Annotated in this window: 46 protein-coding genes, 1 pseudogene and 1 riboswitch (1 of these 48 only partly in view); of the genes and pseudogenes, 9 read left to right on the top strand and 38 right to left on the bottom strand. The window is 42.0% G+C overall.

Annotated features, from left to right (window positions below; all coding sequences use genetic code 11):
- Positions 1-114: 114 nt before the first annotated feature.
- The 9 genes from RG959_RS14490 to RG959_RS14530 form a co-directional block, all read right to left on the bottom strand.
- A complete protein-coding gene (locus tag RG959_RS14490; protein ID WP_342797705.1) occupies positions 115-783 on the bottom strand; it encodes a DUF4352 domain-containing protein in 669 nt (222 codons plus the stop codon).
- A gap of 84 nt (positions 784-867) precedes the next feature.
- Positions 868-2,253 carry an alkaline phosphatase family protein gene (locus tag RG959_RS14495; protein ID WP_342797706.1) on the bottom strand — a complete coding sequence of 462 codons (1,386 nt, stop codon included), beginning with the start codon at positions 2,251-2,253 and terminating at the stop codon, positions 868-870.
- A gap of 511 nt (positions 2,254-2,764) precedes the next feature.
- Positions 2,765-3,328 (bottom strand): DUF4334 domain-containing protein, encoded by a 564-nt coding sequence (locus RG959_RS14500; protein ID WP_342797707.1) that lies wholly within the window; start codon positions 3,326-3,328, stop codon positions 2,765-2,767.
- Positions 3,329-3,602: 274 nt separating this feature from the next.
- Positions 3,603-5,705: an S-layer homology domain-containing protein gene (locus tag RG959_RS14505; protein ID WP_342797708.1), complete on the bottom strand. Its 2,103-nt coding sequence runs from the start codon at positions 5,703-5,705 to the stop codon at positions 3,603-3,605.
- 212 nt (positions 5,706-5,917) lie between these two features.
- Complete coding sequence (locus RG959_RS14510; protein WP_342797709.1) at positions 5,918-7,735, bottom strand: CE1 family esterase; 1,818 nt, start codon at positions 7,733-7,735, stop codon at positions 5,918-5,920.
- A 334-nt stretch (positions 7,736-8,069) separates the two neighbouring features.
- A complete protein-coding gene (locus RG959_RS14515) occupies positions 8,070-8,921 on the bottom strand; it encodes a sugar phosphate isomerase/epimerase family protein (RefSeq protein ID WP_342797710.1) in 852 nt (283 codons plus the stop codon).
- Between the two features lie 36 nt (positions 8,922-8,957).
- Positions 8,958-10,718, bottom strand: coding sequence for a thiamine pyrophosphate-binding protein (locus RG959_RS14520; RefSeq protein WP_342797711.1), 1,761 nt, complete (start codon positions 10,716-10,718; stop codon positions 8,958-8,960).
- Complete coding sequence (locus RG959_RS14525) at positions 10,715-11,761, bottom strand: zinc-dependent alcohol dehydrogenase (RefSeq protein ID WP_342797712.1); 1,047 nt, start codon at positions 11,759-11,761, stop codon at positions 10,715-10,717. The genes RG959_RS14520 and RG959_RS14525 overlap by 4 nt, the downstream gene beginning before the upstream one ends.
- A 4-nt stretch (positions 11,762-11,765) precedes the next feature.
- Complete coding sequence (locus tag RG959_RS14530) at positions 11,766-13,202, bottom strand: aldehyde dehydrogenase family protein (protein ID WP_342797750.1); 1,437 nt, start codon at positions 13,200-13,202, stop codon at positions 11,766-11,768.
- Positions 13,203-13,481: 279 nt separating this feature from the next.
- On the opposite strand from RG959_RS14530, the gene RG959_RS14535 reads away from it, so the two are divergent.
- Entirely contained in the window at positions 13,482-14,828 is a 1,347-nt protein-coding gene (locus RG959_RS14535; RefSeq protein ID WP_342797713.1) for a hypothetical protein, read from the top strand.
- 138 nt (positions 14,829-14,966) lie between these two features.
- Here the strand turns inward: RG959_RS14535 and RG959_RS14540 are convergent, their stop codons facing one another.
- The 8 genes from RG959_RS14540 to RG959_RS14575 form a co-directional block, all read right to left on the bottom strand.
- Positions 14,967-15,917 carry a hydroxymethylglutaryl-CoA lyase gene (locus tag RG959_RS14540; RefSeq protein ID WP_342797714.1) on the bottom strand — a complete coding sequence of 317 codons (951 nt, stop codon included), beginning with the start codon at positions 15,915-15,917 and terminating at the stop codon, positions 14,967-14,969.
- A 3-nt stretch (positions 15,918-15,920) separates the two neighbouring features.
- A complete protein-coding gene (locus tag RG959_RS14545; RefSeq protein ID WP_251271855.1) occupies positions 15,921-17,129 on the bottom strand; it encodes a CaiB/BaiF CoA transferase family protein in 1,209 nt (402 codons plus the stop codon).
- Positions 17,130-17,221: 92 nt separating this feature from the next.
- Positions 17,222-18,541 (bottom strand): MFS transporter, encoded by a 1,320-nt coding sequence (locus RG959_RS14550; RefSeq protein WP_342797715.1) that lies wholly within the window; start codon positions 18,539-18,541, stop codon positions 17,222-17,224.
- Positions 18,542-19,165: 624 nt separating this feature from the next.
- Complete coding sequence (locus RG959_RS14555; RefSeq protein WP_342797716.1) at positions 19,166-20,188, bottom strand: LacI family DNA-binding transcriptional regulator; 1,023 nt, start codon at positions 20,186-20,188, stop codon at positions 19,166-19,168.
- Between the two features lie 103 nt (positions 20,189-20,291).
- On the bottom strand, positions 20,292-21,569 hold the full coding sequence (locus tag RG959_RS14560; protein ID WP_342797717.1) for a TRAP transporter large permease subunit: 1,278 nt from the start codon (positions 21,567-21,569) through the stop codon (positions 20,292-20,294).
- Entirely contained in the window at positions 21,566-22,129 is a 564-nt protein-coding gene (locus tag RG959_RS14565) for a TRAP transporter small permease (protein ID WP_342797718.1), read from the bottom strand. Before RG959_RS14565 ends, RG959_RS14560 begins: the two co-directional genes overlap by 4 nt.
- 115 nt (positions 22,130-22,244) lie before the next feature.
- On the bottom strand, positions 22,245-23,255 hold the full coding sequence (locus tag RG959_RS14570) for a TRAP transporter substrate-binding protein (protein WP_342797719.1): 1,011 nt from the start codon (positions 23,253-23,255) through the stop codon (positions 22,245-22,247).
- Positions 23,256-23,676: 421 nt separating this feature from the next.
- Positions 23,677-26,217, bottom strand: a complete 2,541-nt coding sequence (locus tag RG959_RS14575; RefSeq protein WP_342797720.1) for a DEAD/DEAH box helicase — start codon at positions 26,215-26,217, stop codon at positions 23,677-23,679.
- Between the two features lie 375 nt (positions 26,218-26,592).
- On the opposite strand from RG959_RS14575, the gene RG959_RS14580 reads away from it, so the two are divergent.
- Entirely contained in the window at positions 26,593-26,808 is a 216-nt protein-coding gene (locus RG959_RS14580; protein ID WP_342797721.1) for a YczF family membrane protein, read from the top strand.
- Positions 26,809-26,822: 14 nt separating this feature from the next.
- Here RG959_RS14580 and RG959_RS14585 read toward each other — a convergent pair whose 3' ends face one another.
- The 11 genes from RG959_RS14585 to RG959_RS14635 form a co-directional block, all read right to left on the bottom strand.
- Positions 26,823-27,923, bottom strand: coding sequence for a GerAB/ArcD/ProY family transporter (locus RG959_RS14585; RefSeq protein ID WP_342797722.1), 1,101 nt, complete (start codon positions 27,921-27,923; stop codon positions 26,823-26,825).
- A gap of 38 nt (positions 27,924-27,961) precedes the next feature.
- Complete coding sequence (locus RG959_RS14590) at positions 27,962-29,170, bottom strand: Ger(x)C family spore germination protein (RefSeq protein WP_342797723.1); 1,209 nt, start codon at positions 29,168-29,170, stop codon at positions 27,962-27,964.
- Complete coding sequence (locus tag RG959_RS14595; protein WP_342797724.1) at positions 29,160-30,791, bottom strand: spore germination protein; 1,632 nt, start codon at positions 30,789-30,791, stop codon at positions 29,160-29,162. Before RG959_RS14595 ends, RG959_RS14590 begins: the two co-directional genes overlap by 11 nt.
- A gap of 307 nt (positions 30,792-31,098) precedes the next feature.
- On the bottom strand, positions 31,099-32,421 hold the full coding sequence (locus RG959_RS14600; RefSeq protein WP_342797725.1) for a glycoside hydrolase family 30 protein: 1,323 nt from the start codon (positions 32,419-32,421) through the stop codon (positions 31,099-31,101).
- 15 nt (positions 32,422-32,436) lie between these two features.
- Positions 32,437-34,443, bottom strand: a complete 2,007-nt coding sequence (locus tag RG959_RS14605; protein WP_342797726.1) for a beta-galactosidase — start codon at positions 34,441-34,443, stop codon at positions 32,437-32,439.
- A gap of 20 nt (positions 34,444-34,463) precedes the next feature.
- Complete coding sequence (locus tag RG959_RS14610; RefSeq protein ID WP_342797727.1) at positions 34,464-35,288, bottom strand: carbohydrate ABC transporter permease; 825 nt, start codon at positions 35,286-35,288, stop codon at positions 34,464-34,466.
- The gene (locus RG959_RS14615; protein WP_342797728.1) at positions 35,288-36,232 is read right to left on the bottom strand and encodes a carbohydrate ABC transporter permease; all 945 of its coding nucleotides are present in this window, start codon (positions 36,230-36,232) and stop codon (positions 35,288-35,290) included. Before RG959_RS14615 ends, RG959_RS14610 begins: the two co-directional genes overlap by 1 nt.
- 66 nt (positions 36,233-36,298) lie before the next feature.
- Positions 36,299-37,579 carry an ABC transporter substrate-binding protein gene (locus RG959_RS14620; RefSeq protein WP_483298891.1) on the bottom strand — a complete coding sequence of 427 codons (1,281 nt, stop codon included), beginning with the start codon at positions 37,577-37,579 and terminating at the stop codon, positions 36,299-36,301.
- A gap of 87 nt (positions 37,580-37,666) precedes the next feature.
- Positions 37,667-38,743, bottom strand: a complete 1,077-nt coding sequence (locus RG959_RS14625; RefSeq protein ID WP_342797729.1) for a response regulator transcription factor — start codon at positions 38,741-38,743, stop codon at positions 37,667-37,669.
- Positions 38,740-40,497: a sensor histidine kinase gene (locus RG959_RS14630; RefSeq protein WP_251271872.1), complete on the bottom strand. Its 1,758-nt coding sequence runs from the start codon at positions 40,495-40,497 to the stop codon at positions 38,740-38,742. The genes RG959_RS14625 and RG959_RS14630 overlap by 4 nt, the downstream gene beginning before the upstream one ends.
- Positions 40,498-40,742: 245 nt before the next feature.
- Complete coding sequence (locus tag RG959_RS14635) at positions 40,743-41,948, bottom strand: Gfo/Idh/MocA family protein (protein ID WP_342797730.1); 1,206 nt, start codon at positions 41,946-41,948, stop codon at positions 40,743-40,745.
- A gap of 214 nt (positions 41,949-42,162) precedes the next feature.
- Between RG959_RS14635 and RG959_RS14640 the strand changes: the two genes are divergently transcribed.
- On the top strand, positions 42,163-42,999 hold the full coding sequence (locus RG959_RS14640) for a helix-turn-helix domain-containing protein (protein WP_342797731.1): 837 nt from the start codon (positions 42,163-42,165) through the stop codon (positions 42,997-42,999).
- Between the two features lie 93 nt (positions 43,000-43,092).
- Here the strand turns inward: RG959_RS14640 and RG959_RS14645 are convergent, their stop codons facing one another.
- Positions 43,093-43,842: an SDR family oxidoreductase gene (locus tag RG959_RS14645; protein ID WP_342797732.1), complete on the bottom strand. Its 750-nt coding sequence runs from the start codon at positions 43,840-43,842 to the stop codon at positions 43,093-43,095.
- Between the two features lie 352 nt (positions 43,843-44,194).
- A riboswitch (purine riboswitch) is annotated at positions 44,195-44,294 on the top strand.
- Positions 44,295-44,377: 83 nt separating this feature from the next.
- Here RG959_RS14645 and guaC point away from each other — a divergent pair.
- Positions 44,378-45,361, top strand: coding sequence for a GMP reductase (gene guaC, locus RG959_RS14650; protein WP_242237841.1), 984 nt, complete (start codon positions 44,378-44,380; stop codon positions 45,359-45,361).
- Between the two features lie 78 nt (positions 45,362-45,439).
- On the opposite strand, the gene RG959_RS14655 is transcribed toward guaC, so the two are convergent.
- The 5 genes and pseudogenes from RG959_RS14655 to RG959_RS14675 all read right to left on the bottom strand — a co-directional run bounded on the left by RG959_RS14655 (position 45,440) and on the right by RG959_RS14675 (position 50,526).
- On the bottom strand, positions 45,440-46,348 hold the full coding sequence (locus tag RG959_RS14655) for a cation diffusion facilitator family transporter (protein ID WP_342797733.1): 909 nt from the start codon (positions 46,346-46,348) through the stop codon (positions 45,440-45,442).
- A 239-nt stretch (positions 46,349-46,587) separates the two neighbouring features.
- Positions 46,588-47,640, bottom strand: a pseudogene (locus RG959_RS14660) (flavin-containing monooxygenase).
- Positions 47,641-48,470: 830 nt separating this feature from the next.
- Positions 48,471-48,833, bottom strand: a complete 363-nt coding sequence (locus RG959_RS14665) for a MerR family transcriptional regulator (protein ID WP_342797734.1) — start codon at positions 48,831-48,833, stop codon at positions 48,471-48,473.
- A 464-nt stretch (positions 48,834-49,297) separates the two neighbouring features.
- Positions 49,298-49,894: a hypothetical protein gene (locus RG959_RS14670; RefSeq protein WP_342797735.1), complete on the bottom strand. Its 597-nt coding sequence runs from the start codon at positions 49,892-49,894 to the stop codon at positions 49,298-49,300.
- Positions 49,895-49,923: 29 nt separating this feature from the next.
- A complete protein-coding gene (locus tag RG959_RS14675) occupies positions 49,924-50,526 on the bottom strand; it encodes a class I SAM-dependent methyltransferase (protein WP_342797736.1) in 603 nt (200 codons plus the stop codon).
- 344 nt (positions 50,527-50,870) lie between these two features.
- Between RG959_RS14675 and RG959_RS14680 the strand changes: the two genes are divergently transcribed.
- From RG959_RS14680 to RG959_RS14695, 4 genes are all read left to right on the top strand, one after another.
- Positions 50,871-51,185, top strand: a complete 315-nt coding sequence (locus RG959_RS14680; RefSeq protein WP_242237831.1) for an ArsR/SmtB family transcription factor — start codon at positions 50,871-50,873, stop codon at positions 51,183-51,185.
- Between the two features lie 86 nt (positions 51,186-51,271).
- Positions 51,272-51,700, top strand: coding sequence for a DMT family transporter (locus RG959_RS14685; RefSeq protein WP_342797737.1), 429 nt, complete (start codon positions 51,272-51,274; stop codon positions 51,698-51,700).
- A gap of 11 nt (positions 51,701-51,711) precedes the next feature.
- Entirely contained in the window at positions 51,712-52,176 is a 465-nt protein-coding gene (locus tag RG959_RS14690) for a DMT family transporter (protein ID WP_342797738.1), read from the top strand.
- A gap of 510 nt (positions 52,177-52,686) precedes the next feature.
- On the top strand, positions 52,687-54,699 hold the full coding sequence (locus tag RG959_RS14695) for a methyl-accepting chemotaxis protein (protein ID WP_342797739.1): 2,013 nt from the start codon (positions 52,687-52,689) through the stop codon (positions 54,697-54,699).
- A gap of 260 nt (positions 54,700-54,959) precedes the next feature.
- Here RG959_RS14695 and RG959_RS14700 read toward each other — a convergent pair whose 3' ends face one another.
- Positions 54,960-55,943, bottom strand: coding sequence for a tRNA dihydrouridine synthase (locus RG959_RS14700; protein WP_342797752.1), 984 nt, complete (start codon positions 55,941-55,943; stop codon positions 54,960-54,962).
- Positions 55,944-56,196: 253 nt separating this feature from the next.
- On the opposite strand from RG959_RS14700, the gene RG959_RS14705 reads away from it, so the two are divergent.
- Positions 56,197-56,769, top strand: a complete 573-nt coding sequence (locus tag RG959_RS14705; RefSeq protein ID WP_342797740.1) for an S-layer homology domain-containing protein — start codon at positions 56,197-56,199, stop codon at positions 56,767-56,769.
- A gap of 7 nt (positions 56,770-56,776) precedes the next feature.
- Here RG959_RS14705 and RG959_RS14710 read toward each other — a convergent pair whose 3' ends face one another.
- The 3 genes from RG959_RS14710 to RG959_RS14720 form a co-directional block, all read right to left on the bottom strand.
- A complete protein-coding gene (locus RG959_RS14710) occupies positions 56,777-57,205 on the bottom strand; it encodes a hypothetical protein (protein ID WP_342797741.1) in 429 nt (142 codons plus the stop codon).
- A gap of 77 nt (positions 57,206-57,282) precedes the next feature.
- Positions 57,283-57,609, bottom strand: coding sequence for a hypothetical protein (locus tag RG959_RS14715; protein WP_342797742.1), 327 nt, complete (start codon positions 57,607-57,609; stop codon positions 57,283-57,285).
- A 53-nt stretch (positions 57,610-57,662) separates the two neighbouring features.
- Positions 57,663-57,671 carry the end of a hypothetical protein gene (locus RG959_RS14720; protein WP_342797743.1) on the bottom strand. Its footprint extends 225 nt past the window's final position, so 9 of the gene's 234 nt are visible here — the last part of the coding sequence; its start codon lies beyond the right edge, outside the window; the stop codon is at positions 57,663-57,665.

The raw sequence follows: 57,671 nt of genomic DNA on the forward strand, positions 1-57,671 counted from the left end.
AAAAAAACACCTCCAAGTTGTTTTCCAGGTAATGACATACCCATTTTTCAACTTGAAGGTGTTTTGATTTGTCTCATTCTACGCTGTCATTCTTTAGATTACAGATGATATTCATTAAAAGTCGACAGTTATTTTTTTTGCTTTTTCAATGACATCTCCATTACCGTGAACAGCGTCACTTGTTAAAATGTCGACAGAAGTGATGTCATTTCCATCTTCAAGAATAAAGCCCATGTTACCTTTTTTAATATCTTTTCCTTGCAGGTCTCCTGTTAACTCTTCAAGGTAAATATCGTCTTCCCACGTTTTATGCTCACCTTTGCTTGTCTGGATAAAGGCAACTGGTGTAAACTGCACAGTCTCATTAGATGTGTTGCTTACTTCAACAGAGACTTTAACGAAATCAAATTCTTCATCGTGTGTATAACCATGGAAAAAGTCAATCATGCTGTAATCCGGAATGAAATGAACCACTTTCACATCTTTGATAAGCATCTCAACAGGGCCCACTTGTACGGTTTTATTTACTTTTTTATATGCTTTGAGTGTCAATTCTCCTTTTGCATCCGTTACCGTCTCGCCGACCTTTACTAAGTGAAGGTCATCTGTTATCTGTGCACTCGGAACATAAATATCTTCATTGGTGGCCAAATCTGCTGTTTCTGTCTGATCAGCTGTTTTTGTTTCTGCCTGTTCTTTAGAAGCTGAGTCTTCTGTTTCCGTACCTGCTGAACAGCCTGCAAGAAGCATCAAAACCAGCCCTAGATACGATAATTTTTTCAAAAGAATCCTCCCCTATATCTTCAGCTTCATAAAAGGGCCCGCTGTCTGTCATAAGAACAGCGTGGCTTTTACTAATGCGTACTTTTATTTATTTTCTGTTTCGCCTAAAAGATCAAAAATGATTTTTGCCTGGTCCGTATTTTCAATTTGTCCGGCAAAGCGCTCTTTGTAAGGTCCATAAGCATAAACTGGAACATCTTCCCCCGTGTGGCCGCCTGTTGTCCAGCCTGTATGGGAACGCTCATTAAAGATTTCTTCAATCGCATTATCAATTTCTGTTACGTTTTTGGAAGCTGCTGCTTTTTCAACCGATTGAATTTCTTCTGCCGTTAGAGCTAAAAGGTTTTGATCAATATTTGCTTTCAACGTTTCTTTCACATTTGCACCTTTTGCAATTTTATCTGCCATAAAGTCAGGTGTGCGTTTTGCTGCTTTAATCGGCTCGCCAAACCAGTTGTATACGCCGTCAGCACCGATTGAATATCCGCCTGTAGAGTGATCCGCTGTAACGACAACAAGGGTATGCTTGTCTTTTTTCGCAAAGTCGATTGCGGCTTTTGCTGCTTTTTCAAAGTCAGCCATCTCACTCATCGCGCCAACGATATCATTGTCATGTCCTGCCCAGTCTACCTGGCTGCCTTCTACCATTAAGAAAAAGCCGTCTTTATCTTTGTTTAAACGGTCAATAGCTGATGAAGTCATTTCTTGAAGAGAAGGAATGTCTTCTGTACGGTCGATCATTTTTGGAAGACCGCCTTGAGCAAATAAACCAAGAACCTGCTCGTCCTTATTGTTTAGCATTTCTTCTTTGTTCGTTACATAGCTGTAGCCGTCTTTTTGGAAAGCTTTTGTTAAATCAACGTCTTTACGTACAAAGTTTGACTGGCCCCCGCCTAAAAGAACATCGATTTTATGCTCGCCGTTAACAAGCTCTTTGTAATAATCATCCGCGATAGCATTCATGTTTTTACGGTTTTCATCATGGGCACCGAATGATGCTGGTGTGGCGTGAGTAATCTCAGAAGTCGCGACAAGTCCTGTTGCTTTTCCTTTTTCTTTCGCCGTTTCAAGAACCGTTTTTACTTCAGATTTATCGTTGTCTACCCCGATGGCTGCGTTGTATGTTTTTACACCTGCAGACATAGCCGTAGCGGCTGAAGCAGAGTCAGTTACGTTTTGCTCTGGGTCTTCCGGGTATGTCATTTGCTGCCCAACAAGATATGGATCAAATTCCGTTTGTTCAACAATGCCTTTTGTAGCCGGGTCATCTTTTAAATAACGGTAAGCGGACGTGTACGAAACACCCATGCCGTCTCCAATTAAGAAGATGACGTTTTTAATTTTGGCGTTGTTATTTTGTTCTGCAGCTTGTGTATCTTTATCTGGAAGCGTTCCAGCAAAGCTGCCCAATGCCAATGTGGACAACACACAAACTGGAATAAGCTTTTTGCTTAATTTCTTTTTAAACAATGGAATAACCTCCAAAATAGTATTTATCTTTGTTGCAAGCAATACTATAAAGGAAGATTGTTAAGTCTTTGTTGAGTAAGGGTAAAAATACATTAAGCTGATGTAAATATTGTTTATTTATTACCTTTTATTTCATTTTCATACACTTTATTCATCCAAAATAGTGTTTAATCTCCAGAAAAAACATGATCTTCATTTGTGTTTACACCTATTAAAGGGGTTAGGTGTATAAAAAATAAATTTACGAATTATTAATCTTCCTAATATACGCTGAGCTGATTCGCTCTACGCTCACGTTACCGGTTGAAAAGAAATCTATATAATAATGTAAATATCCCTCAACCGCAAAAAAGGACAACCAGCAATGATATGGTTGTCCCTTTCGTTTATAAAATCTTTAAATCTTTTTGCTTTGCTGCCCCGTTGTATGTGGGTTTAGCCATTAGCACCCTATACAAAATTAATAACGGTCTGACTGTTATTTTCCAGAAGCCGAGCGCCCAAATTCTTATTAACTTAGACCAGCTTTACCTTTCATTACTCTCTCAAGCACAAAAAAGTATCCGGATTCCTCTTTTCCGCCTTTCAGATCCATAACGCCTAGTACAGTATGATCATCCACTTTTCTAAACATGTCATACATGCCATGCTGATCATAAATCATTGTGGCACTTAAGACGCCTCTATACTCCATCATACGCATTCTCGCTTTGTCTTTTTCGGTTGCGATAAAAGGTGATACAGCTGAAAACAATGGCTTAACCAGAGATCTAGGAATTTTGTCAAATGGCAGGGGCAAAGGGATAAAACCCGGGTTGATCTTATACAATACACCATTATTTTTTTGAAAAACGAGCGGATGGACCGTTTCGGAGTCGATAAATTCCTTGCCAAACCAGTTCACAGATTCAAGCAGTCCATCCATCGGGTGGTTCGTCCTGAACTCCCTGCCCTTCCATAATCCGATCATAAAAGAAAGATCGATACTTTCCAATTGGTCAAAAAATTGAAAGGCTTCCGCCTGCGATATGGGCCTTTCTGCAAGAAACTTTTCCAGCTTTGTGCGGGGATTCATTCATCAGCCTCCTCACTTCTTTTCCCTTTTCTTTCCTCCGTTCGTTTCATTATACCCTTTTTGCGCATAGAAAAAGACCGAGCGGAAACTCAGTCTTTTAGGATACTTTTCTTGGTTCACCGGTAGTTTCTACGTTTTTGCCAGGACTATCCTTACCTACAGCACGCCTGGAAAATACTGTACGGGTAATCTTACTTTTCTGCAGCACTGCCGGCATTTAATCTGCATAAAAACATTTTTCAAATGCACAACAGTCATGCTATGACACCATTCACTATTGGGTTTCCACGGTAAAAGTATACGTACTCGTTGTGACTTTGTCCGGTGCCACAATTTTAATGGTAATTACCTTGCCGTCAGACACAGAAATACGGTTCTCTGAACGATATTCTGCTTTTTTCCCATTTATCGTGATCGACTTGACCTTTGTAGACATAGTTGTAGGAATAAGCGTGATGTTTTTATTCGTCTTAGGCACTTTGATTGTGTAGTTATAGGACCACGGATCAAACTTGTTTGGCAATGAGTTTTCCACAGAGATTGTACTTCCAGCCCAAGAAAAAGGCTTAGAGTCAGGCGCAAACTGGACTGTCTTTCCGACAAGTTCCCCCCCTTCAATTTCAATGTTTGAGAGAACGGAGTATTTCATAAATCCATCCTTGCCATTGTAATTGATTGGGGCTGATGTCAGATATTCTGTATTGTCGCCTTTTATTCCAGGAAGCTTTATGGCAACCCAATTGGTTCCGTCCTTCCACATGTCACCAATAATTGTTGTTCGGCTGTTCGGAGCATCATTATTTCCACGCAAGGTTAGAGAAGTTCCCGCTTCGCCTTTATCAATTACCTGCTGCACGGCTGATTCATAGAGTCCAAGATGACTAGCGTTAAGTGGTAATTCGTCGTGTCCGGTAAAAATCTGAGTAATCTTACCGCCGTCTTTCTTTAAATTAGAATAGGTTTGCTGGGTAAGCGATAGAAAAAGGTCTGTCCGAACTCCTGATACATTTACGTTATCTGCTGAACCCGCCCGGGTGCAGCCATAGATATCGGACGCAAATACAAGGCCATTTTTCTTATCCTGGAGGATAATATCGCTGTGGTCATGCCCTGGCAATGCATATGTGTGGAGTTTAACGCCGCCCAGATCTATGATATCTCCCTCATCAATATTTTTCACCTTGGCCTGATCTTCCGGATCATTTAAGACTTGGACTCCAATTGCAGCCCATCCTCGTTCGTTGACATAGAGGTCGTGGTCGTCAACAAAGTTTGGCGCCTGTGCCATATGATCCCCATGTGCGTGACCAACCACTACAGAATAAGGTTTCTTGGCGATATTTTTATCGATATACTCTTTCAGGTTTTTAACATCAGCCTTAGTTTGCAATGCATCAAACAAGATGCCCTTGTCCTGCCCTTCGACATACCAAGCCATTGGACGAACCGATTCTGAATCATTATAGAGTTGATATACTGCAGGGCTAGTGCTGGTTTTTTCCTTAATAAGAGTATGCTGAAAATCGGCAACCACTGGACGATAGAGATGCCAGGTGAAGGTCTGGACCGGGCTCGTTACCATTCCATCCTTAACCGCGATGGCCTTGTAGACTACTGTCCGTTGAGGTAATTGATTATCTCTCAACATCTCATTAATATGACCTTTCGATTCTACTGTATATACTTCACTGGAAGTAGTTGGTGTCGTGCCGTCCGTTGTATAGTAGATTGTAGCCCCTGGGGTAGGAGTGTACAGTTTGATATAGCGCCGAGGTGCCACAGAGTTTTGCTTCGGTAATGCCTGCACAGGTGTGACCATTGTGCTGGTTATTTTTTTGAAAATCTTATCTACTTCTGATTTCTTGATGGGCTCATCAGGATTAAATGAATTAGGGGTTTTTCCAGACATATAGCCGAGCTCTACTAATGCATTAATGCTTCCTTTAGCATCTGGTCTTATCTCTTCATAGTCAGAGAACGGTGCTGCCTTAGTCGATTCTGGTATTTTAAATGCTTTCACAAAGGTAACGGCAGCATCCTGCCGTGAAATCCCGCTTTGAGGATTAAAATTACCTGATTTGTCTGCGTTTATAATGCCTTCCTCGTAAGCGGCCTCTATTTCCTTGCCATACTTGTCTGTCGTTTTCACGTCATTGAATTGTTTAAGGGGAACTTTCCAAATATCGTTGTAATCACTTGGGTGAGGCCAGGCAAAATAGCTGGAAATCTTTCCGATAAATTCCGCCTTAGTGATGCCACTGCTGCTTTGAGTAATCTTGTCACCGTTCTCAGTAAATGCATAAGGAGAACTTGGCAGCAGCATACTGACCATTAATAATGCTAGGAAAACCTTAATACTTTTTATCCTTTTTAACATAACTTTTCCCCTCCTGTTTTCTTTTCAGAAACATTTTTTCTATGCGTCCATCCCAAGTTCTATCTTTCAGCTAAAAAGTTATCTTTGTTTTATAGCAATCTTTCTCCTAAGTAAATATTTACTTTTACCTTAAGGATCTGTAATCATAATCTGATTATCTGAGTATCTAAAAATAAATCATTAAATTGAAGGTTTGTTACCGGTTTCTTAAGTTAATTATTGTAATGACGTGTTCCTTCTGTATCCATTTTCCAGTGTGAGAACCATTCTTCCCATAATTCCCATACTTCAGATACGATGAAATTATGGGCTCTGCCTTCGGTCTGGGTGTATTTGTACATAGGAGTGTCGTTTTCATCGTACCAAGTGTAAGTGGTATATCTATCCTTTTGCGTTACCACGGCATCATCGATTGTGCCTAAACCGTTTCTGTTAAGCCAGTAGTCTACCGTATTTTTTGTTGGACCATCCTTAGTAGGATCCCAACTCCATATGTCGTGCTCACCAAATAGCAGGTAAGCTGGCATTTTATCTATTTTCCCTTCGGCCGGCCGCAGCAATGGTCCGGAAGTTGTCCCGATTGCAGCGAAGTATTCTGGCAGCACTGTAGTTGCATAGTTTGAAAACATAGAACCTAAAGATTGACCAGTGAGATAACGTCTTCCCGGGTCAATATTATAATCTTTATCAATTTGTTTAACGACTTCTTCAAGAAATACAAAGTCATTTTGTTTAGCAGGATCATAATTGACGTTCCAGGTTACCTCAGTGGACGAATTGTACTGTTCGCTTGGCATAACAAGCATAAAACCATATTTATCGGCTGCTTCCCACCAGTGGCTGGCATCAAAAAATACGCGGGCTGTTTGTGTGTTTCCTGCAAGAGCAAAGACAACAGGAATATCTTTTTTAGGCGCGGAGTCAGGTGTGTACACTAGATACTCTCGAGTGTAGCCGTCCAGAACCATTTTCTTCACTTCGACGTCCATTGCTTCGTAGTCAGGTCTTACACCAAGGACGTTGCCGTTGACAGTTGTATTATCATAACGTGTATAGTAGGAGAGAAAATCGTACATTTTCTTAGTGAACCCATTCGTGTAAATGCTCCTGCCTCCTTTTTCGAGAACGGCCACTTTAGAAAGGACATCACTATAGGAGGTCACGATACTTTCGGAATCTTTGTCCTGCATAAAGACTGTACTGCCCACTAGCCCGCTCGGTGATTTAGTGCCCACTGCGGTAACGTCATTAGCTTCCTTCCAATACTCAATCATGTTTTTCACAGAATTCAGATCATTGTTCACAAACCAAGTTGGTACAGGAACCTCACTATAAGAGATCTTATCATTTTCGGAAAATGTCTTAGAGCCCGTCCCTGTAATAAAATCTGCATCTAGATCTCCCGTTTCAACAAAGACCGAGCTAATCACGGACAGAGGGTTCTCCATGGCCCAAGCTTGGAGGGCAGTACCGCCTTCACCATAACCCGCCAAGTAAAATAGCCCAAATGTGTTGTAATATTTAGTATCCCTTAGCACTTTGAAGGCTTGCTCCATATAGGCACGTTCTTCCTCAACAGTACCCCAGCCATCGTCGCCGGGCTCCAAAATGAATAGCCCTTCCGATTTTTCATTAGCGATATCAAGCCAGCCGCTGGTCTTAAGAAACTCTTCCGTAGTCATACCTTCTGGAACAGTGAGAACCGTGAAGTAATCACGCACTGTCGTATCTGGAGCGATATAAACTTTGACCACACGGGTTTCGTTCCCAACAGTGACATTACGAGTAAAATAGCCTGTCAGTGGCAACTTGTTGCCTAGTGTAATATCTATGGGGGGCTTTTCCATGCCATCTAAGGAGGTAGCTTCTAGGCTTACTTTTGTTTTTACTTGTTGATTGTCATTCGCTTTTTGTAGTGTATCTATCCCTTTTAAGTGATTTGAATCATTTGCTCCTGCTGAAACTGGAATAATATTACTCAACGTCATCAGTGACACAGCAATAGATACGATATACGTTTGTTTTTTCATTCTGTTCCCCTTCCCTATATTGATTCCGTTACACAAAAACTTGTTGAATAGATATTCAGCCTTTAACCCCTTACATACAACTCACCTCCTTAAAAAGTTAACCAATATATATAAAAATTTTTTTCAAAGAAGCTTACCATTTATAAAAGTCTCCACTAATTAAATGTCATTTTGTAATCGCTTACATAATTATAATTGAATAATAATCAGCTGTTTTTGTGCTCATTCTCCTTCTTTAGAGGAGTAAGCCTAAAATGCTGGCTTGTAAAATAAGCCAGCATTTTAGGACCAGAACTTTCGCTATTTACATATAGTTTCCTGTCCTTTTAAAAAATCAATTAATTTTTTTGGCTTTTTCAACACGGTATCCATGCAATTGATGCTGTGAAAAATAGGATTTTGCCGCTTTCAAACACTGCTGGGCAAATTTCTCGTATCCCATTTCCTTCAATCGTTTGGTATGGGGCAATTCGATAGAATAGGGCATGGCCGGCAGCCGGTTTATAATAGCTGCCACCTCAATTCCCCCTTCTCCTACATACGAACGTTCTTCTCGAAGAATGCGGGTCATTTCTTCCCGGGATTTTGGGATAGCCGCCGGGGCATCACATAAGTGAAGAAACCGGAACCAATCCCGCGGCAGGTGATCCAAATCCTCCACTTTTTCTTTTGAGCGATGAAAATGATGAACATCAATCATCAGTCCGGCATTTTTTTGTTTGGCCGCTTTTAATATATCTACGGCTCCTGCCAGCGTCGATACGCTGGCAATCGGCACAAATTCTAGTTCGACAGTAAGCCCAAACGAGTCTGCAAGTTCACACAACTCTGCGAAGCGTTCGATTGCAAAAGATCTATCATCTGTCCAAATGCTGCTAAGTACATGGCGTCCGCCGAGCTCAGCTGCTACTTCCATTGCAGGAAGATAGCTTTTCGGCTCTGTTCCATCGCAAATTCTTGCAAGTTCGATATCAAGGAGCTTCATCCCCGTCTCAGCCATCGCTTTCTTCGTTTCTCTTAACAGCAATTTGCTTTCCGTTAAAGAAACTGCAGGCTCTCCAGGCACTCCCATGTGAATAGGTCTAAAGCTGACAAAATCGTAACCGGTTCTTGAAGCAATAAACGTCATCTCAGGCGGCAGACAGCCAAGTACAGTCAGGTAGGCAAGAGAAAATTGTGGAGCCATCTTTCTTCCTCCAATCGTACATTTTGTAAATATAGCTTAGTTTGTCGCCACGTGGTGAACGGTTTTGCCCGGTGAGTAAATATCCATGATGTTCCAATGCCCTGCGGTTGGCACTGGATTATTCAGCATAGCCACATCAATGACAACTGGTTTGTTGGCTGCAATCGCAGCCTCAAGAGCTGGCTTAAACTCCTCTGCTTTTTCAATTTTCACGCCTTCTATGCCATATGCGCGGGCAATTGCCGCAAAATCTGGTGAATACGGCTGGCCATCTTTTTCGAATAATGTGCCCAGTGTGGTACCGTAGTGGGCTTTTTGAAGACCGGCAATCGTACCAAAGGCAAAATTGTTCATAATCACCCAGATAACCGGTATATTTTCTTCTGCTGCTGTGGCAAGAAGCGCTGGGTTTTGTCCAAAACCGCCGTCACCCACAAGAGACACAACTACACGGTCAGGATGAGCGACTTTAACACCCAGTGCAGCTGGAGCGCCAAAGCCCATCGTCGCAAAACCGCCCGGAGTAAAAATGGTGCCTGGTTCTAAAATATCAAACTGCTGGCCGACGCCGTTTTTATTCCAGCCAACATCTGTTGTGATAAAGGCGTCACGTGGCAGCACTTCGCGCACTTCTGCTAAAATCCGCTGAGGCTGCATTGGAAAGCTGTTATCTTTAATAAACTCTTCATTGCTCTCTTTAAACGCTTGCTTATTCGCGGCGATCTCAGCCTTCAGCGCTTCATTTCGGCGGCCTTCTGGCGCTATTTTCTTTGCTACTCGGTTCAACACTGTTAATGCTTGTTTTAAATCTGCCACTGCACCCATCTCGACTGGATAGTTGCGGCCAATTTCGCTTGCTTCAATATCGATTTGAATTAGTTTGGTCGGCGGAAAATGAAAGGTATACTCGTCTTCCCATGAGCTGCTGTCCGCTTCGGCAAAACGAGTGCCAAGAGCTAACATATAATCGGCTTCTTTACATTTATTGTTGATAAACTCGGTGCCCCAGAAGCCAGTCATGCCAAGCACAAGTGGGTTATCGTCAGCTACCGCCCCTTTGCCCATTAGTGAATGCGCTACCGGAAAATCAAAGTGATTGACAAACTCAGCCAATTCTTCTGCTGCATCTGCAAGCAGCACGCCGCCGCCCGCGTAAACAACCGGGTTTTTCGCATCAAGAAGAGCATTAATAATCGTTTCTGCTGTGTCTTCATCGATAGACGGTTTTTGAAGTGCCTTCGTATGGTGTTTTTGTTTTTCAAACAGCTCTGGGTCAATTTCTTTTGAAAAAATATCCATTGGAACAGATACAAGTACCGGTCCTGGCGTGCCTGTCTCAGCCAGCTGGAATGCTTTCTCTAAAATTTCCGGCAGGAGATGCGCACTGTCTACACGCCATGCGCGTTTTACGAAAGGACGGTAAATTTCATACTGTGTCGCATCCGCGTGAAGGTTTATCTCCTGATGTGGATGCTTCCCGTAGTAATGGCTTGGCACATCGCCGGCAATGACAACCATTGGAATACAATCCATGGCTGCATTTGCCACCCCGGTTGCGGCATTTGTCATGCCCGGCCCCACATGGCTTAACACAACAGATGTCTGCTTTTTCGCACGCGCATATCCGTCTGCGGCATGGGAAGCCACTTGTTCATGACGTACGTTAACAAATTTAATTGAACTTTTTTCAAGCTCTGTTAAAACAGCAATATTGGTGTGCCCGCACAGTCCAAAAATATGTTCTACACCACGGTCTTCTAAATATTTAACGAGTTGACGAGAAATCAGTTCTTTCATTGATGAAAGCCCTCCTTAAAGTTCAAAATAATTTTGGCGTATTGCCCTGAGACGGCCGCTTCATATGCACGCTCATATTCTTTAAGCGGAATGATATCCGCAATAATAGGATCAATTGTGAATTCCGGCAGCTTCAAGTATTCTGCACTTTCCGAGAAATCAGCCGGGAAGTTGTAAATGATGCTTCCATGAATAGAAATTTCATTGCGGACGATTTTCAGGATCGGCAGTGTGGCTTCATCCGTTAAGCCAATTAAAACAACCTCACCGCCCGGTTTTACAAGATCTACAGCCTGCTCAACTGCCTGTCTGACACCGGCCGCCTCAATCACAACATCAAATTTCATCTTTTCTGGCACAGCAGCTGGAACAAACGTCTGAATATCACCGTACACAGAAACCTTTTGTAATTTTTCTTTATTGATGTCAATAGCTGTAATATTTGCACCGAGGTGAGCAGCAAGTGCAATGGCAAGCTGTCCTTCTGTTCCGCAGCCAATGATTGCAACGGAGGCGCCTTTTGTAATGTTCGCTCGTTTAAAAGCGTGAATGACAACTGCAAAAGGCTCAATTAACACAGCACGCTCATCCGATAATTCATCCGGGACAGGCAAAATATATTTAGCAGGCACCGTAAATTCTTCTGAGAAGCCACCGTCTGTGTTGACACCAAGAGATTTTTTAAAAGCACAAAGATTGGTTTTTCCTTTTTGACACTGTTCACACTCACCACAATAGGAGTTTGGCTGTACCACAACGCGTGTACCGATTGGAATATCCACTTTTTCTCCAGCTTCAATGACCATTCCAAGCAGCTCATGTCCCGGGATAAGCGGATAAGAGGCATGAGCAACTTTCCCTTTATACACACCAATATCGGATCCGCAGATGCCGCCGTAAATTAATTTGAGTTTTACTTCATCCTGTTTCGGCGCCGGGGCACTGCTTTCTTGTAAAGAAATCTCCCCAGGACCTGATATATGGAGACTGCGCATTTTATTCACCGCTGTACGTTTGTTAAGTTTTCTCTCTAAAATACTCATAGGCTCACACCGGAAGCTGAAGCACGATCATTTTTGATTCCGTCATGTCTTCAACCGCGAAACGTGGGCCCTCACGCCCAATACCGCTGTTTTTCACGCCTCCATACGGCCAGTGATCCAGGCGGAAATTGGAAGTTCCATTAATTACAACTCCCCCAACAGCCAGTTCATGTGCCGCCTTATAGGCAAGATCGAGCTGATTTGTGAAAATACCTGCCTGAAGACCGAAATCTGAATCATTCGCTTCTGAGATGGCTTCTTCGATTCTTTCATAAGGAAGAATGCTGACGATTGGGCCAAATACCTCCTGGCAGACAACATTCGTTGTTTTAGGCGGATTTAGCAAAATCGTTGGCTGAACACTAGCACCGTTCTGTTTGCCTCCTGAGACAACTTCGGCTCCATCTTTTACAGCTAGATCGATCCAATTAACGATACGGTCAGCTGCCTGCTCATTGACTAACGTGCCCACATCAGTTGATGGGTCAAGAGGATCGCCTACTTTCAGCTTTTCTACTTCGTTTTTCAAAAGCTCCTTAAACTGGGGAACGACTGATTGATGCACATAAATACGCTGAACAGAGATACAGCTCTGTCCCGAGTTGCTGAAGCCGGTACGCGCACACATGGCTGCTGCCCGCTTCAAATCAGCGTCATCATGAATGATTGTCGCCGCATTACCACCGAGTTCTAACAGTACTTTTTTCATTCCGGCAATTGAACAAATATTGCGGCTGGCTACCGTACCTCCCGTAAATGAAATAATGTTCACACGATCATCTTTTACAATGGCCTGCCCGCTTTCCACTCCGCCGAGAATCATGTTTACTGCATTTAATGGAAGACCGGCTTCATGCAAAAGTTTCAATAAAGCGCTTGCAATTAAAGAAGTTTGAGGCGCCGGCTTTAAAATTGTACTGTTTCCTGCAGCAAACGCCGGGCCTACTTTATGACAAACAAGGTTTAATGGAGCATTAAAAGGAGTAATAGCGGCAATTACGCCTACTGGAACACGAAACGTCACAGCGATTGCTTGTTCTCCACGTTCGGAAGCATCTCCAGGCATGCTCTGCCCATGCAGCCGTTTGGCTTCTTCTCCTGACAGCTCCAGTGTTTCAATGGAGCGGGATACTTCATCCAGCGTGTTTTTCAGTGGTTTGCCAAGTTCTAATGAAATTAATGTTGCAAACTCTTCTTTTCGCTCCTCTAGAAGAAAAGCGGCTTTCTTTAAAATACGAGCCCGTTTATGTGCCGGGATGGCCGCAATTTCTTTTTTGGCTTCAAATGCAGCTTGTAGTGCTTGTTCTGTATCTTCCATTGTTGCGAGTACTTGATGCCCAATAACCTCTCCAGAATATGGACTTTTCACTTCTATGACTTCCCGATTTCCTTCTAGCCACTCACCATTTACAAACGGCTGAGCTTTTTTAAGTTCTGTCATAAGGGCCGTTTGTTGGTTTTTCAATTCTGCCATATGGATCACCTGCTTTTATAAATTTTTCATGTTATTAGATCGATCTAATAGAAAGCCTTTTTTTAGATCGATCCAATAATCGACCTAATAACATCGCTTTCATGTAAGCGTTAACAACATCTTATAACAGCTTAACGTTTTATGCAATACTTTTTATACAATTTTTATTAAATTTTTAATGCATGGACGAAAACGAATAATTTTGTTAGGTTTATAAAGTAGATCGATCTAGAAAGAAGGTATACTATGGTTTTACTCCTTTATACATCCTTGATTGTACTTTACATTCTGTCTGTTTTTTTTGATGCTTCTTTTCTCCACTACATTGTAGGAATAGCAGCCTTTATGACATTACTAACTGCTGCATTCCGGGCAAAAGGGCTGTACTTCTACTCCGGGCTTCTGTTTTTTCTCATTGGATCTGTACTTTTTATTATGCAGGATCTTCCCTGGTATCACTTTTTTTTATATTTTGATTCAATGCTCGGTGTAATGTCCCTTTTTCTTGTACTGCCTTTTTTAAATTCTATTATCCGAACCGGACATTATGATACGAATCTAAACATTCTGCTTCGCCGGAATGTTCAAGGGTTTGAGAAGTTATATCGGCGCAGTTTTCTTGTATCCCATGTGCTTGGCTTGTTTTTAAACGTTGCCACGATTCCGCTGCTAAAAAACACACTTCATCCTACCTTAAAACAGTTTCCAAGAGAAAAAGCACAAGCTTTTCTTTCTCAAAGCCTTCTTCGCGGCTATGCTCTTTGTTTATCATGGAGCCCGATGGAAGTCATGGTCATTACATCACTCGATATCACTGGAAAAACCTACATTGAAATTGTTCTGGCCATGTTAATCCTTGTTTTTCTTTTTACTGCCGCTGATTATACGATTTCGTTTTTTAAGTATCGCACATTTGGCTTACACATCGCGGATTCTTTACAGAAAAAATCAAATGTCACGCGGAAATTGCTTCAAATGGGCGGCATGCTTTTGCTTTTTGTCTGCTTAGCCTCTATATTTCAGCATTACTTTCAAACAGGCTACCTGCTTTCTGTTGTGATCGTAATTATTCCTATTTCATTATTATGGGCTTGTTTAATTAAAAAGCAAAAACGGTATCTTAAAATCACGATACCGCACTGGAAAGAACGTACAAGAGGCCTTTCCAATTACTTTTTTATGTTTTTAAGCGCTGGTTTATTTGTGAATATGCTTTCTGAATCTCACACGTTGTCTTTTTTACAAGATATGTTTTACAGCGTTTCTCATCAAACACTATTTTTTTATGTTTTGATTGGCCTATACTTTTTCGTGACGTCGCTTGTCGGCTTTCACCCGCTTGTTTCCATTACCCTTTTAGGAGAGCTGCTGAAGCCTTCCTTGCCCGATGCATCATCTATTTCACTTACCATTGTGCTGATTACCTGCAGCCTGGCAACTGTGATGTACAGTCCTTTTAATTTATCGGTTTCTATCCTGTCGGACCTTTTGCGTATCAATCCATTTAAAATTGTACGGTGGAACCTCCCGTTTGCGTTACTTTATATGAGTGTAAGTATTTTCGTTGCTTATACGATAGGACTGCTTCTTTAACGCAAGGAAAAGGCTGAGTGTTGAGGCCTGAAGGAAGAGAACACCGTACTTTTCCAATTCTTTATATTCATTAAAAAAGCGATTCCGGGTGGAATCGCTTTTTTGTCTTGTATGGAAGAGGCAGAAGCGACAAAAGACTTATCCCAGCTTTACCTGTCCTTCCGGTTTTGGACTAAGCATGGAACAAGGGCCTGCTTGAAGCATATAACTGCTGCTGTCTGTTTTTCCAAGTAGCTGCTGGACTTCTTTTGCTGCATCAATCATTTTTGCTAAGTCAATCCCTGTTTCAATGCCCATTTCCTCAAATCCGTGTACAAGATCCTCAGAGGCAATGTTTCCTGATGCTCCAGGAGCATACGGGCAGCCGCCTAACCCCGCAATTGAACTATCAAAATGAATCACACCCTGCTGCAAAGCGGCAACCGCATTGGCAAAAGCCATGCCGCGCGTATTATGAAGATGCATTGAAAACGTCATCGCAGGAAACTGTTCTGTTAATCGGCCAAGATAACTGTAGACTTGACGTGGATTAGCCATACCTGTTGTATCGGCCAGCGATACCTCTTGAATTCCCATTTTAGTATATCGATCTAATATAACCGCCAGGCGATCGACAGGAACAATTCCTTCATACGGGCAGCCAAAGGCCACTGAAATGGAGCCTCCCACTGTTACTCCATGTTTCTCCGCTAATGCAATAATAGGTTCTAACGCATTCTGGGCTTCTTCTACTGTCGCATTTGCATTTGAAAGACTATGAGAATCTGTTGCAGACAGCATGAGTTTTAATTTTTTAATTCCCACGTCAATGGCACGCTGCGCTCCTCTTGCATTTGGGACGAGTGCCCGGAATTTAATATTGGTTAAATCCTGTGTGCGTGTGACAACTTCTTCTGCATCTTTCAATTGAGGAATGGCTTTTGGATGAACAAATGAAGTAATTTCCATTGACTGTATACCTGTGCGGGCCAGTTTTCGAATAATCTCTATTTTAGTCTCTGTCGGTATCCAGTCGTGTTCTGCCTGAAATCCATCACGCGGCGCTACTTCACAAATTACGGCTTTAGAAGGGATCTGTAAATCAGTCATCAATTAAATAACTCCTTTCGCTTTTAAGTCAGCCATTTCGGCTTCAGACAATCCTAATTTCCCGACTAATATTTCTTCATTATGCTCACCAAGTTCCGGTGCCCGGTAGCGGATGGCACCTGGTGTATCAGAAAAGTTTGGTACAACATTTGGAACTTTTACTTTGCCAAGACGCGGATGCTCTACTTCTACAATGTTTTGGCGGGCTGCGTAGTGCGGGTCATTAAAAATATCTTCAATACTTAAAATAGGACTCACCGGTACCCCAAAGTTGTCGAGCTTTTCCTGAAGTTCTTTTTGTGTAAACCCTTTAATAAATTCACGCACAATTTCTTGTACTTCTTCATCATTCTGCAGACGAACCGCATTTGTATAGTACCGCTCATCCTCCAGCATATCTGTACGTTCCATTGCCGCTGCCAGGCGGTCAAAAGTAGAATCGGTACTGCAGACGAGCACGACGTATTTGCCATCTTTCGTTTCGTATGTTCCGGCTGGGCTTGAATGACCGGCAAGGCCTGGGCTTCTGCCGCGCACTTTGTCGTTTTGATCATACTCGGCGATTAAAAACTCAAGCATACGGAAAATCGATTCGTACAATCCCATTTCTACAACCTGGCCTTGTGCTTCTTCATGTGTATCCCGGTGGTAAAGAGCACTCACAGCTGCAAACGCCACATAAATGCCGGTAATGTAGTCAAGCAGAGAATAGGATGGACTGACCGGCGGGCGGTCTGGATAGCCCTGTAAATACGTATGTCCGCTGAACGCCGTACCTGGTGTTCCAAATCCAGCTTTTTCACGATACGGGCCGGTCTGGCCATAACCCGAAACACGCACCATGACCAGGTTTGGGTTAACCGCTTTCAAAACGTCATATCCAAGACCCCATTTTTCAAGCGTTCCTGGCCGGAAGTTTTCAATGAGTATGTCGATATCTTTAATTAATTTCAGGAAAATGGCCGTTCCTTCTTCTGAATGAATATTAAGGGTAATGGACTTTTTATTGCGGGCAAGACCCGGCCAGCGCAGCGGTTCACCATCTTTCCATGGTCCGACGGTACGAAGAGTATCTCCTTTATTCGGCAGTTCGACTTTTGTTACTTCTGCTCCCAAATCTGCCAGCAGTGTAGCACCAAACGGCGCAGCGATCATCGTAGAAATATCTAAAATCTGTACACCCGTTAATGGGCCGAAATTTTTCCGTGACATATTAACCTCTCTCCTTTAATGACATTTTCTCGTCTGTGCAGCAGGTCAACTTTGATCAAATGCCGGATCTGCAGCACAACCTTTTCATAGCCTCACTTTTCAATTTCAATTCGCTTTACTTCTCCAACCACAAAGATATAGGTGAGAGCTCCAATTAATGCAACTACACCAACAAAAACAATAGCGCCGTTAAAAGAACCTGTTTGACTGACAATCATTCCAATGACAATCGGTGTAACTATCGCTGATAAGTTACCAGCGAGGTTAAAGACCCCACCTGCTAATCCAACGAGCTCTTTAGGGGCAATATCGGAAACAAGTGTCCATGTAATGGCGGACATTCCCTGGGCAAAAAAAGCAAACGACATAACCGCGATAACCAAACCAATAGAAGTTGTATAATTTGCTGCTATAATTGTGCAAGCGCCAAGCAGGCCGAGAATAACCGGTGTTTTACGTGCTTTGCTAACAGATACACCTTTCTTTACCATCCAGTCCGACCAGTAGCCGCCAACGAGAACCCCAATTCCGGCCGCAATATATGGAACCGACCCTACAAATCCTGCTTTTAATAGCGTGATCCCTTTTTCCTGTACCAGATAGCTTGGAAACCAGGTCAGAAAAAAGTAAAGAGTCGATGTAACGGCAAACTGTCCTATGTAAATGCCCCAAAATTGTCGGTATTTAAATAGGTGCCGTGCTTTTGACCAGGTAATTTTCTGCCTCTCTGGCACCTGATCCGCCAGGCCGCCGCCGTCCCGAATATACGCTAGTTCTTCCTCATTCACATACTTGCTGTCTTTTGGTTCCCGGTAAAATGCAAACCAAACCGCCGCAAATAGAATACCGATCACCCCAGTTACTAAAAAAATAGACTGCCAGCCAAATGAAGACAGCAGCCAGAATAGAAATGGCGTGGCTACTGCAAGCCCAACATATTCCCCTGCTGTATAAACACCTGTGGCAAGCGCTCGTTCACGCTGAGGGAACCAGGCAGCTACCACCCGGCTGTTGGCCGGAAAAGCCGGTGATTCAGAAAGCCCAAGACCGAGCCTCAGCCCAAACAACGTCCCAAAATTTTTAGCGAACCCTTGAAAAAGTGTAAAAAGCGAAAATAGAATCAGGGATACCCCATACACCAGCCGTGGTCCAAATCGGTCAATCAGCCAGCCGCCCGGTATTTGCATAAATGCATACGTCCAGCCGAAGGCAGATAAAATGAGCCCGAGCATGGCCGCATCGAGTCCAAGATCATCCTGAATAGCAGAAGCAGCTACTGCCATGTTGGTGCGGTCCAAATAATTAATAGCGGTACCAAAAAACAGCAGTGTCAACATGATGAAACGGGCACGGGTCGGTTTCTTCTTACGAAGAGGTTCCGGCAATGTACTATGTTTCAATGGATAACTCATTGTTACACCTCCAAAAAATTAAACGCTTACAACTTTGGATTACTTGTACAACCATTATTTTTTCAATAACCTGCTCGTACAGCCAAGGATTCTCTTCTTTTGACAATCCTTCAGCTACAGAAAATGAAATTCTAACCCCAAAATGTGTAAAGAGCAGCCTCCGGCTCGGAAAAACTGTAAATAATCGGTCGTATGTAAATTTAAACAGAACTTAAAAGAAAAACTGTCCTCCTCCCTTTCTTACAGTAGGAATACCTACCGAGATCCTTTTTAGAAACATGATATGTCACTTAAACCTTTACTCATTTCTTTCTAGAAGCCTCCTTATCATGAGAAATACAAAGTAATCATTTGTTAGTTTTGTTAGATCGATCTAATTAAGTTACTAGATCGATCTAATAATGGAGCGACACTACCCTGTTTTTAAAAAAGACAGAGCAAGTTAAGTAAGCGCTTTAATTGTATTCTATCTTAATTGTTTGAAGATTACAACGATCTTTTTAAGTTTTAATACACCAAGTTATTCTTAACCTATAATTTGAATCATCAAAACACCCCTGTTGTTAGAATATGTTAAACAACTGGGGTGCCTTTCATTGCCAAATTTCTCTTTTAGTGTTGAACTTATTTTTTTCCAGAAGATGCGCGCACAAATAACTCAGGTTCTAGTATGATTCGCTCTTGATCACGCATATGGTCTTTAATCCGTTTATGAAGTAAATCTGCCGCGTTCATACCAATATGCTTCGGAAATGCTTCAACAGTTGTAAGGGATGGATAAAAAGTTTCCGCTTCTAATACATTATCAAAGCCAACAACCGATAAATCCCTGCCAGGCTGAAGATTTAATTCTCTCATCCGCTGCATTACACCAAAGGCAACAAGATCATTAAAGCAGAAAACAGCTGTTGGCGGGGCTTCGTGCTTTAAGCTTGTATCCAGTGTTCGTGCGCCGCCTTCCCGCGTGACGGGGCTTTGAAAAATAAGTGATTCATCAACAGCCAGTCCCGCTTTTTTATGGGCCGCTGCGTAGCCTTCAAATCTTTTTTTCCAAGCAGATGAATCAGAAATTCCTCCTAAAAAGGCAATTCGGGTGTGACCGTTTTCAATTAAATGATCAATGGCCATCTCTACTCCTTTTTTATAATTAATTCCAACATAATCGCAATGCAGATCAGGAATTTCACGAACAGCTGTTACGATCGGAACATCTAACTGAAGAATTTTGCCAATGGATGCCGGCGAGTTATCAGACACAGGACATAAGATAACACCGCCTACCCTATGCTCTAACATCGTTGACAGCAAGTTGTCCTGCTTTGTATCTGAATCGAACGTCGTTGCCAGAAAGACGGTATACCCTTCTTTTTCAAGCTGATGATGCACACCTGTTAAAAATTCTGAATAATACGGGTTGGCGAAGTCTGTCACAACGACGCCAATCGTTGAAGAGCTTTGCGACCGCAGATTAGCGGCAATTCGATCATAAACATAGCCGAGCTCCTCCATGGAAGCCAGCACCTTTTTCCTGGTTGCTTCTGAAATGCTCGGACTGTTCCGCACAATTAACGAGGCAGTTGCTCGTGAAACTCCTGCATGGTCCGCCACCTGCTGCAGCGTTACCCGCCCGCTTTTTTTCATTCTCATCACCTGTCCGTTTCTCTACTATATCTACTATTATATCGGACACTTTTAATCCAACCAATAAAAATCACCCGCCAAGTTTAAAAGCGGGTGAAAGTCATTTCCATTATGAAAACCATTCAAGCGGTACAAGAACCAGTGAAGGGAATAGAATGAGCAAAATTAAGATGATCACTTCTACCAGGAGGAAAGGCCATATGCCCTTCATCAAGTCTTCGAGGCTGATTTTGCTGACACCGCACATGACATTTAATACCGTTCCAACCGGCGGTGTCAGCAGTCCAATGGCGTTATTCAAAATAAACAAAACCCCAAAGTAAACAGGATCAATGCCAGCTGCTTCAACAAGCGGCATTAAAACTGGCGTGAGGATCAAGATTGTCGGAGTCATATCCATAGCTGTCCCGACAAGAATAACAAGCAAATTAATCATGACTAACAATAGTAACGGCTTGTCCAAAAAAGGCCCCAGCATATCAATAACCATAGCAGGCAGATTTGCCACAGTAATCAGCCAGGATGAAACAAGTGCGGCAGCAACAAGAAACATAACCACGCTCGTCATTTTTGCCGATTGCACCAATACATGGTATAAATCCTTTAATTTCAATTCACGGTATACGACTATGCCTACAAATAATGCGTAAACCGCCGCTACAACAGCTGCTTCTGTCGGCGTAAAGATCCCGAATTTTAATCCTATAATAATAATAATTGGAAGGAAAAGAGCCCAGATACCATGACGAAGAGAAGTAAGCATTTCTTTTGCAGAAGCACGCGGCTGGACGGCCACATTATCCTTGCGGGCAACAATCGACCATGTAATGACCAGGCCGAGAGCCATCAACAAGCCTGGCACAATCCCTGCCATAAAGAGCTGTGTAATAGATACGCCGCTCGCGACGCCAAAGATAATAAAGCCGATACTCGGCGGAAGGACCGGTGCAATAATTCCGCCCGTTGCAATCAATCCGCTGGAACGGTTCACATTATAACCGGCTTTGTTCATCATCGGGATTAAAACTGCACCCAAAGCGGCTGTATCCGCTACAGCAGAGCCGGAAATACTCGCAAACAATAGTGCCGCGATAATCGCTACATATCCGAGGCCGCCTTTGATGTGGCCGACCATCGTCATGGCCATTTCAACAATACGGCGCGATAAGCCGCCCTGGTTCATTAATTCTCCTGCCAGCATAAAAAACGGAATCGCCAAAAGAGGGAAACTGTCTGCTCCGCTGATTAAGTTTTGCGCAATAATCTGGCTATCAAAAATGCCGAGGAAATACATTAGGATCACACTGCTAACGAGAAGAGCAAATGCGATAGGCATGCCCAGGGCCATAGCTCCAAGCAGAGAGCCAACAAATACACCGATCGTCATCCTTGCTTCTCCTCCTTTCTAAACAAATGATCTTCTTCATCGTACAATACGATCAGCTCTTCCGATTCGCTGGTTTTCGTCATTTCTTCTTCCGTCATTTTGTTAAAGAAAATTCGGTATAAATTAAAAATGCATATTACAGCCATAGAAAAACTTACAATGATCCCTGTACCGTATACTATCGCCATCGGCATGCCAGTAGCTGGCGCTGTACTGCCCAAATTAAGCATTGTCATCTTCCAGCTTCCATCAAAGATAAGGATAAGAACAAATACCATAAGCAATTCACTGATGATAAGAACTACTTTCTTAATCTTCGCAGGAAGCCTTTTAATCAGCATATCTACACCTAAATGATCTTTGTTTTTAAAAGCGCCAATTGCTCCGAGAAACGTCAGCCAGATAAAGAGATAGCGCGACATCTCTTCTGACCAGGTAATTCCTGAATTAAAAAGATAACGAAGAACCACATTGCCAAAGACAAGAACAACCATTACCGCTAGGGCGGATGCCATAACCACGTTTAACGAGTTCTCTAAAAACCTCTCTATTTTTTTCATGCATTCTCCTCCTTCCTGTGTAAAACAAACTCAAACAAAGAAAATCATTTCTTTATTTTCTGCTTTTTGGAGAAAGAAAGCCAAGGGACCGTTCCTTAGCTTTCTTTAACATACTTTATTTAACTTCGTTCATAATTTCGTCAACGAGCTCTTTGCCGACTTTTTCTGTGTATTTGCTGTAGATCTCTTTTGCTTTATCTTCAAAACCTTTCCGTGCTTCTTCAGAGAGCTCCGTTACTTTCATTCCTTCTTTTTCAAGAGCTGCAAAGGCTTCTTCGCTTTCTTTTTGATTCAGTTCACGCTGATAGTCTCTTGCTTCCTCAGATGCCTTTGTAACAATTTCTTTTTCTTCATCGGACAGTGTCTGCATAAATTTATCACTGATCATAAAAACGCTGGCATTGTAAATATGATCTGTTTTTGTTACATATTTTTGTACTTCATAAAAATTCCCTGTTGTGATATTGCCCGCAGGATTTTCCTGTCCGTCTACGACTCCCTGTTCAAGTGCCGTAAACAATTCTGTATAAGGCATTGGAGATGAGTTTGCGCCAAGTGATTTCCATAAATCAACATGAAGTTCATTTTCCAGTGTTCTAATTTTAAGGCCTTTCACATCTTCAAGGGATTTAACTTCATGCTTATTATTCGTTAACTGCCTGAATCCATTTTCCCAGTAATTCAATCCAACAATTCCTTGGCTATCAAGCTTTTTTAACAACTCAGTTCCGATTTCACCATCAAGCACTCTGTAGGCTGTTTCTTCATCTTTAAACAAATATGGGAAATCAAGCACTTCAAATTCTTTTACAAAAGAAGCGATAGGTCCTGATGACATGGTCGTACCTTGAATAGAATTCATTTTTAAACCTTCAAATACCGCCCGGTCGCCCCCAAGCTGCCCGTCTGGGAACACTTGAACTTTAATAGATCCATTCGATTCTTTTTCCACAATTTCTTTAAACTTATCAAGGCCTTTTGTTAAAGAGCGGTCTTTTGATGTAGCCACTGCCATTTTCATTGTTTTAACTTCTGCTGATTCACCACTACCACTGCTGCTTGCGCCAGAACATCCTGCTAAAATCATCATTACTGCTGCAACTAACCAGATCACGCATTTCTTCATTTCCAAACCCCCTTATTTTAATCAGTCAAGACAGCGCTTTCAAAAGAAGTTTTTTTAGATCGATCTAAAAGTAAACAAAAAATTTTAGATCGATCTAATTAAACGCTAGACAAAGTCTTTGCTTCTTTTTAAGGTAGCTCCTTTATGAAAGCGCTATTTTTTCTGATTTTAACTTAGTATTCTGAAAATTGCAAGATTATTTTCCATTATTTCTTTTACTAGTGGGTTGTCTTTTTCTATACACAATATATTTGTATTTCAGCTAATTAAATTTAGGCTGTACTATATCTTTATCGTTTACTTTCTGTGCTTATTTCTGCTTTCCTTTCGCTGCTTATCTGATCGTTTCCTATTATTCACAATTGTACGCAAAGAAAAAGGCCGAGCGGAAACTCGGTCTTTCTCAAATACTTTTCTAAAATCAGCGGCGATTTCTGTATTTTTGAAAAGGCTGACCCCGCTCATAACACGCCTGGCAGATGCTGTACGGGTAATCCCAATCCAATTTTCTGCCGCATTGCCGGCATTTTTTCACGACCGCTTTGATGTTGTGGCTCAGCCAGTAATGAATATCATCGGCAATTTCTTTTTTGACCCGTTCCCAGTAATACGCCTCAGTCGGCTTATTTAACCGGTATAAAAACATTAAATGCAGCTCTACTGATTTATAGGAAAGCTCCAGTTCTTCTAATGTTTCTTTTTGAACAAACGGGTCCGGCATGTCAGTCCGGTTTACTAAGGACATGAGCACCCGCTTCCATTGATCCGCTAAAATGTCTTCATAAGCGGAAAAAGGAATTTGCAGATAACTATATAAATCCTCCATGCTGAACCGCTGCTCGATCGCTGTTCCTCTCACCAGGCTGTACAAATATTCTTCCTGGGCAAGTGAGGCTTTTTTTGTACCTTTTGGATTTTGGAATTCTTTCCATAATTCGAAGAAAAGTCCTAAATCTTTATAATAACGCTTGAACCGTTCCAATACACTGCGGGTTGGCGCCACCGTGAACACCTGGATCGGCACATCTTTTCCTTCAAGCAGCCGTTTCATTCGCTTTGGATTTTCCATAAACACAACTTCACCTTGTTCAAATAATCCTTTGCGCCCGGCCCGGCCGGCAATTTGCTTTACTTCCTGCGTAGTCAGTTCCCGGCGTCTTTTCCCATCAAATTTTTGGCTGCTCATTAAAATAATTCGTTTGATCGGAAGGTTCAATCCCATGCCAATCGCATCTGTAGCGACTAAAATGTGCGTAGCGCCAGCATTAAAATTCTCCATTTGACGCTGCCGGGATTCAGGCGGCATGTTTCCGTAAATGACACTGACCTTGTGTCCATCTCCTTCCAGATTCCCCGCGATCTCAAGCACCCGTTTTCTCGAAAACGCAACCAGGGCATCTCCTTTTTGAACGTCCTTCAGGCGGAATGATTTTTTCCGTACCAACAATGGCAGTTCACGCTTGTATTCCCGCACTTCTACATCCGCTTCTTCTCCCAGCAGGCCAAGAATCAGCTCTTTTACATTGGGACTGCCGATAATATGAACTTCCCGGGCATTTGCTTTAGTAATACTGCGGAACCAGGAAAAGCCCCTCTCTTTATCAGCAATCATTTGCGCTTCATCAATGACGACAATGTCATAATGACGGTTTTCTTGAAACATTTCAACTGTGCTGGAGGCATGTGCAGCTCCTTCTGTCCGTTTTTCTTCTTCCCCCGTTTTTAAATCACACGGGATCCCGTCTTTATTTAGTTTTTCATATACCTCGAGCGCCAACAGGCGGAGCGGTGCCAGGTAAAGACCCGATGGGCACGCTTTAAGCCGCTCCAGCGCTGTGTAAGTTTTTCCGGTATTGGTGTCGCCAAAATGAAGAATATAGCGGGTATTTACCTTTTGGGCCGGTTCATACTCTTCGCCAAAAATGTAGGCAATCCGATTTTTTCGTTCTGCTTTTTCCCGCTCGGCCCGCTCTTTTTCTTCCCTTCTTTTCTGTTCAAACTGCTTCCATGCTTCATTGATTTCTTCCGGTGTCTGCGGTGTAGCGAGAACGGAATCAACTACATCTTCTTCCCACTCCCGGAAAAACGATTCTGCACAATCTTCTAAAAGAAAGTTAATGTCTTTGCTTTTTTGAAATACACGGTATGACCAATCTTCTCCCGTTTGCTGCTCATAGAGGGTTCCAAGTTCTTTCGGAAGCTCCGCAAAAATAACCTGTTTAAAATCTTTCGTTACATAAGATAAAATCAGTTCATAATAAGCATCCCAATAGGTTTCGTGTGTCCAGTCATCAAAATCAGGGTATCCGGGTGCTGTCCTTCCGGTAAATTCCGTTAAAAAAGAAGCGACCATGGAATAGTATTCCGGATGAAAAGCTCCCGCTTTATGCAGTGTGCCGCTTTCATCTTCTGTGAAGCGGACACCGCTGTTTAAATGCTGCTCGAGTCTTTTTCCTGCATACTTTCGGACATATAAGTAAAAGTACAAATACTTTTCTTCCAAGAGGCGGCTTACAGCAGGAAGAAGAAACTGTTTATTCCAGCTTCGTTTCATCTGCTTCTGCTTTTGCTTTTTCTTGCTGCTTTGCATGTTCTGGGTAATCAATACCCACGTTTCCTCGTACTCGTCCCGTACCCACTCCGCCGCATCAAACGGTTCAAAATGAGCCAGCACCTGGTAAAAAGATTTCTTCAACTGGTTCAGTGATAACTCGTCCACCTCAATGCCCATCGAACGGAGATACTCCATTTTCTCAGAACGGCTGTATGAACTAACGAGCCGCTGCTTCCATATATCTGACCACACTTTATCCAAAAACAAAGCCCGTTTTTGAAGGTATTCATCGAGTGCAGCGGTTTCATTGTGTTCTATGAATTCTAAAATATTGGTGTGTATTTGTTTTTTTGTGCTTTCGATTGCTTTTTGATGATGTTTCTCGATGCCCTGCAGTTCCGCAGCCACGACAATCAGCTTCCTTTCCTTTCTCTCTCTTGTTCATCATACCATACCAGCCCTTTCCTTCTTTAGCTTTTCCTGTTTCCTCTGGTTCATTCTTCTTTAGAAAATAGAAAGAGATGAGAATGTGATAAAATGCTTCGTCAAGATGGAAAGGGTGCGTAAAGAAAATTCCCTGCTTTACAGGCATAATAAACCTTCTGTATGGACGGCAGAGTCTTTATGATTTTTAAGAACCGAATAAAAAATGCTTACGGACAAATAGTATATGTATACGACTTAAAAAATCCACTGACTGTGGTGATCGAAAGCGGGCAGTCAGATCGCTGCAGCTGATTGATTCCTTCATTCAGAAAAAACGAACAGTTTAGGGAGAAAACAATGAAAGTTACAGGCGTTTTTTTATTTATCACTACTGCGGCTTCTGCATTCTGTATCATTTTAGATATGCTATTAGGCTTTACTCTTTCCGAAGCATGGATGCATTTACTCGATCCGTTTTTTGTGATGGATATCAGCGAATACCTAGTGGTTCTTCTGTTTTTATCTATAACGATTGGACATCAAATCATAACCAAAAAGAACCAGCAAAAATAGCAACATTAGTTCCGTTATTTAGTAAAACGATGACGGATAAAAGCAACCATCAGCATCACTAAAGGCAAAATAATAAGGAGAGGGGCGGAAAAATACGATATCAAAATCGTAAAGCCTTCTTCTGAATGTTCAGCAAAATCCTCTGCAATGGCTACAGAAAGAAAAACCAGAATAAGACCCGCCGGCAAAATCATTTGCTGATGGTTTTTTAAGCGAAACAGATCAACCATTCCTATGACAGAAGCATATAAATAAATACCCGCTTTAAAAAAAACGGTAATGAGTAACGTCATCACGACAAGGGCATCCAAGCGCTGGATAAATTCTAAAAAGTTGATCTTTCCTACTGTAGCCAGTAAAGGAAAAGGAGATCTTTCCACTTCGCTGACCCCTAAAACCGCAATGTTTAAAGCAGCCGTATAACTTAAAATAAGGCCGCTGACGATTAATGAAGCGAGTCCGGCTTTTTTCACTGCCTCTGTGCGGTTTAAATAAGGAAACAGCATAGCAAAAACGATCGCTTCTGCAAACGGAAAGATGACAAGCAGTGGAGGAGAAAAAGTCGTCTCCAGTACAGGCTTCCAGCCATATTCTAATACAGGCTTTAAATTATTTGGATCTACGGTGCCCGTTACATAAACAAAAAGATTTCCGATGATTCCCACGAAAATCAGAAAAATCCCCAGTATTTCTGCTGTTCTTGCAAAAACTTCAATTCCCAGCAAAAGCACGTAACATATAGTCAGCACAAAAAGAATGATCACTACAAGCAAAGGAATCTCCGGCATTGTTGCCGTAATCAATACTTCACTGAATTCGCGCACATTTCTGGCGGAAATATACAAAAAAAGAATCGTATACATGAATCCGACGACCCATCCGATATAGGTGCCAAATATTTTCCGGGCATATGCAGTAAGCGGCAAGGAGGGGTAATAGCGAAACAGCCTATGATAAACAAGAAATAAAATTAACCCCGCGCTTAATCCTAATAAAATAGAGAGCCAGGAATCTTTTCTTGCTTCTATTCCCCGTGCCACGACAACCGCTGTGCCCAGCTCGAACATAAAGAGTAAGAGAAAAAACTGAATGCTGCTTATTTTCGCTTTTTCCATTGAAAAAAGTTCCCCCTCCTTTTGTTCAAACCTTTTCCTCATTCTAAGTAGGAATTTGTTCGCAGTCCTGAACGACGGATAGACGTTTTAACTTCTACTCTAACCTCTGTTTCAGGAAACCCTTCATCCTGCCATTTTTTTTTTATCTTTCTCCATGTTTTTGGATCTTTATGGTTGATGGCTTCACCGAATTTGAAAATGTCATTCTTTTTATTCTTTGCGTACGCTACGGTCTTGTTGAGTTCCCGCTCGATCTCCTGATCCAGCTGCTTTTCAAAATCAGTAAATGTTTTGTGCTTTGTGAGATCAATGGGGCATTGTACTTCATCAAATGACCCTTCTGACCTGACTGAAAGTTCAATGACTCGTTTATAATTTTGAATTTCAGCGTTTACTTTCGTGTTAGAGCGATCTATTTTAACAGTGACACCGTCTTTTCTCCCTTCACAGTCGAGCTGGACGATTGTTTGTTTCAAATCATTATTGATCCATGACACGCCCCGGGAAAGCTCATCATTCATCCACCCCTGCAGTTTGCCATCTTTAAGAACGCCTAATCCCCCCATTTCCAGCTTTGTTTCCGGAGAAATACCCTCAACATTTGACATTTTGTTTCCCTCTTCCGGGCTGCCAACAACCTTAAGACTGACTAATAGGCCTCCGCCCCATTCAATTTGTTTGATGACTTGATCTATGTTCAATGTATCGTAATCCCCCTGCTGATGTTCAAGGGCTTCCACCCCGCTGACAATGCGGGCTGCCGGCAGCTCTTCTAAAGGAGTAGTAACATGGAGAGCTTCTTCTGCCGTGTTGTCTTTAACCAGTAAAACGGGAAACTCTCCACGGAAATAGGGCGTACGGTCAAGACTGTCAAACAGTCCCTCAATCCCATCGGTTTTTGCTAACTCTTCCCCTATCACCATCGATTGAATATGTGCCAGAAAAAGCTCGTGCGGTGACTTTTTCTCTATTTTGCGAAGGGCATCTAAAATCGTGCTTCCTTCAGCTGAATAAGCAACAACAGGCATTTTTCCTGATGCCCCGTTTTTCGCCGCTGTGCCGGCTACTTGTCCTTCATTTATTACCTGGACCGTAACACGATAAGCGTTTTTCTCGTCATCGCTTCCTCTATCCACGCCGATTGCACTGACAATATCTAATTGTTGCACTTCCATACGCCCCCAGCAGCCTGACAGCAGCACAGCAGAAACAAGGATAAAAACAAAGGTAAGCGGCTTAATATTCATTAGGATCCCTCTGCGAATGATTTTCCTGGGTCTGACGATCTCTTGATGCCGGCCCAAGAGTATCCGTATTTCCCACTTTGGATACTTTTTTCTGGGCGATCAGCCTTGGGCGTGTAGACATAAACGGTTTTGGCACACGAATAAATGTATCTTTTAAATCCGTAAAAATAAGCGGAGCGAATGGTGTTAAATAAGGAACGCCAAATGAGCGCAGGCTGCTCATATGCGCAATGAGAATAATGAGACCAAGACCAATTCCATAAAGCCCTAAAGAAGAGGCTAAGATAATCATGCCGAAGCGAAGGATCCGTACAGCATCTATCATGGAGTGGTTTGACATTGTAAAACTGGCGATGGCTGTCGCTGCTACAATAATCACCGTGGCACTTGAAACAATTCCTGCTGATACAGCCGCCTCACCCAGCACAAGAGCCCCTACAATCGATACAGCCTGTCCGACCTGTTTCGGCATTCGCAGTCCTGCTTCCCGCAGAAATTCAAAGGTTAATTCCAGCAGCAGCACTTCAATAAAAAGCGGAAACGGAACCTCCTGCCGCTGAGCTGCCAGGCTGATCAATAAAGGTGTGGGAATAAGGTCTGGATGAAAAGACAAGAAAGCAATATAAAAAGAAGGAAAAAACAGTGTACTTGAAATACCTACTAACCGCAGCATCCTTAAAAAACTGGCTATGCTCCAATGCATATAATAATCTTCCGCCGACTGAAAAAACTCAATAAATGTTGCCGGCAAAATTAACGTGTGGGGCGTGCCGTCAACCAAAACCGCAATACGCCCTTCCATCAGCTCCCCCATCACTACATCCGGCCGCTGCGTGTTGTAAATAGTCGGCCATACAGACCTTGGACCATCCCGGATCCATTCTTCAATCGTATTAGAGCCGATCAATTCATCCACTTCAACTTTTTGAAGGCGCTCTTGAAGCTCGGTTAAAACTTTTTCATTTGCAATACCTTTAAGGTACATAATTGTGACTTCTGTTTCGGTAATTTCACCAATCTTTACCGATTCAACCCGCAGGTGAGCACTTTTAATTCTTCGGCGAACCATTGCAACGTTTGTATGAAGGGATTCAATAAAACTTTCCTGTGGTCCGCGAATCGACTGCTCGGAAGAAGGTTCCGAAATGGCTCTAGTTGCACCGCCTTTTAAAGGACAAATCATGGCCTGGCCCCATCCATCGAGTAAGAGAATGGTCTTTCCGGACACGAGACACTGGATCGTTTTGTTCCACTCTTGTGTTTCCTCGACTTCCGCGGCCGTGATCATCTGTTCTTTTATTCCTGTAAATAATGTGCCGGCGGACAAACTGTTTAATTTACTGTGATCATTCATGACTTTATCGATAATGAAGTTACCCACATGTTCTTTATCCACTAATCCATTGATAAAAATAACAGCGGCATCCCGCCCGGAGCTGTTTCCTATTTTAAATATGCGGACAATGATATCAGCGCTATAGCCAAGAGCGTCCTGAATGTTTTTAAGATTTTGAGCGAGACTGGTTTCAAGTTTCTGATGATTTGCATTCGATTCAGCCTCTTCGATGTATTCAAGGGGTTTTTTCTCTTTTTTTCTAATTTTATTCCACACTTTTTTCATTTCTAGCTTCACTCCCGCTTTACCCTTATATGACAGAGCTTTCACATACACCAACAGTATGCCAATTTTGCCAGCTTTTAATCCAAGAAACCCACCTCATCCCGAGTATAGACATACAAACAAAAAAGGAAAACACCTGATGAGCGGTGTTTCCCTTTTATGGATGAATCAGTGACGTTTTATTGTTTTCAAATCCGGCTGATTGTTTACAAGCTGCGAGGTTTTTATTTCCCAGTTCATCATGACTTCCTGCTTCTATGATGCTTCCAGTAAATTACTTGCTTCCCTTTCACAGGATTAACATGTTTCACCAGACTATAGTGTGAAAAGATTCTGCTTCCAGCAAAAATGTGTATGCAGCTCCATCAATACCGATCTGAGCTTCTCGTTCTTCTTTAAATGGGTTTTGAAGAATCACCACTTTTGTTCCATCAGGATTCTGAAAAGCAACCGTTGTTCCTGTCCACGGCCCCGCCGTTTCAAGGCGGCGGGCACCTGGTTCGATAAAATGCGAAAAATGCTTCATTACATAATATTCGGGATTAAAAAGGGCTTTTTGCTCCGTCACCTGAGCCGTGATCATCGCGTTTTGTTTCCACCCCCACGTACTTTTCCCTTCCGGCTCCAATACCATATTCCAATAAACATAAGCATTCACGCCGTTTACAAAATAATGCCGATACAAGTTAAATACGTACTGGGCATACTCCCATGTGTTTTGACCATCGCCGCACTCATTCTCCGTCTGCATATACCGCTTTTCTGGATAGCTTTGGACCGTTTGCTGAAGGGCGTATTTACCCGCCCACTGGTAGCCGACTCCAGCAACATACTGGGCCGCTTCCGGGTCACTTAAGGTCGGGGCGGCAATGGCATCGTAATCAGAGGCGGATTTCGCAAATAAATCTTCTACGATTCCATTAATCGTTCCCAGCCAGATCTCTGTTTGAAGCCCATGTTCCTTAAAAGCAGGACCTAAATAGTCTCGAATAAATTCACGCAACTGTTCCCCGGTCCAGACGCAGGATGGAAACTTTTGATCGGCTACGACTTCATTTTGAACGTGAACTTGATGAATCTTAATGCCTTCTTCGGCATAGGCCTGCACAAATTTCACAAAATAAAGCGCATATGCCTTTAAAATCTCAGGCTCCCAGCGGATGGTGCCGTAATTATAAGCTTTGGGAAACTTCATCCACGTCGGCGGGCTCCATGGGGAAGCAAACAGCTGCAAATCTGGGTTTCGCTTTAATGCTTCTTTAATATATGGAATTAAAAAGCGGCGGTCACGTTCAATGCTGAAGTGTTCCATTACGAGGTCGTCTTCTGTTTCATTGTGGCTGTACCATTGAAGCGCATAGTCACTCGCACCAATTGGAAGCCGGCAAATCGTGAAGCGGCAGTCGCCTTCCGGTGAGAAAAGCGCATCGTATACTTTGTGCTGCTCGCTTTCTGTCAGCCGCTGAAGGGCGTGGTAGCCGAGTTCATTAAAGCAGCCGCCGAACCCTTCGATAACGCGCTTGGCTTCATCGGTCACTGTTAAATTAACTGAAGTTTCCACACCTTGCTCCGGCTGCTTTTCCTGCCAGTATTGTTCACGTGTCGTAGCTATCCACTTTATGTTCTGCATGCCGTCTTAGCTCCTTTATTCAATTTCCAACACTAAAAATGACCACGGCTCTATTAACATCTCCTGTCCTGTGTGAACAGAACGGCCTGATTGGAGTTCCACTGCCATCCCATACGGAGACGACAGCGTTTGAGGCTCCCAGGAATAGTTAAATACATATTTAATCTGCCTGCTGTCCTGGTTGGTTCCGCTCTTGATAATGAGCGGGAATGAATAATTCTGCTCAATTCCCCAAAGCCCTGCCTGTTTTATTGACTGCTTTAAAACGCCGGACATGATCTCGCTTGAAACAATGCAGCCGATATAGGTTGCATAGCCTTTTCCATATTTGTTTCCAGTAATCGCTGCATAATCGCCCCAGGCCGGGTGATCGTAACGGGCTAGTGTTTCCGCTGTCGCAGGAACCAAAAGCTCCATCCATGTATGCACGTTATTTTGCTCCGGTTCAGCTTCATAGTCATGATCAGCCAGCTTTACGTTTTTCGGTTTCACAAACATTTGATAATGAACACCGCAGGCTTTTTCAATCAAGCCAGGCTGCATGGTGGTACGGACTTGCAAATGTTCATTTGTAAACCCGGATTTAAACGTGAAGACAGCATGCCCCCCGTTCTCTATATACGTATTTAACCGTTCCAGCAGTCCGTCCGGTGCCGCGTACAGGCATGGAACAAGAATCAATGAATACTCCTCAAAACGATCAGTTCCCGGATGGATAATATCGCATTCCATATTTAACTTATATAACGCATCGTACATTAGCCGGACAATGTCGTTGTAGTTTAACTCTGTTTGGTGATGAAACGGAAACCACTGCATGCCTGTCAGTGATTCATTGTTGACGAGAATCGCAACTTTATTATTCTTTTTTAAATTCACCAGTTTTGGAGACAAGCGCTCGAAATCGGCTCCGATGGTTTTCGCTTCGTTGTACACCGGGTTCGGCCGCAGATCATGGCTGAGCAGCCCTTTCCAGTATGTTTCAAACGAGTTATGGATAGAGTGCCAGTGCCAGTAAGCAACCATATTCGCACCAGATGCAAGGTGGCTGAACGCCTGCAGGCGCAGCTGATTCGGGTACGGCGTCCAATGGGAAAAAGCCTGTGCTTCTGTTTCTAAAACCAAATAGTTTTTCTGCTTGGTAGAGCGGGCTATGTCTCCGCCGAATGAGATTTCAATGCCGGTTAAATCATCCTGTGTAGGATGGTAAATATCAACGCCTGTTATATCGAATGGCTCTGAGGCGGTGAAGTGGTTTACATTTGGCTGCACGCCAAACGAATAGCCCCGCCATTCAAAATCAAAATTCTGGGTAATAAACTGGTCCGGCTTTCGGTATTCTTTTACAATGTCGACCTGCCACGCTAAAAACTGGTCAACGAGCCCCCGCTGAAATTTTGAGAATTCCCCGCCAAGGCTTCCATTGATAGTACCGACAACAGACGGCATATCCTCCCATGCATTCACTTTGTTGCTCCAATAGGCTAACCCGAATTCTTTGTTCAGCACTTCTGTCGTTTTGAATTTTTCTTTTAAATATTTGATAAACTGCAGCTGTACATTTGGTCCGCTCGTGTCATAATGTTTCGTCTCGTTATCAATCTGGTAGCCAATCACAGCCGGGTGGCCGCTTACCTGTTCCATTAGCTTGCGGATGATCCGTTCCGCATAAAACAAGTAAACGGGGCTGGTGATGTCCATAATTTGGCGGGCTCCGTATTTTCCTGGCCCCTGTTTTGTTTCTGCCAGTACTTCTGGATGCTCTTTGACCATCCATGTTGGTACCGCATAAGTTGGTGTCCCGACAATCACACTGATCTCCGCTTGATGCATCGCATCCAGAACACGACTGACTGAAGTAAAGTCGAAAACACCATTTTGCGGTTCATGCGTGCTCCAGGTAGATTCCGCAATACGCACCACGTTAATCCCGGCTTCTTTCATCATTTGAATGTCTGTCTGGAGCCGTTCATAGGGCATATATTCATCGTAATAAGCAACACCGTAAAGCAGCTTTTCCATCTACGCTTCCTCACTTTTCATTATTTAATGGCTCCATCTGCAATGCCTTCCAGGATGTATTTCTGGAAGATGGCATAAAAGATAATCACCGGAAGTGCTGTCAGCACAAGCGACGCTAGAATTTTCGGCCAGTCTGCTGCGTATTGGCCGAATAGCATATTGATTGACAGCATTAATGTGTAGTTGTTTACATCTGTCAGCATAATCAGTGGCAGCAGGAAGTCATTCCAGAGCCAGAGAACATTTAATACGAGAATTGTTGCTGTAATCGGTTTTAAAAGCGGGAAAATAATTTTTGTGAAAATTTGAAAATCATTGCAGCCATCAATTTTAGCCGCCTCTTCCAGCTCTTTTGGAATGGCTTTAACAAATCCGTGGTAAAGAAACACAGCCATATTTACGCCAAGACCGATGTAGATCAGGCCAAGACCGATTAACGAGCCCTGCGCACCCACTCCTTTTGCGATTTGGCTGAGCGTGATCATAATCGAATGAAACGGAACGAGCATAGAAGCAATAAACAGCATAAAGATAAAATTGCTGAACTTTCCTGATGTGCGGGCCAGCTTATAGCCGGCAAGAGAGCCGCAGATCACAATTCCGGCAAGGCCGATTACCGTTACGATGAGGGTATTCACTGCACTGTCGAGCAGGTTGAGCTCTTGAAAAACACCAATATAATTATCAAAAGTGAATTCTTTAGGAAGAGCCAGAACTGATGTGAAAATTTCCGCCTGCGATTTAAAAGAATTAATCACAGACATATAAATGGGAAAAAACGAGACGACTGCGAAAAGAATCAATATGGTATTCACTGACCATGAAGCCGCTTTGTTTTCTCTCATTACGCTTCAACCTCCTTGCGTTTCGAAATACTGACTTGAATAATGGTGATGACAAGAACAACGAGGAACAAAATCATTGCTTTTGAATTGGCATAGCCAAAACGGAAGTTGTTTGAAAAAGCTTCCTGGTAAATGTTCAGTGCCATCACCTGCGTGGATGTTCCCGGTCCTCCTTGTGTTAACGCATAAACGACGTCAAACACTTTAAAGGCACCATTCAGCGTCAAGAACGAGCAAATCGTAATCGCATGCATAATCATCGGAAGAACAACGTGGCGCAGCCGCTGAAACACATTGGCTCCATCAATCATCGCTGCTTCCTTCAGCTGTTTCGGTACTCCCTGCAGTGCTGCCATATAAATGATCATCATGTAGCCAATTCCCTGCCAGAGCGATACGATTACAATGGAATAAAAGGAAACGTTCGGATCTCCAATCCAGGCCTGATCAAGAAAGGAAAAAACAGCTTTTTGAGAAAGCTCTGGAAATACATTTGAAAAAATAAAAGAAAACATAAACGAACTGATAATTAAGCTGAGCATATTTGGCATAAAGAAAATGGTCCGGAAAAACCCTTTTGATCTTACTCTTGATTCAATTAGCAATGCCAGTAACAGTGCGATGATATTTTGAATAAAGAAAACGACAATGGTGTATTTTAGAGTAAAGAAAAAAGAATGACGAAACGCTTCATCGTCTTTAAATGCTTCAATATAGTTATCAAACCAGACAAAATTATAAGAAGGATTTAAGCCATTCCAGTCTGTGAAACTGTAAACACCTGCTCCAACCATTGGAATAAACAAGAAAACGAAGTAAAAAACAAAGGCAGGAAGAACAAATAAAATCAGGCTTAAATGACTGCTTTTCGTTCTTAATCTTTTTGCTTTTCTGTGTGCGCTGACTGAGGTTTCTTTTTTGTCATTGATGGCTTTAACCGTCATGCCCGTTCAGTCCTTTCCCTCTTCTATATAGGGAAAGACAGCTGTGAGCTGTCTTTCCACTACCCATTATTTGTTTAGTTTGTTGTATTCCTGCCATGCCTGGTCAAGACCTTCCATCACTTCTTTCTTCGATGCATCGCCTGCATAATAGCTTTGCATTAATTTTTCAGAAGCTGATTTCACGGCAGCCGGAATTAATGGATCCTGATAGACTTTTCCTTCTTCTACATATTTCGTTGAATCTACAAGCCACGGGTAAGGCTCAAATGTATGAACATCTGAAACCGGATTAAAGCCAAGGCTTTCATAAAACTCACTCGAGTCCTGCTCATCAAGCACATAGTTCACAAAGTCCTTCGCTACCTCTTTTACTTCACTTTGTTTTGAAACGGCCAGGGATGTAGATGTACCCAGATTAATCAAAGTGGCATTTGGGTCATCATTAATAGGTAGCGGCGCTACCCCAAAGTTAAAATCAGGGTTAGTAGACATTAACGATTCTGCCATCCATGGACCCTGTACCCACATAGCTGCTTCACCTGCGGCAAAAGCAGCTGCTCCCTGATCCTGCCCGACTTCAAATGGACGATCGGTGCCATGTTCATGAACCAGATCGATAATTGGGAACATGTCATCTTTTAACTCTGCAAATGACGCTTTGTCTTGATTCATTTTCTCGACAAATCCTTTATCGGTCGTGCTTTCCAGCGCTCCAACCGTCAATGGCAGGAATAATTGTGGAATGTAAGAATCCTTGTAAGCATTAATAAATGGTGTCACACCTGCATCTTCAAACTTTTTTACAACCGCTTTCATTTCTTCGAGCGTCGTTGGAAGCTCTACGCCGTGCTTTTTAAATAAGTCTTTATTGTAAATGTAACCCCATTGAAGCGTTTCGAGCGGTACAGCCAGCACACGATCATCCTTTGTTACCGCAGGCGATACCGTATCATACAGCTTTTCAACGAATGGCTCATTTGATAGATCTTCTAAGTATCCCGCTTTATCGTAAACAGGAATATCGTTGACCGCATGAAGCGCGAACACATCCGGACTGTCGCCGGAAGCGAGGCGGGTTTTCAATAGCTCGTCTGCCTCGTTTACACTTGGAAGCTCCAGTTTTACGGTTACGTCACGGCCTTCTTCTTCTTTTTGCTTAGCCACAAACTGGTCAATGTAAGTTTCATATTGTTCTTTGAATCGCGGCTGTCCAATAAATACTTTCAGCTCTACCTGGTCAGAATCACCAGATGACGAACCACCCGCGGAACTGCTGTCCCCGCTGCAACCTGCCAGCATTCCAGCAAATAAAACAGATACAATCGGTAGTGTAAGCGCTTTTTTCATTTTCAGCTCCCCTTTGCTTTTTTTTAATCATAATCGGTTTTTAACGCTTGGTGAATTGACAATATTAGCGCTTACATTTGTATTATGTTAATCTTTTCGCACCGATCCTGGTGAACTTCCATGGACTTTTTTAAACAGCCGGTAAAAATAAGAAACATCTTCATAGCCGATCATGCTGCTGATCGTTTTATATTGAAGAGTGGTTGTTTGGACCAGCTCTTTTGCTTTATTCATACGGTATTCGATTATGAATTCGGTAATATTGCATCCGAACTTCTTTTTAAAAGCGGTCGTTAAATACTCCTTACTGATATAAAACTTTTTGGAGATCATGCCGAGCGACAATTCGGGGGAAGAATAATTTTCTTCGATATAGTGCTTAATACCGTCCAAATTAATCCGTGTTTTTTGTCTGGCTCCTTCCCTTATTTTCTGAATAACGGTTTTCCCGACCGCTTGCACATTGATCAGTTCTGTTTCGATCGGGACCGCGGGATCGTACATAAAATCTTTTCGTTCAAACCCCAGCTCTTCTAGCGTGGCATTATGCTGTTTCATCACTTCTTCCATTAACACGAGAAACTGCTGGTGAAAACGGAAATGAAAGGCTTCATTCTGCTTTAAATTTTCGGGAAGCTCTGCGAGAAACTGCTCAACGGTTGATTCGAACTGTTTTTCATTCAACTCTTTTAAGGAAAACGCAAGTGTAGCATAAAAAGGATCCAATAAGGATGAAATGGCGGGCTGTTTGGAGGCAAACAATGGATAGCTGATCTGCTGCTGTTCCAGTTTTCGCTTTTCCATAATAGCTTTTCCAAGCGCTTGGTTGAGCTCTTCTCCATCAACAGGTTTTGGCAGGTATTCAACGGCTTTTGCTTTGATTGCCTGGCGTGTATACATAAAATCCTGATAGCCGCTTAACACAATCACCGGTATTTCCGGATAGTCGTTTTTTAACACGTCCAGCAGGCCAATTCCGTCTATTCCCGGCATTTTCATATCCGTTATGATAATATCCGGGCACTTCTTCTGTATTTTCTCAATAGCCTGTTCCCCATTTTCAGCTTCATCCAGCTGGCTGATCCCCCACAGCTCTTGATCCACAAGTGTTTTGACTGTATCCCGTGTCCAATGCTCATCATCGACAATGAGTAGTGTTGTCATGCTGCCACTTCCTTTTGTTTTGATGGAATTCGAATGGTAACCTTCGTGTAATAGGAGTTTTCGCTGTCCACATCAATGCCGTACTCTCTGCCAAAATATAGTTTGATACGCGCATCCACATTTTTCAGTCCAATGCTCCGCTGTTCAGAGAATCCCTCCTGTTGCAGTTTTTTTCTGACTTCCCGAAGCCGTTCTTCACTCATACCTGCTCCATTGTCCTCGATGGTAATTTCAATTTCATCGAAAATTTCCTGGATATCTATTTTGATGACCCCTTGCTCCACCTGGGTTTCAAAGCCATGCTTAAAAGAGTTTTCAATAATCGGCTGAAGAGACAAAAGTGGAATCAAGGCTTCGTTAATGGATTCATCTACAAACAGCTGAACCGAAATTTTTTCTCCAAAACGGACCTGCTGAATATATAAATAGTTTTTCAAATGGGAGATTTCTTCCCGAAGCGGTACAAGATCGCCCTGCTTATTGGTAATGTAGCGGAACATGAGCGCCAGCTTCTGTGTCATTTTATAAATATCGCCTGCCCCGTTTTTGACGGCCATCCCCCCAATTACTTGAAGGGTATTATAAAGAAAGTGCGGATTGATTTGCGCCTGCAAAGCCAGAAATTGAGCGTCTCTTGTTTCCAGTTCGCGCTTATAATTTTTTTCGATCAAATCCCGTATCCGGTCGATCATCTCTTTATATTTACGATGAAGAATACCAATCTCATCCGTGCGCTCCACTTTCATCTCTACACGAAAATCGGTTTCTTCCACACGCTCCATCGCTTTCGTTAACGAAACAATTGGTCTTGCCACCTGGTTTGATACTACTACGGACAATATAGCTGTTAAGATCATCGAGACAATCAAAATGAATAGACCAGACCGGCCAATATGCACAGCTCCTGTAAGCATCACTTCTTTCGGCACCATTTTTAAAATGGTTAATTTTCCATCCATGATCGGCTGCAGAAAATAATAGTTTTCTTTTTCAATCGCGTACGCCCGATGTTCGGCCCGCTCTGCCAATTGACGGCTGAATGCTTTTGTAAGATTGATATGGTCCGGATTGTAAAGCGCGTTCCCTTTTGAATCTAAAAGCAAAATGTGTTCGCCTTCGTTGCTTTTCAGGTTTTCTGCAATATGATCCATAAAAGAAAATGAAACGTTGATTTGAATTTTTCCGACAGCTCTTTGATCTTCAAAGCGGTAAATATACCTCTCAAAAGAAAAGCTGCCTGTTTTCTGGTCTACACCAAAAATAGCCTCTTTGTTTTGGGGCGGAACCGGTGAATCAAGATAAGGAAAAACGAAAAAGTCGTTGCTTTCTACTTTGTAAAGCTGGTTTTCTTCAAATGAAACAAGAGATGCCGAGGTCGTATCATCCCGGCCATTGAATAGTCCAAAAAGCTTGTCTTTTATGTACGACTGTCTGTTAAAAATGTTAACGGTATTAATATCTTCAACTGAGGAAATGCTGGGCACCAGCTGTTCATCGACAAGGGCATCAAATAAAAATTCATCATACCAGCGTATTTGCTCTTCCAGGTAACTGCCAGAAAGCTCCACTCTTGATTTGTTTGAACTAATTTCTGAGGATTCTACGGTTCCTCTTGAAATCTGTGTAGAAATTAACATAAAGATAATAAGCGGAACCATCATGACAAGCAGCAGTGTTCCCATTAATTTTCGCTGAATGCTGTTTAAAACCGTTAATTTAAAATAATGCCCCATCTCTTTTAGTACATGTTTCACATGGCACCCTCCCTCTTTAAATTTCTTTTATTGTAATCGTTCTCATTCTCATTGTGAAATAGATTTTTATGGAATCGTTCTTAAACCATGCTGTCACTAAATCAGCGTCTCACAAGCCCGTTCTCCAGCATGTTCCATCTCTTTATCTGTTCAGTAACCGAACCCCATCGATGCTTTTGCTGCTTATCTCTATCAGCTTACAAAGCAAAAAAGCCAAATCTTAAGCAAGATTTGGCTTTGAAAAATCAGATGAACTGTGTTTCCTGTTCATATTTAAAATCAACCCAGACGGCACCCTGGTCAGCCGAACGTACACAATGCTCAATCCAGCGGATGCCTTCGATTCCTGCGTCAATATCCGGATAAACAAGATTGTCCAGCGTTTCTTGATCACCGCGATTTTTTGCATCCATGGCAATCGCAAACTTAAGATAAATGTTTGCCCATGCGTCAGACAGGCCTTCTACGTGTAAAGCACCCAGGCGTTCATCTGCATTGCAAGTTTCGTCGAGGTAAGGCATCGCCCGGATCAGTGTTTGCGCAGGCTGCCCCTGAATTTCATATGATAGTTCGCCCGGCTTGCTGTCCCACCATTCCAGGCTTGCTTTTGAACCGACAATGCGAATTCGGTGGCCATCCATACACCCTGCATTCACAGAAGACGTCCATAGTCTGCCTACTGCCCCGTTTTCATAATGCATTAGCACATAAGCATTATCTTCCAATGGAGCCCTGCTGCTGATAAAGCTTTGACGGTCGCAAAGCAGTTTCTTAATCTTCATGTTGGGCAGGATTAACTGTGACATGTAGTACGTATGAGTCGAAAGATCACCTAAGACAAAGCTTGGCCCTGCAATCTTCGGGTCCACACGCCACTTTTGTGCATCGCTGTATTTATCCGCTTCATCTGTTGCATTAAAGCCATGTGTATACTGCAGCTCTACCATGCGGATCTCGCCAATATCCCCTTTTTCAATCATCGCCCGCATCTGCAAAACCATTTGGTTGCCGGAGAATCCATACGTGACGCCCCCTATTTTCCCTTTCTCTTCTGCAAGCTCTTTAATCTCTAGTCCTTCTTCAGTTGTGAAAAATAAGGGCTTTTCGCAGATTACGTGGAGACCTGCTTCCAGGGCCGCTTTTGTAATATCATAGTGCGTGCCGTTCGGTGTTGCGATAGACACGGCTTCAATGCCATCTTCTCGTTTCGCTTCCTCTTCAAACATGGTTTCATAATCCTCGTAGCAGCGGTCGGACGCTACACCGAGATTGATGCCAAATTCTTTTCCTCTGGCAGGATCAATGTCAAATGCGCCCGCCACTAATTGAAAAGCTGTGTTGTCTCTAAGTGCTCCCGTGCGGTGCTTGTACCCTACCTGGCTGAGCCTTCCTCCGCCTACCATTGCCCAGCGAAGCGGTCGTGCGATTTTTTTCTCTCCATTCAACATCATACATTCCTCCCTTTTATGATTGTGTTTTTTATTATTGCTGCAGAAAATCAATAAGCTTTTTATGCTTTATTTACTGTTACCGCCTTTACATGCTTAGTATAATAAAAGGGGAAAAAATCAAAAATACGCAGGATTGCTTTGTTGTTCATTATTCTTGCTTTTATGTAAGCGTAATCATAAAATGATTTTAAACACGATAAAAAGGAGTGATCCCGTGCTGCTGAATGAAACCGGGGTAGCGAAAGGTTCGCATTATTACTTTTTCACCCCTTCTGAAACTATCAAAAAACATTACTATCATTTAATCTGCTGCGGCCATTATTACTGCAATGCTGACTACAGTATTAAGCGGGATTACTTCCCTTATCTCTTATTGATGTATATTCGCAGCGGACAACTTCACGTAAATTATCGAGATAAGTCGGTGACGGCTAAAAAAGGCGATATCCTATTGCTTGACTGCCGTGAGCCTCATCATTATTACGGTTCTGACGGACTGGAATTTATCTATATACATTTTGACGGGCCTAACTCCCAGGAATTATGCCGCTATATTATGAAACAGCATGGGTTTTTCTTTCAGCACAAACGCAATATCGAGATCGGAAAGCAGCTGTACCAGATGATTTACACCTATCAAAATGAACAGGAAATGTCTGTTTCGGACTGTACGTGTACGATTTACACAATGATTAATAGCCTTTCTGCAAAACAAGAAAAACAGTATAATGAAACCTCTCCTGTCGATCAAGCCATTCACTATATTAAAGCGAATATAAACAGGCAGGTGACTTTAAAAGAAATTGCGCAGCATGTGAATTTAAGCCCTTATTATTTCTCCCATGTCTTTAAAACCGAAACCGGATATGCTCCAATCGAGTTTGCGACAAAAAATAGGATTGATACGGCCAAAGGTTTATTAAAAACAACGAGTCTTTCTGTGTCTGATATCGCCTTTGAAGTGGGCTACAGCAGCAGTTCAGGGTTCATTAACATTTTTTATAAGAAAGTCGGTTTTACTCCGACGGAATTTCGGAATCTGACTATTTGAGAAAGCAACTGAAATGTACAAGTAAACTGCAAAAAAGCACGTCAATGGCTATTGTTTTTAACCATTGACGTGCTTTTTTATCTGCTTATTCCTTTATCTCACGCGGTTATAAATATTCTTAACCGCTTCATCGATTTCATCTCTCGACATGCGCAAAGCTTTTTCAGAGGTGCCGTAGCCGATTTCCTGCTTTCCTTCCGCCAGCCCTTTAAAAATATCATCCGCAAATTCATCGACCGGAATCCCGAATGTATGAAGGCCTGCGCCGCCTAAATCTGTATTTACAGCTGGCGGTGCAACTTCAATGACTTGAACAGATGTTTCCGACAGCTGGTGTCTCAGGCTCATAGAGAATGAATGAAGCGCTGCTTTTGTTGCTGAATAAATAGGAGCGATGGCCATCGGTGTAAAAGCAAGGCCAGACATAACATTCATAATAACTGCATTCTCTTTTTTCGCAAAGTACGGAGCAAACAGCATAGACAGGTGAATCGGTGCTTCCATGTTTGCGGTGATTTCGTTGCTAAAATAGCTCCAGTTCTGAGCTGCATCTGCTTCTAATATATTAAAGCGCTGCTGAATACCTGCATTGTTGACAAGGACGTTCACTTCAGGATGCTCAGCCGTCACCCATTCAAATAAAGATAGCCGATCCGCTTCCTGTGTGACATCACACACGCGGGTGATGATATCAGGAAATGTTTTCTTTGCCTCCTGCAGCTTGCTCTTCCGTCTTCCGCACACAATAACTGTACTGCCTGCTTCAATAAAACGCTTCGTAAAAGCAAGGCCGATTCCCGAGGCTCCACCTGTAATGAGAACTGTATTTCCCGATAAATTCATCGATACCCTTCTTTCCTGTTTTTAATATGCTTTCATTTTACTCCTTTCTTTGATAATGCCAATTAAAAAGCCTTTCCTGTCGAAGGAATCTCCTTTTGTTCTGCCAAATATTCGTAAACAGAATTTCGTCTTAATGGGCACGTCTACATCATTACCCCATCAATGTGAAAGCCGCATCGTTTACTAAGCGGCAAGATAACATTATTAATAAATCTATCTCCCCTTTTTAATGTTCGTGTTTTTTCAATTATTTTTAATGATAACGTGTACATGAAGATGATAATTTCAAAAAACACGAACTTTTAGTTGACAGAAAAATAAATATATCCTAATATCAATATTGTTAGAAAACATGAATAGTACCGCTTACGTTCGTATATCCTCAATAATATGGTTTGAGGGTTTCTACTAGGATCCGTAAAATCCTGACTACGAATGGGTGTCTTTAGAGAACCCATTTGTAGTCAGGATTTTTTTATTGTTTTCTAAGGAATAAGGAAATAATTAAGAAAAAACCTATTTAGGAGTGTTCAAAATGGATAATGTATTTGATTATGAGGATATTCAGTTAATTCCAGCAAAATCGATTGTAAACAGCCGGTCTGAATGCGATACAAGTGTTACGTTTGGCAGCCGGACATTTAAGCTGCCTGTTGTGCCTGCTAATATGCAGACGATTATTGACGAAAAGATTGCTGTTTACCTGGCGGAAAATAATTATTTTTACATTATGCACCGTTTCCAGCCTGAGAAGCGGCTCGATTTTGTGAAAGACATGCAATCCCGCGGCTTATATGCCTCTATTAGTGTCGGGGTTAAAGAAGAAGAATACACGTTTATCACAAACCTAGCAGAAGAAAATCTTACACCTGAATATATTACGATCGATATCGCACACGGTCATGCCAATTCGGTCATCAATATGATTCAGCATATTAAGAAGCATCTGCCTGGAAGCTTTGTAATTGCCGGGAATGTCGGAACACCTGAAGCGGTGCGCGAGTTAGAGCATGCGGGCGCGGATGCGACAAAAGTGGGCATCGGACCTGGGAAAGTATGCATTACAAAAATTAAAACTGGATTTGGAACAGGCGGCTGGCAGTTAGCTGCGCTGAGATGGTGTGCAAAAGCAGCGAGCAAGCCGATTATTGCAGACGGCGGTATCCGTACACACGGGGATATTGCTAAATCCGTCCGCTTTGGCGCATCAATGGTGATGATTGGCTCCCTGTTTGCCGGACATGAAGAATCTCCTGGAGAAACAGTTGTCCAAGACGGAAAGATGTATAAAGAATACTTTGGATCAGCTTCTGAGTTTCAAAAAGGGGAAAGAAAAAATGTCGAAGGCAAAAAAATGCATGTGGAATACAAAGGCGCCCTGCAGGATACGTTAACGGAAATGGAGCAGGATCTTCAGTCTTCTATTTCTTATGCTGGTGGAAATAAGCTGTCCGCAATCCGCAATGTAGATTATGTAATTGTGAAGAATTCCATTTTCAACGGTGACAAAGTATATTAAAGCTGTTTGAAGAACACAGGCCAGCCAGGCTGCTCGGCTGGCCTTTTGTTTTACTTTTTCGCAGTCCCTCACTATCTCTTAATTACAGTGGCCGTCTGCTGAACACTTCGTGATGCCTTCCTTATCAATTTGAATGGTTACATGGTGTAGTTCGAATTCGTCATGAAGCAGCTTTTTCGCTTTAAGTAAAACATCCTGCCCATCTCCATCCTGACTTACAACCAAGTGGCAGCTGAGCGCTGGAAAATCAGACGTGATAGACCACACATGCAGATCATGGACTCCTTTTACTTCACTCAGAGAAAGAAGCTTTTCTTTAACCTGATCAATATCTACACTCAATGGCGTTCCTTCCATTAAAATATGAACGGAATCCCTTGTAACCCGGTACCCACTCACTACAATTAAAAGTGCCACGATCAAACTGGCAATCGGGTCAGCCAGATTCCAGCCAAAAAACATCATCATCAGGGCAGCTACGATCGCTCCAAAAGAACCGAGCATATCGCCTAAAACGTGCAAAAAAGCACTTCGAACATTTAAGTTTTCCTCTTTGTCACCTTTCATCAAAATAAATGCCGCTGCGATGTTCACGATTAATCCAAGTGTTGAAATGATGAGCATTCCAGAACTCATGACTTCCGGCGGATTCGTGATACGCTCATACGCTTCAAAAAAAATATAAAGAGAAATCACCATAAGCGTAAGACCATTTAAGAAAGCCGCCAGTATCTCAAAGCGTTTATAGCCAAACGTTTTTCGGTTTGATGCTGCTTTTTGCCCGATCGTTATCGCTGCATAGCTTAGGCCCAGTGCCGCTGCATCACTCAGCATATGTCCCGCATCCGACAACAGTGCCAGACTGTTCGTTAAAAATCCGCCTATTAACTCTATGATCATATAAGAAGTAATTAAGAAGAACGACCATTTTAGGGCCGTTTTATTGCTGCTTCCATGATGATGTCCGTGCCCATGTGAATGTCCCATGTTTTTTTTCACCTCTTATGATTAAAAAGCCTTCTCTCTACATAGTAGAGCTGACAGGTTTTCTTTCAAATACAAACCAGCTGATCTATTATTAGCTAGCATATGAAAGACCCTTCTCCCATGGTCTTGCTGCAGCGGAATTTCTCCCTTTTTAAGCAGATTCATTTATACCATTACACTGCAGGTAATCGTCTTTAGAATGAATAAAAGAACGATCATCTTCTTTTATGAAGAAATTACTATTTCATTACATTCTTGTATTCTTGTATATGTTCAGCTATATACCTGGCATCTTCCCCTACGCCTTGAAGAAGAGCCGAACCGCGCCGGTGCTGCCAGGGCAGGCCTAAAAAGTATAACCCTTTCACTGGTGTAACGCCTCTTTGATGAACAGGGTATCCTTTGTCATCGAGTACACCTTTTACTTTCAGCCACGCATAATCCGAAACAAATCCTGTGGACCAGATAATATTTTGCACATCAATCGTAGAACCATCCTGAAACTGTATAGCCGTTCCCTCCGCCCCGACCGTTCTGCTCTTTTGCATCACTGTTCCGCATGTCAATGCATGCTTTAATTCTGAGCCAAAAATAGGATCGCCGCTGCTGCGAATCTTTCTTGCTACCCATGAATCACGTGGAGCATCTAATACTCCTATTTTATCAAGCCACCAAAAAATACTCCTCTTTCCTATTTTCAACGGTAAAAATCGTAACTTTTGGCTGACAGATAAGTATGTTTTTCTTGTCTTAGACAGTTCTACTGCGATTTGAGCCCCGCTGTTACCGCCGCCTACTACCAGCACATTTCCCTCAGGCAAACCAGCCGGATTCTTGTACTGAGAAGAATGTATCTGGAGAACGTCTGGTGAAAGCTTTTGGGCAAAATTCGGAATGAAAGGTGTCTGGAAAGGACCAGAAGCAATGATAAGACTGCTTGCTTCATACGTCTGGCCATTTGTTTGGATGCATAAACGATCCCTTTCCTTCCATACACTTTCCACTTCTGCCTGCAGATGAACTGGAAAACGGAATTGTTCCGCATAACGTTTCAAGTAAAAAGCCATTTCATTCTTTGCAGGAAAGCCGTGTGGGTCGCCCTTCAGCGGCAGTCCAGGCAGGGCGCTGTACATTCTCGGTGTGAATAAGGTTAACGAATCATATCTGCTTTTCCACACGTCTCAAATATCCTCACTTCGATCTAAAAGGATAAAAGGCTGATCGAGTCTCTTTAAATGATACGCCATTGCGAGTCCTGCCTGTCCTGCACCAATAATGACTGTGTTATACATCCAACCGGCTCCTTTTCTTTCGTACACCTTCATCATTCCTTAGTTAAACATTCAAATAATCATTTGAACGTTTAGATACTTCTATTATAATCAAATTTTGGATAAACGTGAATATTCAACTATATATGAGAATGTTTTTGAAAGCAAAAATTCCACCAGAGCTCATCAGTCTCTTGGTGGAATATTCACAAATTTGTTTCTTTAATAAATTAAAAATTTGTTGCTGTTTGGTTATGATCTTTAGTGTTTCCCTTAGATTTTTTGCCCGGCTTTAGAACAGACAGCCCCATCGGCAGCAAAGAAACAAGCCCAATAACTCCAATTGTAACCAACGCCTTGTGATGTTAGGCAGCATTTCCGACGCCATGATCAGGATTGGCATTGAAAAAACAATAACAGGATAAACAAGGCTGCTTTTCACCTGCACTATGAAGATAGATGTGACCTGCTTGAACAAATTAGCCATGCTTATTTAAAAGAATTGATGGAGGTGCTCAACATTTCTTTTCATCTTCGAAATGGAAAAGTGAATAAAAAAATTTTAAAGTTATTGTCAGAGATTTAAACAACCTGAACATTCCTGCAGATTTTATATTACATTTTATCTCCTCTGCTTATATTAGAGTCGTAAAGTGGCGGCTGAGTGAAGATACCCGGTATTCTCCGGAGTATATGGAAGAAGTCATTACAAAATGTCCGATAAACGCGGTTGGCTACAAAATCAATTTCAAAGAAGAAGATTCGGATTAATGGGTAAGCCAGCTGTAGATTAATGTGTTTTAGGAGCTTATTTTACTTACAATGCATCACTTAAAAGTGCACCCCAATGGTTAGTTGTGTCTAACTTTTGGGGTGCGCTTCAATTCCATTTGCTGTTTAAGTTTGTCCATCTCTTGTATTCGCCGGGCAATATGCTTTTTTAAGTCCTCCAGCTCTATCATTTTACTTTTCAGTAATGTTTTTCGTTTACTGAGATTTCCGTTCTCAATTAACTCCTTAATGGCTGTTAAAGACATATCACAGCTTTTTAAAATATTAATTTTATTGATAACTTGAATTTTCTCACGGCCATAATATCGATAATTTGTTGAAGGATCAATGTAAGACGGCTTTAGCAGGCCAATATCACTATAGTAATACAATGTATTAACAGAGGTACCACATAACTTGGAAAATTCACCTATCGAATACATGCTATTCTCCTTTCAGATAGGACACCTCCAGTTTGGATTGAATACTGCTTTTCATTTCTTTCTAAGAGAATTCAATCAAAACCTTTGCGATGCGTATCAATATTTGTTAGTAAATTTACCCATATTTTCACTTTATCTAAACCATCTGCTCATAACAATAGATATTTCCTCGTGTTATTGGCCAGAGACTCCTCCTATTTACACAATAACTAGGTGGGGATTTATGCTGGTTTAAAACCGTTAGAAACTGATCACAAGTATTTTACGAGAAGGAAATCCAGAAGCCAAAATAAAAAACGGATTTTGGCTTTTTTCAGTTAGTTTGCCTTGTAGACTTCTATGTGGAAAATTATACAAAATAAGAAAATTGACGTGTCAGCTTTATTAAAAAGGGTGAGGTTTTTAATTTAACAAAGAAATTAAAAACCTCACTCTCTTTAAATCTTGCTCATTACGAAGAAAGTTTATCGTATAACCTGTTTTCGCAGTTCGCTAATCGAATAAAGGCCTTCTTTTTCATGCAGCTTTTGCATTTCAGTACTGCCTACTTTCGTAGCGGCATCATACTCACCAAGCACAGTGTCCATCATAATAAAAACTGCCTGATCGTACGCCATATTTTCTGCATCAAACCCTTTGATGAAAAACCTGAGATCCACCAATTCTGCTTCTGGGTCATACAGATAATCGAAATATACATCTTCATCGGTCAGTGTCAGCCCGTCAATCGAAATATGACAGCCCTCCCCAGACGGCTGGCGAAAAGCGATAATGTCGAAACCATTCAGATTTGGGGCTTGATCCACTAATCCTCTGACAACGGGAAATAATTCTTCCACACCGTCTGCACTGATGATAAATTCCCTTTTTCCGTTTATCAGATCCGCACTAAATTCAAATGCAAGATCCTTGTGCACCTTGCGCAATTTTTTCTCAAGCTGGTTAAGCAATGGCTCATAATTTTCTTCAGACAACTGGTAATAGTCCTGTTGTACTTCCTTAAACCATTGCCAAAACAATGCTGCCTGATCTTTTTTCTGAAACAGTCTTTTAATAGGCATTTTCCCTCATCCTTTTCACTATTTTTATTTCATCGTAATGTAAGTTCTCGAACGATACTTCCCATCAGCTGTTTTTCCTGCTTTACCTTCAGGCCGGCAGCTTGTATGTTCTCTATTGTTTTTCGATTAATATTAGCGCCCCACATCCTGACAGTAATGGGATTTATAATATCCATCAGCTTGCCAAGAACAACATGTTCACTACGCATGTGTTCAAGCATCAACACTTTGCCACCAGGCTTTAACACTCTCTTTATTTCTTTTAATCCCTGAACCGGATCAGGTACTGAACAAAAAACACATGCTGTAACGACGGTATCAAAGGATGCATCAGGAAAATCCATCTCTTCTGCATCCATCTCCATTAGTTTAACAGGAACCGGGGCTTTTTCTGCTTCTTCTTTGGCCAGATTTATCATTTTAGAACTGAAATCAATCCCTGTTACGCAGGTTACCGCAGAAGGATAAAAAGGGAGATTCGCACCTGTGCCAATCCCAACCTCTAGTACCTCTCCTTCTGCCCTTGCAAGCATTTCTTTGCGCCACAAGGGGCGGACCATTTTATCCATCGTGTTAAACACCGGAGCAATTCGGTTGTATCGTCTTTTAATGATTTCTGTTTGTTTAGACATACTGAAGCTCTCCTATCCTGGTCACTTTGTTAAGGAATTAAAAACAACATATAAAACACTTACTGCAAATTCAAAGGTTCTCCTGCAAAATGGACAAAGAACCGGGCAGTAATGAGGGAAATACCTTGTTAAAGAACAGCGTCCTATGTATATTCAATCATGCTTGCCTGGGCAAAGCGCAAACTTCTGCTTTTAGGGTGACTTCTCATTCTGCAGCTATCTGAACAATCTTTCTCATTTCTTTGATATAAACATATTCTCTGGCTTTAAATCGTTCATTCTCTATAGTCATTTCCCTTTTTCTCGGTTGACATATCGAAAAAAATCGATATACAATAGTAAGCATGGAACCAATCGATGTATTTAAGGCGTTATCAAATGAAACCCGACTTAACATTTTACACTGGTTAAAGGAACCAGAGAAGCACTTCCCTAAACAAGGCGCTCACCTGCCAAAGGAGGTTAGTATCAAAGGGGGAGTATGTGTAGGGGATATTCAAGAAAAAGCCAAAGCTTCTCAATCTACCGTTTCCCATTACTTAAACATGATGCAGAAAGCGGGTCTGCTTGAATCAGTTCGTTATGGTCAATGGACCTATTATAGACGAAATGAAGAAGCCATTCATCAGTTAGCTGAATATTTTAAAACAGAAATTTGAGTTGATTGATTTCTGTTTTTTTACGACGTTTTATATCGATTATTCTAGATATATAATTATAAAGATATTAAGGAGGGATTTATCTCGTGCGTTACTTCGCATATATACTAGCGTTATTAGCAGGATCCGCCCTTAGCTTTGAAGGAGCTATCTACGCTGAACTAGGGAAAGCAATAGGACAGCTCGAAACTAGCTTTTATAACTTCTTTATGGGCTCAATCATCATGGGATTATTATGGTTATTCTTTGGAAAAGGTAAACTTTCATATGCGGTGGAAGCACCTAAATGGTCCATACTAGGAGGCGTTCTAGGAGTTGTATATTTAACATCTATCGTGATTAGTGTTCCATTTGTTGGTGTTGGAATCACCATGGTTGCAGTCATTATTGGTCAATTGGTAATGAGTATGGTTATTGAACATTATGGCTGGCTTGGCAGCAAAAAAACCAAAATCAATAAAGAAAAAATATTTGCCGTTATTTCAATGATTATGGCGCTTATTTTAATAAACTAGGAGGCCTAAAAATGGGTATATTCATGATTCTATTCACCTTATTAGGAGGCATTACATTAAGCGCCCAATCGTCTATCAATGGAACACTTAGTCGAAAAGCCGGAACAATAGAAACGACATTTTTGACCTTTATCACTGGATCTATGTTTCTTGCCATTTTTATTTTGTTTTTTGGTCAAGGAAATGTGCTTGGAATACTAGAAGCACCCAAATGGCAATTAAGTGCCGCTTTTTTAGGTACGATGTATTTGCTTTTCACTGTCATGGCTGTTCCAAGAATTGGGGTCATTGCAACCAATATTGCTGGTATTATTGGTCAGCTTGTCATTGGTATGCTTATTGATCATTTTGGCTGGTTTGGCAGTTTGGTCATATCTTTTGATTTGAAGCGCTCTTTTGCCTTACTCTTTATGATCATTGCTCTTTATTTTATCTATAAAGGAAATAAACGCTCCAGTGAAGAAACCCGTGCATAACATGCTTGAATAATGAAAAACGCTGCAAACCGGAAAAAAGGAGCAGCGTTTTTTATAAGATCAACATATTTTTATTCAACTAAACTTTTCATTCGTCGAACAAAAAACGAGCCGCATTTTTAATGAAGCCCTTTTCTAAATTCCTTAATGCTTCGCAGGATTGATCTCCCTTCCCTGTCCTCTTCTAAGGTCACTGGGCCCCTTATACACCATTCCCTTGTTTCAATTCTTTGTATATTTTCGCCTTAATACTTCAAACAGGTATAGCCTATTCTAACAGAATGGGACTATACCTGTTTGAATCTGTTTATGCTTAAAAGAACAACGTCCCCCCCCTGTCTCAGCAATTTTGAGTAGTAATTTAACCATAGTGAGACCTTAAAAAATTATAACCAGCTATGTATTCAAGTTAAAAGAAAAACAGCCGATAAAACTAGTAGCAAAGCCTTGGTTAGCATTATATATTTTGTCTAAATTATCATCATTTTATAGTCATTTAGGAGGAAAAACATGAGGACGAAAAAAACAGCAAGAAAAGAGTTGTCTCAAAAAGGGAATCGCTTGTTCGCTGGATCGCTTAAAAATAAACTGATTATATCCTTTGCATTAATTTTGATTATTCCAAGCTTAATTATTGGCTCTCTTTCTTATGACAAAGCAAAAACAAGCATACAAAGAGAGATTACAAACAGTGCAGAAACCAATGTTCAGTTACTTAGTGACGTATTAGACGCTGCTTTTAAAGCAAAAATGGAGCAAACTCGTTTTTTAGTGAACGGGATGGATCAGGATTTATTTAAAGATCCAACTCACAAAACTCTTCGAAGTCAGCTTACTGCTTTCTCTGATACCACAGAAGGTGTCCTCTCTGCCTATGTTGGTACTAACGATGGAACATTTATAATGGAACCGGCTCTTGATACCCCAGAAGGCTTTGATGCTCGGGAGCGAGTCTGGTACAAACAGGCAATGGAACATAAAGGAGAAGCCATTGTCACATCTCCTTATGTAGATGCTTATACTGGAAAAATGGTTGTTACAATTGCCTCTGCTCTTAAAGATGGAAGCGGCGTTACTGGATTTGACCTTGAAATTGACTATTTAAAAAATATTGTATCCCAGGCCACTATCGGAAAAAAAGGATATCCTTTTATTATGGATGGTGATCAAAAAATCGTTTTTCATCCAACCGTAAAACCGGGTGAAACATTAGACAGCCAGATTAGTGGTCCATTATTCGCCTCCAATGAAGGGCATTTTGAATATGAATTTGAAGGTATTGCGAAGGACATGGTTTTCCTAACCAATCCAACGACCGGCTGGAAAGTGGCAGGAACAATGGAAGTATCCGAGTTTATAGATGCCTCTCAATCGATATGGAACAGTGCTTTATTGACTTTAGCTCTTTCCCTTATTGCTGGAAGTTTGTTTGTATTCTTTGTTCTTCGTTCTATTCTCCGTCCTATCAGCCGTTTAATGACAGTAACTGAAAAAGTAAGCAACGGAGATTTAACAGAGCGTGTAGATGTAAAAACAAAGGATGAGATTGGACAACTGGGGACAAGCTTTAACCAAATGATTGATTCTCTCCGCAGTGTTCTCATGAAGATTAATGATTCATCCCAGCATTTAGCAGCATCTACCCAGCAGCTATCAGCTGGCTCTGAATACACAGCCCAGACAACAAAAGAAGTAGCCGATGCTATTCAGGAAGTGGCATCAGGTTCAGAATCTCAAATGACCAGTACGGAAGAATCTGCAAAAGCGACCGAGGAAATTGCGAGAGGAATTCAGTATATTGCTGAAGGGTCTAATATGGTTTCGGAATCTTCCGTTACTGCATCTCAAAATGCTCAAAAAGGAAATGAAGCACTTGAACAAGTCACAGCACAAATGAAACTTATCGCTGAAACGGTAAACGGAAGTGTAGGGACGGTTAAGCTTCTGGAAGAACATTCTCAGGAAATTGGAAAAATCACAGATGTCATTACACAAATTGCCGATCAAACAAATCTTCTGGCGTTAAATGCTGCAATTGAAGCAGCACGGGCTGGCGAACAAGGAAAAGGATTTGCGGTTGTAGCGGAAGAAGTGCGGAAGCTGGCGGAAGAGTCCAAAAAGTCAGCGAACCAGATTTCTAACTTGATTAGTACCATTCAAAAAGACACAGCTAAAGCGGTGACTTCCATGGAAAAAGGCAAATCAGAAGTTGAAAGCGGCTATAGTGTAGTCATTACTGCAGGAGAAGCTTTCGAGCAGATTCTTGGGTCTGTTCAAAAAGTAACGGAACAAATACAAGAAGTTTCAGCTACTTCCGAAGAGATTTCTGCTAGTGCTGAAGAAGTCACTGCATCTGTTGAAGAAGTTTCCAGCATCGCCAGCGAAACAGCAGCCAGCGCAAGTCAAGTGGCTGTTTCCGCCGAGGCTCAGCTGCATTCCATTGAAGAGATTACAAAGTCTATTCATGAATTAAGCAAACTTGCAACCGACTTACAAGAAACAGTGAACGAATTTAAAATGTAAGAAATAGCTTAATGAAAATATACAGCAAAGGTGAAATCCGCTTAGGAGATATTTATTACCTCAGCAGCCAAGCAAAAAAGCGCTGTTCCTTGAAAATAAGGAACAGCGCTTTTCTTTTGCTCACTTCTCTCTTTAGCTAACAACTTGGTTATTAAAAAGAAATCTTTGAAATTCTCCAACTGCTTAGTATAAACTCTAAATTTTTGGGGGGCACACCAGTTTAACGTCCTACTTCGCTTTTACCCCGAATTGGGACACTTCTACTGTTCCCCCATCCCCTCAAGATTCTTTGACCCAAAGTTATCGAGCAATGCACGCACTTCATCTGTTGACTCTGTACTCATTAATTGATTTCTTAATTCACTCGCCCCTCGAAATCCTTTCACATATATCTTAAAAAAGCGATGAAGAGCCTTGAACGGCCGCAGCTCTAAATTTGAATATTTATCATGGAGATCCAGATGCAGCCTTAAGAGATCGAGCAGTTCCTTACTACTATGATCTTTCGGCTGCTTTTCAAAGGCAAATGGATTATTGAAAATACCTCGCCCAATCATAACCCCATCAACACCATATTGATGAGCGAGCTTTAAGCCAGTTTCACGGTCAGGGATATCTCCATTGATCGTCAAGAGTGTGTCTGGTGCCACCTGGTCACGAAGTTTTTTAATCTCCGGGATTAGCTCCCAATGAGCATCTACTTTGCTCATTTCCTTTCTTGTACGCAGATGAATGGAAAGATTAACAATGTCTTGTTTCAATATGTGTGTTAGCCAGTCCTGCCATTCGTCTACATCCGTGTAACCAAGCCTTGTCTTTACACTTACGGGCAATCCCCCTGCTTTTGCTGCTTGTATTAAATCTGCTGCAACTTCTGGGCGACGGATAAGACCGCTTCCCTTCCCATTCTGTGTCACATTAGGTACAGGACAGCCCATATTGATATCCAGACCCCTAAACCCGAGCTCCGCCATACCAATACTCATTTGCCGAAAGTATTCAGGCTTATCCCCCCATATATGGGCTACAATCGGTTGTTCATCCTCTGTAAAAGTCAAACGCCCACGCACACTATGTTTCCCCTCTGGGTGACAATAGCTCTCCGTGTTTGTAAACTCTGTAAAAAACACATCAGGTCTGGCTGCTTCACTCACTACATGGCGAAAAACAACATCCGTCACATCTTCCATTGGTGCCAGTATAAAAAAAGGTCGTGGTAAATCACGCCAAAAATTATCTGTCATATTCAAATTCAAATCCTCTCATCATGGGATACCAGGCCAAACCCTTATCCCAAAATTAAAAAGCAAAATGTCCCTGCTTCTTTTACACTTATACCATGCTTAAGCACTTTTTATCAAACTGATCGGAAATGTTTATTTTAACTTCACAATCTCTGTATAACCAAAATAATCTCCTGCTAAAATCCATTCCATCAACCAGCAAAATATGAAAAAACCTCTAAACGTTTTAGCTGCATCATTATTAGCAAGGACAGTGTTTGCATCATCCATTTTTCCAGTGTTTGCAGAAGAGACTGTCAACCCTGCGCTCGCAATAGAGTCACCGTTACAGGAAGGATCAGCACCATTCACTGATGTAAATGGGACAATCTACGAAGAAGCTGTAAAATTCCTTTATGACAATTTGGATATCATGGGTACAGATCAAATATTTGGAGTAGAACATCCAATTAAGCGAGCGGATGTTGCCGTTATTATGCACAAATACTTGGCACTTGATGGCCAGAGCAATGTCCCTAAAACGAATTTTAAATATGTGCCGGCTCGCGCAGCTCAAGCAGTGGCAGCTCCTAAATATCATGGAATTGTCAACGGCAAGTCGGGTTTGTACTTTGGAGCTGCAGACAACATTACACGGGGTGAAGCAGCCATCATCCTTTTCAGGTCGTTTGGCGAAGGGCGGCTTGGTGATGCTTCCGGAAATGAGGCATCGAGTAAATTCACAGATGTAACAGGCCGCTATGTAGAACCTGTAAACTTGCTTGTAAAAAACGTGGCATTATTCAGTGAAAATCAAACAAGAGATTTGATACAACGGAGAATTTAGCAAGAGGTCAATGGCGGGTAAGTTCAACGGATTCTTCTCCTTTGGCGAGAACCAGTTTTTCTTTCTTTGATTCCTGATCGACCACATACAGCTTGGCGTATGGAATGCCGCTCGGTGATACACCGGAATCGTAGTGTTTTAAAACAAAGCCTTTTGAATCTGTTTCCTCAACAGGGTTCGGCTGGCTTTCTTCTGTTAGGCCGCTTTTTGGTTCTTCATCTGCAGGCGAGTCTTTCACTGCCTCTTGGTCGTGAACGGGCGATGCAAATTCAGATGTATGGCTTTCAGGACTCTGTTGATGGTCTGGAACAATATCTGCCTGTCCACTTTTAAACTCTTCCAGCCCCATTTCCTCAGCTGTATAAAGGCCGCCGAGCGGAAACTGGCGTCTTAAGACGAGCACTTCGGCCACTTTAACGATTGCGGCACTCGGCATGGCATCCTAAATAGAGGAGCCGCCTTTCCCGCTATCTCGCTGTGAGTATGCATTGGTTTTAAAGTATTCGGCAAAGTTTACGAATGCCGTACATTTCCTTCAGATGGAATAAGCTCAAGCTCATCCCCTTCTCTTACTTCCGCTGCACAAGGAGCGCCGACATAATTGGGATCCTGGGCCGCTATACGAAGCAGGCCGTCCCCTATGGTGATAAAATTTGTACGTGCCCCCTGTCTCGTTTCGTATTTTTGAAACACAATATCGTCAAGAATCGGGTTCAGTTCAAACGTTTCGCAGACTTCTACGAAATGCCTAGCTTCTTCCTGTGTTCTTCCGTTTGGTCCGACAAAGCGGCTCCAGATCAGTGATTTCTGTTCCCAGGAAAAATCCAATGCTTTTTCCATTTTGATAAACAGTCCTTTAATTAAAGTATCCCTTTAGCAAAACAAGAAGATATTCAATCTAT

It is taken from the genome of Domibacillus sp. 8LH, assembly GCF_038806185.1.
Classification (GTDB): domain Bacteria; phylum Bacillota; class Bacilli; order Bacillales; family Domibacillaceae; genus Domibacillus; species Domibacillus indicus_A.

Excerpts from the sequence above, each read along its gene's own strand:
- RG959_RS14500 (WP_342797707.1), bottom strand. The coding sequence starts at position 3,328 with ATGAATCCCCGCACAAAGCTGGAAAAGTTTCTTGCAGAAAGGCCCATA.
- RG959_RS14505 (WP_342797708.1), bottom strand. The coding sequence starts at position 5,705 with ATGTTAAAAAGGATAAAAAGTATTAAGGTTTTCCTAGCATTATTAATG.
- RG959_RS14510 (WP_342797709.1), bottom strand. The coding sequence starts at position 7,735 with ATGAAAAAACAAACGTATATCGTATCTATTGCTGTGTCACTGATGACG.
- RG959_RS14515 (WP_342797710.1), bottom strand. The coding sequence starts at position 8,921 with ATGGCTCCACAATTTTCTCTTGCCTACCTGACTGTACTTGGCTGTCTG.
- RG959_RS14520 (WP_342797711.1), bottom strand. The coding sequence starts at position 10,718 with ATGAAAGAACTGATTTCTCGTCAACTCGTTAAATATTTAGAAGACCGT.
- RG959_RS14525 (WP_342797712.1), bottom strand. The coding sequence starts at position 11,761 with ATGAGTATTTTAGAGAGAAAACTTAACAAACGTACAGCGGTGAATAAA.
- RG959_RS14530 (WP_342797750.1), bottom strand. The coding sequence starts at position 13,202 with ATGACAGAACTTAAAAAAGCTCAGCCGTTTGTAAATGGTGAGTGGCTA.
- RG959_RS14535 (WP_342797713.1), top strand. The coding sequence starts at position 13,482 with ATGGTTTTACTCCTTTATACATCCTTGATTGTACTTTACATTCTGTCT.
- RG959_RS14540 (WP_342797714.1), bottom strand. The coding sequence starts at position 15,917 with ATGACTGATTTACAGATCCCTTCTAAAGCCGTAATTTGTGAAGTAGCG.
- RG959_RS14545 (WP_251271855.1), bottom strand. The coding sequence starts at position 17,129 with ATGTCACGGAAAAATTTCGGCCCATTAACGGGTGTACAGATTTTAGAT.
- RG959_RS14550 (WP_342797715.1), bottom strand. The coding sequence starts at position 18,541 with ATGAGTTATCCATTGAAACATAGTACATTGCCGGAACCTCTTCGTAAG.
- RG959_RS14555 (WP_342797716.1), bottom strand. The coding sequence starts at position 20,188 with ATGAGAATGAAAAAAAGCGGGCGGGTAACGCTGCAGCAGGTGGCGGAC.
- RG959_RS14560 (WP_342797717.1), bottom strand. The coding sequence starts at position 21,569 with ATGACGATCGGTGTATTTGTTGGCTCTCTGCTTGGAGCTATGGCCCTG.
- RG959_RS14565 (WP_342797718.1), bottom strand. The coding sequence starts at position 22,129 with ATGAAAAAAATAGAGAGGTTTTTAGAGAACTCGTTAAACGTGGTTATG.
- RG959_RS14570 (WP_342797719.1), bottom strand. The coding sequence starts at position 23,255 with ATGAAGAAATGCGTGATCTGGTTAGTTGCAGCAGTAATGATGATTTTA.
- RG959_RS14580 (WP_342797721.1), top strand. The coding sequence starts at position 26,593 with ATGAAAGTTACAGGCGTTTTTTTATTTATCACTACTGCGGCTTCTGCA.
- RG959_RS14585 (WP_342797722.1), bottom strand. The coding sequence starts at position 27,923 with ATGGAAAAAGCGAAAATAAGCAGCATTCAGTTTTTTCTCTTACTCTTT.
- RG959_RS14590 (WP_342797723.1), bottom strand. The coding sequence starts at position 29,170 with ATGAATATTAAGCCGCTTACCTTTGTTTTTATCCTTGTTTCTGCTGTG.
- RG959_RS14595 (WP_342797724.1), bottom strand. The coding sequence starts at position 30,791 with ATGAAAAAAGTGTGGAATAAAATTAGAAAAAAAGAGAAAAAACCCCTT.
- RG959_RS14600 (WP_342797725.1), bottom strand. The coding sequence starts at position 32,421 with ATGCAGAACATAAAGTGGATAGCTACGACACGTGAACAATACTGGCAG.
- RG959_RS14605 (WP_342797726.1), bottom strand. The coding sequence starts at position 34,443 with ATGGAAAAGCTGCTTTACGGTGTTGCTTATTACGATGAATATATGCCC.
- RG959_RS14610 (WP_342797727.1), bottom strand. The coding sequence starts at position 35,288 with ATGAGAGAAAACAAAGCGGCTTCATGGTCAGTGAATACCATATTGATT.
- RG959_RS14615 (WP_342797728.1), bottom strand. The coding sequence starts at position 36,232 with ATGACGGTTAAAGCCATCAATGACAAAAAAGAAACCTCAGTCAGCGCA.
- RG959_RS14620 (WP_483298891.1), bottom strand. The coding sequence starts at position 37,579 with ATGAAAAAAGCGCTTACACTACCGATTGTATCTGTTTTATTTGCTGGA.
- RG959_RS14625 (WP_342797729.1), bottom strand. The coding sequence starts at position 38,743 with ATGACAACACTACTCATTGTCGATGATGAGCATTGGACACGGGATACA.
- RG959_RS14635 (WP_342797730.1), bottom strand. The coding sequence starts at position 41,948 with ATGATGTTGAATGGAGAGAAAAAAATCGCACGACCGCTTCGCTGGGCA.
- RG959_RS14645 (WP_342797732.1), bottom strand. The coding sequence starts at position 43,842 with ATGAATTTATCGGGAAATACAGTTCTCATTACAGGTGGAGCCTCGGGA.
- guaC (WP_242237841.1), top strand. The coding sequence starts at position 44,378 with ATGGATAATGTATTTGATTATGAGGATATTCAGTTAATTCCAGCAAAA.
- RG959_RS14655 (WP_342797733.1), bottom strand. The coding sequence starts at position 46,348 with ATGGGACATTCACATGGGCACGGACATCATCATGGAAGCAGCAATAAA.
- RG959_RS14665 (WP_342797734.1), bottom strand. The coding sequence starts at position 48,833 with ATGTATTCGATAGGTGAATTTTCCAAGTTATGTGGTACCTCTGTTAAT.
- RG959_RS14670 (WP_342797735.1), bottom strand. The coding sequence starts at position 49,894 with ATGCCTATTAAAAGACTGTTTCAGAAAAAAGATCAGGCAGCATTGTTT.
- RG959_RS14675 (WP_342797736.1), bottom strand. The coding sequence starts at position 50,526 with ATGTCTAAACAAACAGAAATCATTAAAAGACGATACAACCGAATTGCT.
- RG959_RS14680 (WP_242237831.1), top strand. The coding sequence starts at position 50,871 with ATGGAACCAATCGATGTATTTAAGGCGTTATCAAATGAAACCCGACTT.
- RG959_RS14690 (WP_342797738.1), top strand. The coding sequence starts at position 51,712 with ATGGGTATATTCATGATTCTATTCACCTTATTAGGAGGCATTACATTA.
- RG959_RS14695 (WP_342797739.1), top strand. The coding sequence starts at position 52,687 with ATGAGGACGAAAAAAACAGCAAGAAAAGAGTTGTCTCAAAAAGGGAAT.
- RG959_RS14700 (WP_342797752.1), bottom strand. The coding sequence starts at position 55,943 with ATGACAGATAATTTTTGGCGTGATTTACCACGACCTTTTTTTATACTG.
- RG959_RS14710 (WP_342797741.1), bottom strand. The coding sequence starts at position 57,205 with ATGCCGAGTGCCGCAATCGTTAAAGTGGCCGAAGTGCTCGTCTTAAGA.
- RG959_RS14715 (WP_342797742.1), bottom strand. The coding sequence starts at position 57,609 with ATGGAAAAAGCATTGGATTTTTCCTGGGAACAGAAATCACTGATCTGG.